Here is a 54,592-nt window from a genome sequence, read left to right as displayed (position 1 = left end):
CTCGAACTTTCCGCCATCCACCTGCCCCGGCTCGTCGCCCCGGCAGGGCTCGCGGAGCCGGAAAAGGCGGCCGCCCTCGACGCATGGCTGGACGAACTGGAGCGGCGGGAAAAGTTCAACGGAACGATCCTGATCGCCCGGGACGGGCGCACCGTCCTGCAGCGCAATATCGGCGCGGCCGACACGGACGGGCGACCGATCGGCGACCGGACATCCTTCAACCTCGCCTCCGTCAGCAAGCAGATGACGGCCTTTGCCATCCTGCTGCTCGAGCACGAGGGGAAGCTGTCGACAGGCGACCTCCTGACCCGCCATATCCCGGAACTCCGACGCCACCCGGACGTGACGATCAACCATCTGCTGGAGCACACGTCCGGCCTGCCGGACTACGCGCTCGACAAGGCGCTGGCGCGGCGGCTGGAAGCGACGGCCATGCTGCTGACGCCGGACGGCCTGATCGACTGGCTCGCCGCCTATCCGCGCGTGCCGGACTTTGCCCCCGGAGAGCGGGAAGACTACGTCAACAGCAACTACGTGCTGCTGGCGGAAATCGTCGCGCGCGTGTCGGGCCTTTCCTTCGCGGACTTCATGCGGACGCGGGTGTTCGCGCCGCTCGGCATGCGCCAGACTGCGGTCATCGACCGGCGCGAGAAGGAGGCTCTCCTTTCCGACCGCGCCTTCGGCTTTCGCAAGCGGTTCCTGCATGTCGGCGCTGCAGTGCGGTTCGACCTGACCCCGCTCGACGGACTTGCAGGCGACGGCAACATCTATGCAAGCGCGGGCGACCTGGTGATCTGGGACAAGGCGCTCCGGCAGGGGGTGCTGCTGCCCGCCGAGACCTATGCAAGGGCGTACAGGCCCGTGCGGCTGTCCAATGGCGAGATCGTGCAGGAGAAGGTGCTTGGCGAGACCCTGCAACCCGGGCTCGGCTGGAATGTCCAGGACATGCCGGTCGTCACCTCCTACGGCCGCTGGCAGGCCTTTTCGAATTTCTACCGACGCGACCTCGCGCGGGGAAGCGTGCTGGTGGTGCTGAGCAATTCCGGCTTCTTCGTGCGCACGGCGATGATCGGGGAACAGCTGGCGGCGTTCCTGTCGCGCTGAACCTGGCCGTCGCCGCCCCCCTCCGGCTGCCCGTCAGTACCAGACGCCAAATCCCCGCAACCGGCGCCTCGGCACGCCGACGGCCGGTACGGGCGAGCGGCCGGCGACATGCGGCATCGCCTCCACATCCAGCCAGCGGGCGGGAGCCGCCTGCAAGGCCCGCAGACGGGCAACCCGCTCCTCGGTACGGGGATGGCTGCGCAGGATCGAGGGATCGGGGATACGGGCGCCCTGCGGAAGGGCCGCCTCCCACATGCGGCCCTGGATACGCTCCAGCTTCTGCAGGGCAAGGGCCAGCCCTTCCGGATCGCCGGTCAGTGCGGCAGCCCCCAGATCCGCCTCGTATTCGCGGGCACGCGAGAGCGCCAGTTGCAGCCCCGTGCCAAGGCTCGGCGCCACCAGGAGAAGCAGGATCGTGGCCCAGGGCACGTCGGTGCCGCCCTCGATCATCGCCGGCAGGTTGACGAGGGCCAGCAGCAGGCCGAGCAGCGACATCACGCCGGTCATGCGGCTGACCACGTCGGCCATCGCCATGACATGGATATCCTCATGCGCCACATGGGCGATCTCGTGCGCCATCACGCCGACGAATTCACGCGGCGCCATGCGCGCCAGCAATCCGTCGGTGACGCAGATGACGCTGTCCGCGCGGGTGCCGGCGGAAAAGGCGTTCATCAGCCGGCTCGGTATCCGGTAGAGGCGCGGCATCGCCGGCAGTCCGGCGCGCTCCGACAGCAGGCGCACGATCTGATGCGCCTCGGGAAAGGATGCGGGCGTCATCTCCCGCGCACCGTAAAGACGCAGCACCATGTCGGCGGACATCCGCGCGGCCAGCATCATCGACATGGCACCGCCGACCCCCGCCCACAGGACGCCGCGCCAGCCGTCGAGCGACCACGCCGTGACCGCCAGCAGCAGGACGGCACCGATGCCAAGCAGCACGGTGTGCAGGCGGTTGCGCCGGCGATGCGCGGAGGCCGTGGCCGGATCTATCGCGGGAGCGAGTGTCATCCCCGCGAATATGGGGCCGGCAGCCGCCCGTGAGAAGCCGCCACACCGCCGCAGCAAACCGCGACGGTTCAGGGAGAAAGACCGGAAGGGCAGGCAACCCCGGTGCCGCCAAGGCCGCAATAGCCGCCGGGATTCTTGTCGAGATATTGCTGGTGATAGTCCTCGGCGAAGTAGAACGCGCCCAGCGGCTTCACCTCGGTGGTGATGGCGCGGGCATGCCCGGCCGCCTTGAGTGCCGCGACATAGGCGGCGCGCGTCGCCTCGGCCGCCGCCTTCATCTCCTCGCTGACGTAATAGACCGCCGAGCGGTACTGGGTGCCCGTGTCATTGCCCTGGCGCATGCCCTGCGTCGGGTCGTGCCCCTCCCAGAAGGCCCGAAGCAGCGCCTCGCGGGAGATCAGCGCCGTATCGAAGACGACACGCACCACCTCGGCATGACCCGTGCGCCCGCTGCACACCTCGTTATAGGTGGGGTTGGGCGTATGGCCGCCGGCATAGCCGACGGCGGTGACGACAACGCCCGGCAGCTTCCAGAACAGCCGTTCGGCGCCCCAGAAACAGCCGAGGCCGAAAAACGCCTCGTCCTGCCCCTCGGCAGGCGCAAGATCGACCGGCCGGCCGAGCACCGTGTGCGGGCCGGGCACCGTCACCGGCGTCTCGCGGCCCGGCAGCGCCTGCGCCTTGTCCACGACAGCGAACTTGTTGGCGAGCATCGTCATGAACGACATGGAACTCTCTTTCACAGTGTGCCGGCACAGTATCGGCGGGACGGCCGGCGGGCGACCGGGATCAAAGCGATGCGGAGCGGCGGCGACGGCGGCCCAGCTCGCCGAGCCAGAGGAACAGGAAGCCGAGCGGGCCGATGACGACCCAGGCCGGCTGCGCCAGCAGGGTCTGGATGACCGGATCCCACAGGACGGGATTGACGTGACGCTGTATCGCGGCCTGGGCAAGGCCGAGCGATTCCGGCGCGAAGTCGAACCAGTATTTGCCAAGCGGCGTCGTCGACCAGGCCGAGGCGGCAATCGAGCTGGTGCCGTCGATGACCAGCGCGACAAGCGCCACGGCCACGAGCCACAGGCCGATCAGTCGCAGGATAAGTCTGAACATGGGTCCCCGCCCGGTGATGAATGACACGTCGCCACATGCGGGACCGCAGGTCCTGCGCGGGTCGACAGGCAAGATATAGTGCGCATCGGCCTTCGCTGCGACCGCAAAGCTTCGTGAGGGACACAGCGTGGAGCGGATCGTCTGGGGCGCGGGACGGGCAAACGGGAGCCGCCGTCGACGCAGCCGGTTGAAAAGCGCGGGCGGCGACGGATCAGCGCTTGAACTTGCCCGCGCGCTCAGTATATTGCGCGACTTGCGGGTGGGCCTGTCCGGCTCCTCCTGTCCCCGGACAGGAGCGAATGGCCGGGCTTTCCCCCTCGCAAAAAGGCCGCATCCCCGCCGTCGGCAAGATGGCGACATGGCGATGCGGACTGGCTGCGGAGAGGTGGCCGAGTGGTTTAAGGCGCACGCCTGGAACGCGTGTATACGGGAAACTGTATCGAGGGTTCGAATCCCTCTCTCTCCGCCATTCTCTGACTTCGCGCTGTCGCCCTTCGGGCTTCGCTCCAGTCGGGACCTCGCATAAGCTCGGACGGCCCTTGGCCTTGCGAACCCAGCGGGTTCGAAATGTCTCCGCGATGCTCCGCCATTGTCTGACTTCGCGCTGTCGCCCTTCGGGCTTCGCTCCAGTCGGGACCTCGCATAAGCTCGGACGGCCCTTGGCCTTGCGAACCCAGCGGGTTCGAAATGTCTCCGCGATGCTCCGCCATTTCCCCCGATTTGCCAATTGTAGCGCGACAGTGCTGCCGAGCGCCGGATGCCAGTTGGCTTGCTTCACGCTCCAAACGGTAATTCCGGAAAGTCGCGACCGGCGGCTTTCGACTCCATTACAGCCAGTAAGAGGTGTTTTTGGAGAGCCCAAAAGCTGCCGTTCTGACCCGAACCCCCGACATCAGCTTCGCACTCCCCATTTGGTCGTCGACCAGGTTTGGCGCCGTGCGAAAAGCGGACACTACCAGATCACCAAACGTACAACCGCGTCGGGTGGTGTTGGTCCTGCGCCTAGGTTAGTGGAAGCGTGATGCCTGCTGTCAACCAGACCGTGCCTTTGGCGCCCACACGATACGCACAAATTGGCACAGTTTCGAGCGATGCAGGCCTATCGGACATGGTCACTGTGACATCGTTGATTTTTCGCCACGCTTTGGAGGCAAAATTATCGAACGAATTCAAAGCATAAGGTGAACAACGCAAAACCGGAGACCTGTCCATGTATTCATGGTATTAATAGCGCTGTGTGACATGGGCGTATTAATAGCGCTGTGTGACATGGGCGAAATATCGTGAGCGACCTGGTTGAAAGCTTCCTAGAAACGCACGGCCCTCGCCTATCGAGCGAGGTCGCGAAGTATTTGGTCGTCACACTCGGGATTTCACCGGTAGCGGCGCGAAAACGGGTGTCCAGGCTCGCAGGCAATGTGCGGCGCCTCGGCTACATCACCTTTCCCCGCAAAGCCCGGTACATGTATCTCGAGCAGCAATTCGGCTCGCCCCGGTATTGGGAGAACCTGGTCGAAGCTCTCATGCTGACCAAGTCCGCCTATGGCCATGCCATTGCGGCTTTGAGGCAGCGCGGCGGCGCGGTGCCCGAGCGGCTGTTTCCGATCGTGTGCGGCTCGCCGGTGAAGCAGCTCAAACATCTGTCCGCCGAGAGCGTGTTGAAGCACCTCATTGAGGCTGGCCTATTGCAGCGGGTCGCACTGCCAGGACTCGGCGACTGCATCGTGATCGTGCAGGCGGAGGGCTACTACAACGGCCTCGCCGAAATGGTTCGCACCCGACTCATCACCGAAGGTTTCCTGCTCACGGCTGTAAGCGATTGGCTAAAGAAGCTCGGGATAGTCAGCTACGGAAAGGTGGCGACCCGCGACGGAGACGCTCTGCCTCGCGTAGGCACGTTCGCGTGGGACTTAACCGCGCCGTCCTATCTCGGCCCGATGGTGAAGTCCGGCAAGGAGGGCAAGGACAAGCCAGGGTTCGTCGTGTGCGACGTGCATTTGGGGGAATATGCCACAGTCGAGGGCGTTCGGCCGTTCGTCACAAAGTGCAAGACCTTAAGAGGACTTCGCAATATCGGGCCGTGCCTGCAGATATTTGTGACCGGAGGCTACAGCAGCGAAGCTTTCAAGCTGCTCAAGGAAAACGGCATCGTGCCTGCGACACCCGCCAATCTCTTCGGCGAGGAAATCGCGGCCGGCTTGAAGCAGCTTTCAACTGTCCTGACGAAAGCGGCCGCGCTCTCGACGATTGACCCGACGGCGTTCGATGAGCTGTTCAGCAAGTTCGGCAAGATCGAGGGCGCCGCCAACCAGCTCAGAGGCACCCTGTTCGAATACCTGGCTGCAGACATCTTGCGCAAGAGCGGAGCGCATCAGGTGCGCATGAACCGGATATTTAAGCAGGAGGCCAAAGAAGCCGAGGCAGACGTGATTGCCGTGCGCGATAACCTGTCGCTGACCTTCATCGAGTGCAAGGGCCACTCCCCGTACGGCGAGACGCCGCATTACGAAGTCGAGAAATGGCTGCAGCACAACGTGCCGATTTTCTTCAAATCCGCGAGGGAGCACGACGACTGGAAAAACCTACCGGTTCACTTTGAATTCTGGACGACCGCGCCCCTGACCGAGGAGTCGATCCAGTTCCTTAAAAAGGCCAAGGCATCGATCAAGCCGACGCGCTACACCATTGGGTGGCGTCTCGGACCGGAGGTTCTGACAGTGTGCAAGGGGACGAAGGATGGCGGCCTAATCAACGCGTTCCGGAAGCACTTCATGAAGTACAATGTAAAATCGGCAGCGATTGCCGAAGCCATCTGGCCGTAAGGGTCCAACTCATGAACGACTATCGCATCGGCATCGAGCAAAACCTCGCTCCCATCGCGTTTGAGTTTTTCGCGACGTTCTCGCGTTTCGAATTCGCTTTGAAGCGCGGCAACTACGCGGCAGGCGATGAGGGCAAGAAAGCCTCTCCTGACTGGACCGGCTTTGCGGGCGACCTGGGTGATGACTTCTTCAAGCAAATGGAGGCGGCGGACGCCGCCCGAATTTTCTTCGAGGCACCGCCGAAGCGCCTCACGATCAAGGTCGGCGGCGGTGTCGAGTTCACCGATCAGGACAAGCTGACAAACACGCAGATGCTGCTGGCGGCCGTGGGCCTCGTGCGAAACAATGTCTTCCATGGCGAGAAAATCTGGATGGGCGATCGTGATGAGGCGCTGATCCGCGCCTCCTTGTTCGTGCTCGATAGCGCGTATGCGGCGGCGAACGCCCGACAGGACATGCGGCAGGTCTGCGCGGCTTTCGGGCACGCCCAGATCAACCCGCACTGACAAAAAAGAGCGCCTGATGATCCGGCGCTCTTGTCCTCGACGTTCAAAGGACAGACCGCCTATGGCCCGTATCAGCCATGCTTGTATGTCTGCTTCTCGGATCAGCTGACCCAAAAACCCGCCGTTCCGCTCCCCACCCCGCTTATGCCATGTGGACGCAACTATCCCGGGTTTCAGCACGCGGCCCCATGGCGGCCATTCGACCCCATCGCAGCGAACGTCTGCTGTGAACCCGATTTGGCGGATGTTGCGCTTCGCACGAATGTCTGGTTCCGCGACCTGACAACTTGCGGGCGTTTCCCACGGGTCAGCTCATGTCCATTTCAATCGCCTGGCGGATATAATGCCGGAGCGGTTCTTCCGGGTATTCTTCCATAGTCTTGACCTGCACAGTTCTGGAATGCTTGCCAGACCCACGCAACATGCCGAACGGATCATCAAAATGGGCGCCTCTCGTGAAAGAGAACGTGACGCAAGACTTTGTCGGACTGATCGCCACGACGTCTCTGTTCATTTTGAAGACGGGCACAGAATAATACGTCTCCGTCCCACCGCGCATACGAAAGGAGGCCTCTGGCGCAACACGCGCCATCTGCGAAACGAATGCACGGACGATATCGTGAAACTGTTGCTGAACACGGCTCTCAAGGAAATTCTCAAGGTCTTCAGTCACGCTTCAATGCCCCATTGCTGCGCGCGATCTCCAGGTCGCCCGCGGTAAGCCACGAAAGCCAGCGCAACAAACCAGGTAAAGTAGCTTGCCCATTGCAGGCGACCGATGAGAGCGCTGTGTGTTTCAGGTCCGAATACGTGATCGGGAGGCATGGAGATAATAAACGCCACCATCACAACAACCGTGAAAAGAGATGTCGCGAGAGGCCACAACGCAGCCCCGCGCCAGCCTGACTGACGTGCCAAAGCGATGCTTCCAATCAGGGCTGCGATGGGGGTGAAATCCAGCGACGCCCCGATCATGTGCAAGGTTCCGGTTCCTGTCAGCGCCTCCACCGGAGTTCCGGCAGGATCGGGCGGAAACGTTCCGCCGATGACCATTCCGAACGCGGCCAGACCAAGCAGGCCCGAGACAAGCCAGCGGACCCGCCCGCGAAGAAGACCGGCCAGGATCACCGCTGAACTTCCGAGCGCCAGAGCCATCGCCGTGAAGGTAACCCGCATCAGCCAGCCCCAGCTGCCAAGCATGTAGTCGCTGAGGAAGACCCAAGTCGGGTCTACATCCCGGCGCAAGAAATGCAACGCGATCAAGAGGAGCAATGCCGCGCCTGTCGATGCGACCAGAACCACGCTTTTGCCACCAGGGGCCGGGCCTGTCATTGTCGTGTGATTGTTCAAGAAACGCCCTTTCGACCCTCAAGTTCAGCCACGACCAGCGCATCAAGGTTTGCGTAGCTGGTCTCCATGCCGTCGGCCATGCCGGTCTCAAGCATTGCCTTGCGGCACCCCGCGTCGGGCAAAGACATGCGCAGCACCATCCTCGTTCCGGAGTTGTCGGGTTCGAACAGTGTGTCGATGTTGTTGTCCGGTGTGGGGTCCGGCATCAGCATCCGTTCCACATGTACAATCCGTCGGTCGGGCTCCAGCGCCACATATTCACCGACAATGGCAAAACCGGCTCCGGCCCCGTTGCTGTATTCGTGACGGAACGCACCGCCGGGACGCACATCCATCTCACAGACCGGCATGGACCAGCCGGGCGGGCCGAGCATCCATCTTTGCACAAGCTCCGGGTCGGTATGCGCGCGATAGACCAGGGCCGGCGGAGCATGGAAACGACGTGTGACCGTAAGGTCGGTCTCTCCTTCGAGTTCAATCGAAAGGCGGGCATTGGTCATGGTCAGTCCCTTTTCCTTGAGGCCTCTTCCGTCGCCATGTCAGCGAGCACCGCGTCGAGGCGGTCGTAGTTGGCTTCCAGGCCACGACGCAGCAACGCGAGCCATCCTTCAATTTCTTCAAGTGCCCCATCGGCAAGACGGCATGGTCGGCGGGTGCCGGCCACCCGGCGCGTGATGAGCCCGGCTTCTTCGAGAACCTTGAGGTGGTGCGAAATAGCCGGTTGGCTCACGGCAAAGGGCCGGGCGATTTCTCCGACCGTGGCCTCGCCACCCGCGAGGTGCGCAACGATGGCACGGCGGGTTGGGTCGGCGAGGGCGGCAAAAGCGAGATCGGGCGTCACTGTTGGGGCTCTCTTTATCAAGAGATGTTTATATAAATGATTCTTTAATTAAAGGCAAGCGCTCTCGCGGCAGACACAGGAAATGGCCGGATCTGCCCGGTTGCGCAGGATGCGAAAGATGCGCCAAGACCAGAACGTTTCTTGACGCGGTCAATACCATCGGCCTGGGTTCAGCGGTCCCCAAAACAGTCATTGGCGAATCTTCGGAGAAGTTCATGTTGTCCGCAGAGCTGCCAGATACATTCTGTCATGCGAATGTTCGGCTCCCATCCCGCTTCAGACATTTGCTCGTGCTTCAATTTTGGTGATCTATAGCGTAGTCATATTTCTCTGTTTCTTCTGCCTTAACCCGCCATTTCTTCTCTCATGGCAATTTCGCTTCGCTCATCGCCTCCGCAGGGGCGCGCCGGCCGCGCGACGCCCGGTCGGGCTTGCGAACCCTCCGGATTCCCCGGTTGGCCCACCCATTTTGCGACCATTGGTTGCAATGGCGCGCCGGCACTCCTAATATGGAGGCAGTCGGGCCGCCGTTCATTCGCAATTGCCCTCCCGAAACCGCCGTCAATTTATGGCATTCATCTTTTCCATCAAAGATGAAAAACCGCTCTCCCCTTAGCAATTTCAGTCCTCATAATAAAAGGCGTTCCCGCATGAACATCCTTTTCATCATGTACGACCAACTGCGCTTTGATTACCTCGGCTGTGCCGGCCATCCGCATCTGACCACACCGAATTTCGACCGCGTTGCGGCAATGGGGGTGCGCTTCACCAATGCCTACGTGCAATCTCCGATCTGCGGCTCCAGCCGCATGTCGTTCTACACAGGGCGCTACCCGTCCAGCCATGGCGCGCAGTGGAACAACTATCCCCTGCGTGTGGGCGAGCAGACGATGGGCGACCATCTGCGCAAGCTGGGAATGGATTGCTGGCTGATCGGCAAGACCCACATGCATGCGGACGTGGACGGCATGGAGCGGCTCGGGCTCGACCCGGACAGCGTGATCGGCGCGCGACAGGCCGAGTGCGGTTTCGATGTCTGGATTCGCGACGACGGGCTGTGGGCACAAGGGCCGCTGGGTTTTTACGACGAGAAGCGCTCGCCCTATAACGAGTTCCTGAAAGCCAAGGGCTACGCATCCGAGAACCCCTGGGCAGACCATGCAAATGCAGGCGTGGGCGAGGAAAACTCGATCGCATCGGGCTGGATGTTCATCAACGCCGACAAGCCGGCCCACATACACGAAGCGGATTCTGAAACCGCGTGGCTGACCACCAGAACCCTCGAGTTCATCGACCAGGCCACCGGTCCGTGGTGCGCGCATGTCAGCTATATCAAGCCTCACTGGCCTTACATCGTGCCGGCCCCCTATCATGACATGTTCGGCCCCGGCCAGGTTCCGCCCGCGCGCCGCGACGACATCGAGCTCGACGACACCCACCCCGTCTTTGCGGCCTACATGAACAATCGCGTCGGCCAGGCGTTCCAGCGCGAAGAGGTACGCCAGAAGGTCATCCCGGCCTATATGGGGCTGATCAAGCAATGCGATGACCATCTGGGCCGCATTCTGGACCACCTGGAGGAGACCGGCGCGATACACGACACGATGATCGTGCTGACCTCGGATCACGGTGATTATCTGGGCGATCACTGGATGGGCGAGAAGTCGTTGTTCCACGACCAATCCGCCAAGGTTCCAATGATCATCCATGATCCGCGCGCGCAGGCGGACGCCACCCGGGGCACCACCTGCAATGCGCTGGTGGAGAGCATCGACCTGGCGGCGACCTTTGTCGAGGCGGCAGGCGGCGAGGTTCCCGCGCATATCCTGGAAGGCCGCTCGCTTGTGCCGTGGCTGCACGGGGAGACGCCCGACTGGCGCGAATTCCTGATCAGCGAGTTCGACTATTCCGGGAGCACCGTCGCCAACGAGTTCGATCTCGAGCCGCGCGACTGCCGCCTGTTCATGGTCTTTGACGGGCGCTGGAAGATGATGCATGCCGAAGGCGGGTTCCGCCCGATGCTGTTCGATCTGGAGACCGACCCGGACGAGTTCGTCGATCTCGGCAAAACAGATGCGCATGCCGAGGAGATCGCACGTCTTTACGGATATCTGGCGCAGTGGGGCCGACGCATGTCCCAGCGGGTCACGAAATCCGATGCCGAGATCATAGAAATGCGTGGCAAAGCCGGGATGAAAGGCGTTTTGCCCTTCCTTTATGACGGAAGCGAAGTGCCCCCGCCCCTGATCATGCATTACGTGGGCGACGCGCCAACCCTGCCCGAGGAATAGCCATGCCCAGGCCGGGACCGGTTTTCAGGCTTGGCCGCCAGGTGAGAGGGACCTCCCCTCCCCGTCCGCCTTCAACCGCGCACCCGTTCGCTGTCCTGTCCTCGCGGCTCGCGCCCCTATGCCGGCCGGTGGATGGCGCAGATCTTGTTGCCGTCGGGATCGCGCACATAGCCGAGATGGAGCGTGCCCGCGGGGCCGTTGCGCGGGCCGGGGGCGCCTTCGACCGAGGTGCCGCCATGGGCGATGGCCACGTCGTGGAACTCCTGCACCTGCTCCGGCGAATTGCACTTGAAGCCGATGGTGCCGCCATTGGCGGGCACCGCCTCCTGGCCGTCGACCGGCTCGGTGACGGCGAAGGTGCTGCCGTCGTGGCGGTAGAACAGGCGGATCTGACCCGAGGCGTTCTGGTTGCGCAAGGGCTCGCCGGCGCCCAGCAGCCCCAGTACCGCGTCGTAAAAACGCTTCGAGCGCTCGATGTCGTTCGATCCTACCATCACGTGATTGAACATGTTTCACCTCCCCGCTTTTTTCTCATGGTGCCGCAATCCATCCGCGCCGCCGGCCATGCCGGTCCCGGCGCGACGACAGTGTGACAACTGCGCGACAGGGCGAGAGTAATGCCGCGGCTGTCACCGCGCGAGCCGTGATTTCCTGCAAGTCGCACGCCTGGCCGCGCGCATTCCTAGGCGAGCGCAACCCAGCCGCGGAAGGTGAAACCGGCATAGAACAGGGCAATGTCGGAGAAGCCGGCCTCGGCCAAAAGGGCCTCGTCCTCGGCAGCCGACAGGACCGGCAGCCTGTCGGCCATGAGCGCGGCGGAGGCCGAGACCTGCGCGGGATCCGCCCGCGCCCCGCCTGCAAAGGCGACGGACCTTTCCAGCCAGTGACGGAGCATGCCCTCCTGCGGGCAGCTGTGATGGGCAACGACAAGCGGCGCGCCCGGCCTGAGACGGGCATGCAGTTGCGCGAGCGTGCGCAGCCGCTCCTTCCTTGCCAGGAAGTGGAGTGTCAGAAGACAGGCCGCGCCGTCGAAAGGACCCGCCGGGGCATCTTCGACATAGCCTTCCAGCAACGTGACACGGGTCCGAAGCGGACCCAGGACGCGGCGGGCAAGGTCAAGCATCTGCGGCGAAGGGTCGACGCCGAGCAGGCGCCAGCGCGGCTGCGCCTGTGCGAAGGCCTTCATCTCCGACCCGCCGCCGGCGCCAAGGACGAGAATGTCCGCCGCGCCCGGCGCGTGCTCCGCCAGGAGCACCATCGCCATCCGCTGCAGGTCGGCAAAGCCGGGCACCTTGCGGGGCGTTTCGTCCACATAGCGGGCGACCGCCTCCGGATCGGTAAAGGGTTGCATCCTGCACGCATCCTCGCCGGGGCCGCCCCACCCAAGACAGGTGGGGGTGGCACCTGATTTTCACGTAACTTTTTATGATACGTGAAATACGAACCGTCAACCCACGTATCGGGGCGACGTTGGCACCGGACCCTCAGCGAGGAACGCCGCGCTACGCCGCGACCCCGAACCCTTGCAGCTGCGCCGCCAGCGCCCGGCGGAAGGCCGGCCGGGCCTCGCAGCGGTCCTTGTAGGCCTTCAGACGCGGAAATGCGTCCAGCAGGTCGGTGTGTCCGAGGATGCGCAGCACATCCGTCATCATCAGGTCGCCGATCGTGAAGCGGCCCTCGAGATAGTCGCGCTCGCCAAGCGCCGCTTCGAGCAGCGCCAGCCGGTCGCGCAAGAAGGTCTCCACCTGCGGCCGACGCTCCGCCGTCCAGGCTTCCCTGGCATGAAACAGGTCGATGACGGCCAGTTCCTGCACCGGGGGCTCCACGGAATTGAGCGCCGCGAACAGCCATGCGAGGGCGCGGGCGCGCCCGGCCGCATCCGCGGGCAGGAGATCCTCGTTTCGTTCCGCGATGTGAAGCACGATCGCGCCGCTCTCGAACAGCGTCAGCCCGTCCTCCTCGATCGCCGGCGCCTGAGCGAAAGGCTGGCGGGCGAGATGTCCGGGCGATCTCTGCTCCGGCCCGAGCGCCAGGGTGCGGACCTTGTAGGGCAGACCGGCCTCTTCCAGCGCCCAGCGCACGCGCAGCGCCCGCATGAGAGGTGCCGCGAAGTCGGGAACCCATTCATAGGTCGTCAGGGTGATCATGTGCGCAGTCCTTTCTCTTCGGCGACGGCGATGTTCTCGACATAGGCCTGCTGCCGGTTGAACAGGGAGTTCCAGCCGCCGACATGGCTGTCGCGGATGGCAACGCTTGAGAACGGCGCCTGATGGAAGCTCTGGACCGTCCTGCCATCCTTCTCCGCGAAGCTCACGGTCACCAGCGTGTCGAGATCCCGGCCCGAGCCCTCGTCCCACTGGAAGGTGAAGACGATGCGCCGGAGCCGCTCCACGTCGCGGATGACGCCGCCGAACCTTGAAAGCCCGTATTGCTTCGAAACCATCGCCCCGCGCCACGGCCGGCCAGGCGTCAGTTCCCAGTCGAGCTCGGTGGTCGTGAACTTTTCCGGCCCCCACCAGCGCAGCATGTGGTCCCGGCTCTCCCAGAGCCGGAACACGAGGGCAAGCGGTGCATCGAACTCCCGCTCGATCAGCAGTTCCTCGTCGCGCAATTCGTTCATTGGTCCTTGCCTCCCGATTTTCCCCGGGTGAGTTCGTCCAGATAGACATCCATCCTGTCGAAGCTTCCCTCCCAGAACCGCCTGTAGCGGCCCAGCCAGCCGTCGACCTCCCTGAGCGGGGCCGCCTCGAGCCGGCACGGGCGCCACTGCGCCTCGCGCCCGCGCGAGATCAGGCCGGCGCCCTCCAGCACCTTGAGGTGCCGGGAGACGGACGGCAGCGAGATGTCGAAGGGCTCGGCGAGCTCGTTGACCGTCGCCGCACCCTGGCTGAGACGGGCGAGAATTGCCCGGCGCGTCGGGTCGGCAAGCGCCGACAGGGTCGCGCTGAGAGGGTCCTGTGCATGCTTCATATTTAGCCACTCCGCTAATTAGCATGATAGCTAAATACAAGCCGCGCCGGTTCGCGTCAAGGGAAAGCTCGTCTCCCTCGCCTACCGCTTGCGCGGCGATCGTTTTTTGGCGGACGCGTTGAGGGTCGCGGCCGCGCGAACGAGCGCCGTCAGCGCCTCCTCGTCGATCTCCGCGCCTTCATGAAAGTCGATGGCGCGCCGCGCGTTGCCCTCAAGGCTTGCGTTGAAAAGGCTTGAAGGATCGTCCAGCGCCGCCCCCTTGGCGAAGGTGAGCTTGACCTTGTCCTTGTAGGTCTCGCCCGTGCAGATCATCCCGTCCCGGTACCAGACCGGCACGCCGCGCCATTTCCACTCCTCGACCGCGTCCGGCTCGGCTCGCAGGATCACGGCGCGGAGACGGGCCAGCATCTCGCCGCGCCAGTCGCCAAGCTCGCGGATCCGCGCGTCGATCAGCTCCGACGGCGACCTGTCGCCGGCTTTTCCGGTTTCGGCCATTATCGTTCGTTCCTTTTCTGTGCGTCAGGGTGTCCAGCCCGGCAGCGCCGCGGCCTGCCGGATCCAGCTCGTCATCAGTTCCCCGTCGACCTGCTCGCCCTCGTGGATATGGACGTAGCGCGTGTTCTCGTCCTTCGAGGTGACGGGTGGCACGGGATCCAGTTGCGCGCCGCGAAAGAAGGTGATCTTGATGTATTTCGCGAAGCAGTGGACGCCGAGAAACCAGCCCTGCCCGGCAACGCCGTAGAGCGGCGAGTTCCACTTGACCGCCTTCGCAACGCCGGGAACCATGCGCTCGACAAGCGCGTCGAGCTGCCGTCCGGCCTCGCTTTTCCAGCCCGGCATGGCGGCAATATAGGCCTGCACCGGCGCGTCACCATCACCTTTGGCGATCTGCGGGTTGCCGCCGCTGAGGAGAACAGGCTCCCCGGCAGCGTGCCCGGCAGCGGATTTCTTCGTCATCCTGGCCGGTTTTCCCGGTGTCTTGCCTGCCATCGCCCTTCACTCCTGCCAGGAAGCTTCCCGGCGGCCGCGCCATTTTGCGGCATAAGGCAGCGCGAACATGTAAAGCCCGGTGAGCATCAGCAGGATAAGCGGCACGAGCGCCAGCACACCCACCAGGACGGATTCCACCTGAGCCAGCATGGCGACAACATTGGCAATGACGGCGAGCGTGAAGGCGATCGAGAGCCAGCGATGTATCTGGCGAATCCATTCATTGCGGTTCATCCGAACCTTCCTTTCATGACGAGAGATGGGGAGGGCAAAGCCGGCGGACGCGGATGTCAGTCGATCCGCCCCAGCAATTGCTCGAGATTGTCGAGGAAGCGCGGCCAGCCGGCCTTGGCTCCGCCGTAGTAGCGCGGCTGGTCGGTCCGGAAGCCGGCCTGCTCCATGCGCAGCCGGGTTCCCGTATCCGTGGGCGTAAGCGTCCAGGTGACCACCGTCTTCAGCGCCTCATCGCCCCAGCTGTAGGCGATTGCCTTCCCGGCCTCGACGTCCAGGATCTCGCAATCGATGGCACCCCACTCGAAGCTGAAGTCGAACCTGTGGCCGACCTCGGGGCGGAAATCGCCCTTCATCAGCCACTCCCCGACAAGGTGCGGCTGGGTCAGTGCGCGCCAGACCTTTTCCGGCGGATGGGCGATCTCCCGCTCGACGACAACGGAGCGGGTTTCGGTTGCGGCGGCGGTCACTGATCCATCCTTTCGAGGAGATTTTCGAGGGCGTCGAACCGCGCCTCCCAGAAACCGGTCATCTGGCCCGTCCAGTCGGAGAGCGGCGCGAGGGCGGCGACCTGGGCGCTGTAATGCGTCCGGCGACCGTCCTGCCGGTCTCGCACCAGCCCGGCCTGCCTGAGAATGCCGAGATGCCTGGAGACAGCCGGTTGCGAGATCGCGGCCGCGCGCGTCAGGACCCCGACCGTCTGTTCGCCCTCACGGCACAGCCGCTCGAAGATCGCCCGCCGGGTGGGGTCCGACAGGGCCTTGAACAGCAGATCGTGCGGCTGTGTCATGATGATTCATAACTCCATGGCTATGCATTTGCATCAATAGCCAGAGAGTTATGCATGTGTCAAGGGAGGCGCAACAGCAGGCGACCGGACGCAAGACCGCCGGCTGCGCCTCGGCCGGCGTCATCCTGTTCGGGCAACCTTCGTCAGCGCTGTGCCTTGTCGACGACCTCGGCGACGGCCTGCCTGTTGCGGGGATCGATCCGGGTTTCGCCGTCGCGCAGGAGGTCGGCAAGCGTCTGCGCCCGCAAGGCATCCCGCCAGACGGTTTCGGCCGCCATCATTCGCGTCTTGATGAAGCAATCGGCCTTGTAGGCGCATGGATCTGTCGTCTTGCCCGGTCCCCGGCGCCGGATTTCCCGGCAAACGAAAGCCGGCCCCGGGCCGTCGATGGCCTCGACGACATCGAGCATGGTGATCGCCTCGGCCGCCCGCGACAGGCGGTAGCCGCCACGCGGACCGGGCAGTGCGTCGACGATGCCGGCAGCGGCCAGCGCCCGCAGGTGTTTCAGGAGATAGGTTTCGGAAACGCCGTGCAGCTCCGCCAGGCTCTTTCCCGGAAGAACCCTGCCCGGCGCCAGCCCGGCAAGCACCAGGGCACAGTGAAGGGCCGCCTCGACACCATCGCTCAGCCGTCTCATTCCACACTCCCTTGCGCGTCCTGAATCATGGATATATTTTATCCACGAATCAGACTCAAGCCTTGAAAGGACCCTGTTCATGCAACAGAGACTGAATATAGCCAAACTCGCGCCCGACCTTTACCGGGCCATCCGGGAGCTCGACGGCGCGATCCGGAACTGCGGCGTCGACGCGCAGCTTCTGCATCTCGTCAAGCTGCGCGCCTCTCAGATCAACGGCTGCGCCTTTTGCGTCGACATGCATGTCAAGGAAGCCCTCGACGGAGGCTTCGCCCACCAGAAGCTGCACCTCGTCTCCGCCTGGCAGGAGTCCGCGTATTTCTCGGCAAGGGAACGGGCCGCCCTGGAATGGACAGAGAGCGTCACCCTGCTGGCGGACAGCGGCATCCCCGACGCGGCATACGAGGTCGTGCGCGCGGAATTCACGGATACCGAGATCGCCCAGCTCACGGTCGCGATCGGCACGATCAACCTCTTGAACAGGATCGCCGTCGGATCGCGGATGCAGCACCCCGTGGAGTAGGCGGAGGCCGCCTCGGGCTCTTGCCGATGCCTGACGCGGCCGTCGTCCGCCCGCCGGCTGCAGGCCGTCCGGACGGACCGCGCCCGCCCGTTTCCCTTTTGCGATTGCATTATGTAGACAGGTCTGTCTATTTTTCTGCATGAGAGAAACAGCCACAGCCCGTCTGACGGCCACCGCAGCGCGCCTGTTCCAGGAACGGGGGCTGAGCCGTGTCGGCATCAACGAGATCATCCGCGAGGCCGAGGTCGCGCGGATGTCGCTTTACAACAATTTCAGCTCCAAGGGCGATCTCGCCCTCGCCGCCTATGCCGAGGTGTCGAAGACCCGCCAGGAGGCTGTTGACGCCGCCATCCGTGTCGCCGCCGGGCCTGCGGACGCGATCCTTGCCATCTTCGACCTTGCCGCAGACCTGGCCGGCAAGCCGTCCTTCAGAGGCTGCGCCTTCATCGACCTTGCGGCCCATGCCGGGACCGGGGACGAGCCGCTCACGGATCTCGTGCGCTCGCACAAGCGTGCGATGCGGGAGCGCTTTGAACGTCTGGCTCGCGGTCTTGGCGACCCGGCCCCGGCGATCCTTGCCCGGCAGTTGCTGGCGCTCTGGGACGGTGCACTCGTCGGCGCCTTCATCGAGCGGGACGTCGCGCCCGTCCTGGCCGCACGGGCGGCCGCCGCGAAGCTTGTCGCACGCGAGGACAGATGACCGGAAACCTCACTCCCTGGGCCATCGCCCTTGGCCTGTCCCTCGGGCCGGCGGTCAGCAACGGCCTCGCACGCTTTGCCTACGGCCTTGTCCTGCCCGCGATGCAGGCCGATCTTGCGTGGAACTACACGCAGGCGGGGTTCCTGAACACCGCCAATGCAGCCGGCTACCTGGCCGGAGCCCTGCTGACCTTCGGGCTGATCGACCGGCTCGGGGCGCGCCGGCTTTTCGTGCTCGGGATCGTCCTGACGCCGCTGACGCTGCTGGGCTCGGCGGCCTTCGATGCGCTGGCGCTGCAATCGCTCTTCCGCGTGGCGGCCGGGATTGCCGGTGCCGCAATCTTCATCTGCGGGGGAGCGATGGCCGCGACGCTGTTTCGCGATGCGCCCGCCTCGAACGCCCTGGCCATCAGCCTCTATTTCGGCGGAGGCGGGCTCGGGATGATCCTGAGCGGCACGGCCATCCCCCTGATGCTCGACAAGGTGGGCGACGCGGCCTGGCCTTTCGCATGGCTGCTGCTGGCGGGTCTTGCCGCACTCGCCGTCTGGCCCGCGCTCCGGGCCGCGCGAGCCTGCCCCGAGCCCGCCCGCGCGCAGGTCGTGGCGGTCCCTCGCCTGCCGCTCCTGCAGATGGCTTTTTGCGTGCTCGGATACTTCCTCTTTGCGGTCGGTTACATCGTGTATCTGACCTATCTGGTCGCGATGATGCGCGCCGGCGGCGCGACACCGATGCTGGTTGCGATCAACTGGACGCTCCTCGGCCTGGGGGTGATCGCGGCACCCTTCCTCTGGCGGCCCGCCCTTTCCCGCAGCGGCGGCGGAGGCGTGCTGGCCCTTGCCTGTCTGGCGACCGGGGCGGCGACGCTGCTCCCGCTCGGCGCGGACGGCAGCACGTCGGTGCTGCTCCTGTCGGCCGCCGTGTTCGGGCTCTCGTTCTTCATGGTCCCGACGGCCGTGACCAGCTTCGCCCGGAAAAACCTCACAGAGGCATTGTGGGGTCGCGCGGTCGCCATGTTCACGACCGTCTTCGCGCTTGGCCAGATCATCGGCCCCATCCTCGCAGGCCGGATCGCAGACGTGACAGGCTCGCTCGGACAGGGAATGGCCGCCGCCGGCATCGTGCTGCTGGCAGGCGCCGCCGTGTCGGCTCTCCAGCGCCCGCTTCCCGGGACGCCGCATGCAACACCGCCCACGCCGGGTTCGCGGATCCCGAAACCGCCCGTTTCCCGATCGCCATAGGCACGATCAGCTTGCCGAACGGGATCGCTGCCGGCTCCAGGATGCGACAGCCGCGCCGGGCCCAGGCGAATGCCCGGCGCTGCCGCCGATGGCACGTCACGACCTGACAATCAGGTGCGGGGCGCCATCCGCCGTCTTGTGCCGCGAACGACCGTCGCGCCCGACAACTCCGCGTATGTGTCGCCGCCAGTTCGAAAAGCTGTCGAAGACGACCGTGTCCACCGGCGCATCGAGCCGGATGGCCAGCTTGTAGCGGGTATTGCCGTCACAAGAGAGGGCAACGATCTCGCCGGTGAAGGACTGCTTCAGGTAGTGCCCTTGCACGCGTTGGTGAAGATGGAAGGGCGGGGAGCCGGCGGGCGCCGCCTCCCCGCAAAGCCGCGCATGCAGGGCATTCCAGTTTCGCTCGCCATTCTGCCGGGCGACCAGATCAAGGGCCTGACCATGGCAAACGCCGTGTCCGAGCGCCTCCAGGGCGCTGCGCAAGGTGCGCGCCGCGGCCTTGGCTTCCGCCAGCGTCCTGATACTCATGTCGCAGTCTCCAACGGCCCGAGCCCCAACCCGCCCGCTTGCGCGCGCGCCTTCAGCGCGGCGATGACGATTGCAGCCGCCATGACGGCCACAAGGGCGTCCGCAACCGGAAACGCCAGCCACATGGCCTTCCCGCCCGCGACAGCCGCGAGCCCGACAACAAGGACCGGGCACAGGACGAAGGGCTTGACCAATGTCAGGGCCGCAGCCGGCCCCGGCCGACCGATGGCCTGGAAATAAAGCGCGAGAACCAGCACCGGGCCGGTAAACAGGTAAAGCGCCGCCATCGGGCGCAGGATGGCCGCCACGTGAGCGGCGATCGCTGCGTCAGCGACAAAGCCGTATCCGGCAAGGCGGGCGCCCACCAGGCACGCAAGTTCAACAAGCGCGCACCAGGCAAAGGCCGTTGTCACCGCCAGTTTCAGGACCGTGTCCGAGCGCCGATACAGGCCCGCCCCGACATTGTTGCCGACGATGCCCTGCATGGCGAGTGCGATCGCCATCAGCGGCATGAAGGCGAAACTCAAGATCCGCGTCACGATGCCATAGGCGGCTGCGATCTGAAGATGCGCCTCACCCGTCACATGTGGCAGGGTCGCGATGACCGTCGCCGAAACCAGCGCGATCCCGAGAAAACCAAGGCTCATCGGCGCACCCAGCATGACGATGCCGGTCCAGCCCGCGAACCAGCCATGGCGCCAAAGAGCCGACAGGGGAACGCGCGCCTGTCCGCGCAGACGCAGCCCGGCGAGCAACGCAAGTGCAAGCAGCTGAGCCAGGACGGTGCCCCAGGCCGACCCGGCAACGCCAAGCCCCGCCTCGACAATGAAAACATAGTTGAAGGCAGCGTTCGCGAGCGTCACCCCCACCGACATCAGCGCCACGAGCGATAGCCGCCCTTCGTTGCGCCAGACATCCGCATGCAGGCCGAGCAGGAACTGGATCGGGGTCGCGCAGATCATGATCAGCAGATAGGCGTGCGCCATTCCCGCCACCGCGCCGCCGGATCCGGCGAGATGATGCACCAGGGCGCCGCCGCCCAGAAGGAAAAGCCCGATCAGCGCCAGGGCGACGGCAATCGCCAGTCCGTGGGCCTGCGCAAAGACCGCGCCGGCCCGAGACAGGGCGCCGGCGCCAAGGTGGCGCGCAAGGAGGCTCGACATGCCTCCGCCGACAAACGTGGAGAGTGCGATCGTAACCATGAGCGGGGGAAAGACGACGCTGACGGCGGCGACCGCATCGGCTCCGACGAAATGGCCGAGAAAGGCTGCATCTACCACGTTCAAAAGACCGCTCATCGCCATGACGAAGACCATCGGCACCGCGTTTGCGGTGAAGAGACGGCCGACGGGCGCAGTCAGGAACCGGTTTTCCGGGGAAGGTCCGGCAGGCATCGCTCACTCCTCGAAAGAGGCATTTCGCAAGAGATGGGAGCCCGCATTGCCCACCAACGAAATGCTTCGAGGGCGAGAGACGTCGCATTGCCGGGTTTCACCGTGACATGTGTCCGCAGGCGGCAGGTACCCGGTACCTGCCGCGCTTCTAGCCATGGCCGGGTGAGGATGTCAACTCCGCCCGCACGGAACGCGCCACATCCCGCCGGGGTCAGCCCCCGACCGGGTCGAGCGCCTGTCGCAGGTGCCGGAGCTTGCCCGGATTGCGCATCACGTAGATGGCCGAGACCTTGCCGTCCTCGATGTCGAGCGCGGTCGTCTGGAACTCGCCGTCGGCCTCGAGCGTGACGAAGCCCGGCAACCCGTTGATGAAGCCGGCGCGCACCAGCCGCGAACCGTTCTCGATGAACAGGGTTGCCAGATAGGCGTGCAACTTCAGGACGCCTTCCAGGCCGATGATCGGGCGAAGCGCCGCCGGACGCTTGCCGCCGCCATCCGAATGGATGCTGACATCCGCCGCCAGCATCGCGCCAAGGGCACTCATGTCGCCGCTGCGCGAGGCGGCGAAGAAGGCCTCGGCAAGCTCCAGCCCCCGCTCTTTCTCGAGCTTGAAGCGGGGGCGTTCCTGGCGGACATGGCCACGGGCCCGGGCCGCGAGCTGCCGGCAGGCCGCCGGCTCGCGCTTGATCGTGACCGCAACCTCGTCGAAATCGAGCCCGAACACGTCATGCAGCAGGAAGGCCGCGCGCTCCAGCGGCGACAGCCGCTCCAGCGCCAGCATCAGGGGCAGGGTCACGTCGTCTTCCTCTTCCTCGTCAAGGACGGGATCGGGAAGCCAGGGGCCGATATAGGTCTCGCGCTGACGCCTTGCAGACTTGAGCTGATCGAGACAGAGCCGCGTCACCACCCGGCGCAGGAATGCCTCGGGCTCGCGGATTTCACCCCGCTCGGTCTTCATCCAGCGGATGAAGGCCTCCTGCACGACATCCTCCGCGTCCGCCACCGAGCCGAGCATGCGGTAGGCGACGCGCACGAGCCGGGGACGCAGCGGCGCGAAGCTCGCCGCCGCGTCGTCCGATCCTGCCGTCGTCATCAGGCGACAGCCTGCGCCGGGGTTTCGACCCACAGGTCGAAGCCGACCGCCAACCGGTTCCAGCCGTTAATGACGTTGATCATCAGCGTGAGCTTCACCTGTTCCTCCTCGGTGAAATGGGCCGTGAGACCGGCGCGGGCCGCCTCTTGCATGTGACCTTCGGAAAGCCGTGTCAGCGCATCGGTCCAGGCAAGCGCCGCACGCTCGCGATCCGTGTAGCACGGCGCTTCGCGCCAGGCCGACAGCAGATAGATGCGCTGCTCGCTCTCGCCCTGGGCACGCGCCTCGGCGGTATGCATGTTGATGCAGTTGGCGCAGCCGTTGATCAGCGAGGCGCGGATCTTCACGAGCTCGATCAGGCTCGGCTCGAGGCTGCCGGCAACGTCCTGCGAAATGGCGAACCACTTCTTCATGAGGGTCGGGGCAGCGGCGAAGGGATCAAGTTGTGCAGTCATGGTACCGTCTCCTGTTTGTGGGTTCCGACAACATGACGAGGCAGGATCGCCGTATGTGACATGCGCGCCAAAAAAATCCGGCTAGCGCAGCACAAGGGCAAGAACGAACAGTCCGGCGGCGCCGGTCGAGGCAAGCGTACGCACATGGTTCCACCTGGTCCAGACGCGCAGGTAGCGGGTCCATGTGTCCCGTGCCGCCTCGCTTTGCGGGTCGGCCGCGTCGAGCCGGTTGTTGAGCGGCACGTTGAAAACGACGGTGCACACGAACATGCCGACGAAATAGACGAGCCCGCCGGCCAGCATCATCGCGGCGCCGGGCTCGGCCCAGCGCCACAATGAAAGGGCCACGGCCACGAGGGAGGCGAGTGTCGAGCCGAAGAACAGCGGCATGAAGAGCGAGCGCTGGATGACGGCATTGATCGCCTGCATCGCGGCGATGCCGGCCGGTGCCGGGATGCGCCCGAGCGCGGCCATGATGAATGTGGAAAAGGCGAAATAAAGCCCCGCGATCAGCGCGCAACCGAGCGTACAGACCCACAGCAACAGATCAACGATCGTACCGGTCATGCCCGTGCTCCTCATTGGCGGCGGCGGCAGATGCCGCAATGTGCCGGTCCCGGGCGGCAAGGACAAGGGCTTGAGCGGAGGCTTGGGCAGGGACTTGGGCGGGGGCTTGGACAGGGCTTGGGCAGGTGCTTCCCCGTGTGGATGCCTCCCTCGACAAGGTCCCCCGTGATGCTCACTGAAAATTCCGCCCCTTGGGCAGCACCCGGGTGTCGCGCGGATGACGCCAGAGGCTCGGCTGGCCTGACACGCCCGTTGCAGGTGCCCCATCTCCGGCTCCGCTCTCCGCCGACATGGCGTTCATCAATGCCGGCGTCAGGTCGTGAAGCCGCCGCGCCACCACGTGGATGACGCCGCTTTCCTGCTGGATCGGGCCTTCCACGGCGATCGCGCGCGCGCCCATGACGATGCGCCGGTTCTGCTCGAAAATCCGGCTCCAGATCACGACATTGGCAATGCCGGTCTCGTCCTCCAGCGTCAGGAAGGTGACATTCTTCGCCGTCGCCGGACGCTGGCGGACCAGCACGAGGCCGGCCACCCGCACCCAGCGGCCGTTGCCCGCCTTGTCCAGTTCCGCGGCCGCCAGCGTCCGGCTTCTGGCGAGATCCCCGCGCAGGAACGAGAAAGGATGCGCCTTCAGGGACAGGTGCAGCGTCGCGTAATCCTCCACCACATGCTCGCCCGGGCGCATCCGCGGCAGCTCGACCTCCGCCTCGTCCCGCATCAGCGAGGAGATGCCCGCAGGATCGCCGAAAAGCGGCAGCTGCTCCTGCCCCGCGCCCCGGCCGACCCTGCCGGCAAGCCCCTTCGCCTCCCAAAGGGCCTGGCGCCGGTCGAGGCCGAGCGAGCGGAACGCGTCCGCATTGGCGAGCGCGGTGAGCGCCCGGTTGTCGAGCCGGGCCCGGGCATAGAGATCGCCGATATCGGCGAACGGGCGGCCGCGGGCCGCTTCCAGCCGGCGGCCTGCTTCCTCCCCGAGCCCGTCGACCTGGCGCAGGCCCAACCGCAATGCGAAGGCATTGCCGCCCGATGCGGTCGGGGCCGGCGGAGCGTCAAGCCGCTCCAGCGCATGGTCCCAGCCGCTGTGATTGACATCGACCGGCAACACCGTGCCTCCATGGGCGCGGAAATCGCGCACGATGGAGGAGGCGGAGTAAAAGCCCATCGGCTGGGCGTTGAGCAGCGCGCAGGCGAAGACATCCGGATAGTGGCACTTGAGCCAGGACGAGGCATAGGCGAGCAATGCAAAGCTGGCCGAATGGCTTTCGGGAAAGCCGTAATCGCTGAACCCCCTGATCTGCTCGAAGCAGCGGGCGGCGAAATCCGGCTCGTATTTGTTGGCGATCATGCCGGCGACGAATTTCTCGCGAAACTGCTCGATCGTGCCGATGTTGCGGAAGGAGGCCATGGCCCGGCGCAGCCGGTCGGCCTCGTCATGGGAAAAGCCCGCCGCGACGATGGCGATCTTCATCGCCTGCTCCTGGAAGAGCGGCACGCCCATGGTCTTTTCCAGCACCGCCCTCAGTTCGGGCGAGGGATAATCGACCTTCTCCAGCCCGTTGCGGCGGCGCAGGTAGGGATTGACCATGTCGCCCTGGATCGGCCCGGGACGGACAATGGCGATCTGGATGACGAGGTCGTAGAAATTTTCCGGCCTGAGACGCGGCAACATCGACATCTGGGCGCGGCTCTCGATCTGGAAGATACCGACCGTGTCGGCCTTCTGGATCATCGCGTAGGTGGCGACATCCTCGCGCGGGACGGTGGCAAGCCCCATGCCGACACCGTAGCCGTCGCGCAGCAGGTCGAAACTCTTGCGCAGGCAGGTCAGCATTCCGAGCGCCAGAACATCGACCTTGAGGATGCCGAGCGCGTCGAGATCGTCCTTGTCCCATTCCACCACGGTGCGGTCCTGCATCGCCGCATTGGCAACGGGGACCACCTCGTCCAGCGGTTCGCGGGTGATGACGAACCCGCCGACATGCTGGGAGAGATGACGGGGGAAATCGATCAGCTGCCGGACGAGACGGAACGTCTGCAGCAGCCGGGGATCGCACGGATCGAGGCCGGCCTGGCGGATCTCGTTCGCATCGGGAACCTTGCCGGACCAGCCCCAGATCAGCCCCGACATCGCCATGACGACATCCGCCGACAGGCCCATCGCCTTGCCCACGTCATTGACCGCGCTGCGCGCCCGGTAGCGGATGACGGTCGCCGCGAGCCCGGCCCGGTCACGCCCGTATTTGGCGTAGATATACTGGATCACCTCCTCGCGCCGCTCATGCTCGAAATCCACATCGATGTCCGGCGGCTCGCCGCGCGCGGCCGAGATAAACCGCTCGAACAGAAGATCGATCTCGGTCGGATCGACCGAGGTGATGCCGAGGCAGAAGCAGACGACGGAGTTGGCCGACGAGCCCCGCCCCTGGCACAGGATCGGCGGGCGCTGGGCACGGGCGAAGCGGACGATGTCCTGGACGGTGAGGAAGTAGGCGGCGTAACCGAGCTCGCCGATCAGGCAAAGCTCGCGTTCGATCGTCGCCCTGACCTTGTCACTGACACCACCTGGAAACCGCCGCGCCGCACCGATCCAGGTGAGCCGCTCGAGCTCCTCCTGCGGGGTGGCGCTCTCGCCCGCCGGCTCGTCGGGATAGCAGGGCGAAAGCTCGTCGAGGCTGAAACGGCAGGCGTCGGCGATCTCGACGCTGCGGGCAATTGCCCTCTCGTAGCCGGACAGGAGACGGGCCATCTCGGCGGGCGTTTTCAGATGACGTTCGGCATTGCGCTCCAGCCGGAAGCCGGCCGCGTCAATGGTTACATGCTCGCGGATGCAGGTGAGCACATCCTGCAAGGGGCGGCGGGCGGGCGTGTGGTAGAGCACGTCATTGGTGGCGACCAGAGGCGTGCCGCAGCTTTCCGCAAGCCTTGCGAGATGCTCGAAACCGGCGCGATCCGAGCCGCGGTAACGCGGTGAGAGCGCAAGCGAGACCATGCCGGGGAACGCCTCGGCGAGCCGCGCGAGCCGTTGCTCGAACGCCGCGCCGGGTGCCGCGCCGGGTGCCGCGTCTGGCATGTCGGGGGGCATGTCGGGGGGCATGGCTGGGAGCATGTCTGGGAGCATGTCTGGCGGCATGGCAATGAGATGCTGCCCGCCGCCAAGCAGGGCGAGGTCGTCGAAGTCGAGATAACAGTCTCCCTTGGGCGCGCGCCGGTTGCCCGTGGTCAGCAGCTTGCCGAGCCGGCCATAGGCGGCGCGACCCGCCGGATAGACAATCACCTCGAACCCGTCGCGCAGCACCAGCCGCGCGCCCACCAGCAGGCGGACGGGATGTGCCCGTGCCGCCACATGGGCGCGCACGATACCGGCAAGGGTGTTGCGGTCGGCAATGCCGATGGCGGCAAGCCCGAGCCGGGCCGCCGTCTCGACCAGTTCGGCCGCATGGGAGGCGCCGCGCAGGAAGCTGAAATTGCTGGTCACCGCCAGTTCGGCATAGGCGGGAGGGGCGTGCGGACGAGAAAAAGACGTCATGCGAACAGCCCGTGCATGAACCAGCGCGGACTGTCCCCGTCCCGGTCGTAGAGGCCCTCGCGAAACAGCCAGAAGCGCCGGCCGTCCGCATCCTCGATCCGGTAGTAATCCCGAGTGGACCGGTTTTCCTTGCCTCCCTTCCACCATTCGGGCGCGATCCGCTCCGGCCCGTCGGCGCGGGCGACACGATGCGAGACGCGGCGCCATTCGAAGCGGGCCGGCGGCTTGTCGGGCATCTCGACAAGCACCTCGACCGGTTCGGGCCGTTCCAGCAACAGCGCCGGCCTCGCCGATCCGGCCGCACCTTGCAGGGCACGGCAATGGGCGGGCCAGTCATGCGCCGGCAACCGGGCAAGCACCGAGACCGGACGGACCGCGCGTTCAGGCACATAGCTTTCGTTCGGTGCGAACCTGGTGACGCTGGCAGGGCCGAGGCGATTGACGAAGCGGTCAAGCAACCGGGCAAACCCGTTCGGGTCCGTCTCGACACCGCCGCCGGCGACCAGCGCGGACTGGACCGCTTCGGCGTTTTCCACGTCGAAGGCGGCAAGGACGGCAACCTCGAAGCCGAAGCCCGCATGATCGCGGATCCTGTCGAGCCGCTCCCCCAGGAGCCTTGTCAGATGGCGCGGATCGTTGCTCGGCCGGCTGATGCGCAGTTCAAGCGCCTCCCGCCAGCCGTCGACCCGGAACAGCGCCAGTTCCAGTCGCCGGGCCGCCTTACCGGCCGCGCCCAGGGTCGCGGCGAGTTCCTCGACCAGCCGCTCCGCCACCTGCGCTATCGCCTCAAGGGTGATGACCGGCTCGGCAAAGCGGAGTGTCGCGAGATGGACGGGCGGCGGCGAAAGAGGGTCGAAGCGCTCGCTCTCGCGCCCCAGCGCCTGATCGAGGCGCCGGACAAGCATCGCGCCGAAGCGGCCTGCAAGAGGTGCGCGCGGCTTGCCCGCGACAAGACCGATGCGGTCGAGACCGAGCCGCCCCAGCGCCTGAACGGTCGCCGCCTCGATCCGCAACCCGGCAACGGGAAGCGCGGCAAGCCGCGCGCCTGTCTGCCCGGGCGCCACGCTCTCCGCCGCCGTCTCGCCATGGCGCGCCATCGCCCAGGCGGCGCCGATGGTCGGGGCGATGGCCCGACGCGCGGAAAGCCCGAAGGCCCGCAACCGGCGGGCGAGGTCCTCCGCCAGCGCCTCCTCGCCGCCGAAAAGGTGGGCGCAGCCGGTGATGTCGATGCAAAGACCGTCCGGCGGATCGACACGGGTCAGCGGGCTGTAGCGCTGGCACCACAGGGCAAGGGCGCGCAAGGCCGCGGCATCGCCCGCCTCGTCGGCCTGCGCGACCGCAAGGGCGGGATGAATGGCCCGGGCATCGGCGAGCGACATGCCCGCCGCCAGTCCCAGCTCCGCCGCGGCGTCATTGACCGCGGTGATGCGGACTGCCCCCTGCACCGTCATCGACAGCACCAGCGGCCCGCGGACCTCAGGCCGCTGTCCAGTGTCCTCCTGCCGGTTCGCGAACAAGGCCGGGCGCATGGCGAAGCGGCGCTCGACCGGCCAGCGGGGCAGCCAGACGGAAAGATAGCGTTTCATGGTTCCACTCGAGTTCCCAAAGACCAAGGGATGCCGCCCGGGACTTGACCAGGCGAACCTGCCAGCGCGGCGACCCGAGCCCGGGCACCGCCTGGCCGGTGTAATGCGCCGGAGCGCTTGGCCCGGAAGCGACCGACCAGCGTGTCTGCGACGCCGTCGCCATGTCGAGGCCGCAGCGACTGCCCAGCAGCAGCGCCGTCGCACCGCTTTGCGCGGCACGCATGGACAGGCGGCGGCTGGCCGTGAAATCATAGGAGCGGTCGCCATCCGCCAGGATGCCGATGACGGCCGCCAGCGACGCGTGGGACAAGGCCTCCTCCAGGCTCCACAGGAGATCGCGCGGCCTTGACGCCTCGACCCGGACGACCCGGCCCGGATCGATGCCGAACCCGGCAAGGCCGACGGGGTAAAGGCTGCCGGCCCGCCGCCCCCGCGCACCCGGACACACCCACAGGACATGCCCGTCGCGCACCCGCAGGATGCGCGAGGAGATGGCGAGGGCAAAGCCCGCCGCAGCGGCAAAGTCCGCAGGCGCTTCCGGCAGAACCTCATGCAGGGCACCGCTGGCAAGCCTTCCGGCGGCAGGACTGTCCGCAGTCTCCTCCAGGCCGAGCCCGACGACAGGCCAGGCAGGCGCCTCGTGCCGCTGCCAGCCGGCGACGCGGGCGCGCAGGGCCGTGACCGCATCGCTGCGGCTCATGACAGCCTCCCCGGGCCTGCCGCCGATGCCGCAGCGGTCCGGCATGTCGCCAGCAACGGACACTCGGCGCAGCATGGCCGGGCATGAACGCAAAGGGCCCGCCCGAGCCGCTGCATCAGGACGTGATGATCTTCCGTGTCGTCGGCGGTCCAGCAGAGAGGAAGGCACCGGTTGAGCAGGCGCGTGGCACGCGCGATATCGGCCTTTTCCGGAACGAGGCCGAGACGCCGGGCAACCCGGTTATGCGCCGTATCGACCATCAGCACGCGCAGGTGCAGGCTGCTCAGGTTGAGAACCGCCATGCTGGTCTTCGAGCCGACGCCGGTCAGCCGCTCCAGCCAGTGACGCGCTTCCTCCACCGGCCAGGCGGCAAGAAATCCAAGATCAAGACGCCCGCGCCGGCGGATGATCTCTTGCAGCGCGGCCGGCAGATGGCGCGCCTTCCTCGCGGCGAACGTCACGTTCGCGATCAACGGTTCGACGGCGGCCGGGCTCATGCCGGCAAGCTGCTCCCAGCTTTCCAGCCTCTCCTCCAGATCGACAAAGGTCCGCATCGCGATCTCGTCCCGCGTCCTGCCGCTCAGCATCGCGAAAACGAGCATGCCGACAGGATCGAGCCGGTGGCACGCGGGCACCGGGCCGAAGCGGTCAAGCAGCAGTCCGTGGATCCGCAAGAGCGGGTTCCCGGCTGCGAAAGGCAGGGCGTATTGCATGCCCAAATGAAAGAACAAAAAGAGAACAAATGCAATCGGAGTCTTCCCGCCGACCATCACAGTCCGCAGGCCCTTGATTCACAAACATGAATCTTCAGGCGTCCGCGGGACATCGCGGCAGGACGTCGACTCCCCCGGCCCGGACGGTGGCGGTGACGGTGTCAGGCGGCGTCCTCTTCCGCGGCGGTGCGGGCCAGATAGACCGTCTGGGTGAAGGGACGGTCCTGCAGCGGATTGTGAAACGTGACCGGTTCGGCCCAGGCGCTGGCGAAGACCGACGCCAGCCGCTGCGTGAAGCCGGCATCCGGCTGCGCATCGGACCAGAGACCGAAGACGCCGCCGGGCTTCAGCCAGCGGGCCATCGCCTGCAGGCCTTCAGGCCGGTAAAAACCGGTGCTGCGGTCGTCGAGAAGCCAGTCCGGGGAATGGTCGATATCGACAAGGATCGCATCGTAGCGACGGCCCGGCCTGCCCGGATCCAGCCCCTCGTCGCTGGCGGCGAGGGAGAAGAAATCGCCTTGCAGAAACCGGCAGCGCGGATCGGCGACCAGTTCCGGCCCGAGCGGCAGCAGGCCTTCCTCGTGCCAGTCGATCACCGCCTGCAGGAATTCGACCACCGTCAGCGTTGCGACACTGTCGCTCTCCAGCACGGCGCGGGCGGTATAGCCAAGACCGAGGCCGCCGACCACGACATCGAGCGCCTCGCCTTCAGCCGCCGCGACGCCAAGCCGGGCCAGCGCGATCTCGGACGCGGTGAACAGGCTCGACATGAGGAATTCCTCGCCGAGCTTGATCTCGAACACGTCCTGCCCCAGCGACAGCTCCCGGCGCCGGCGCAGGGAGAGCGCGCCGATCGGCGTCGGGCGATAGTCCAGTTCCTCGAAAAACGCGGACATGCGGCGCAAGGCTCCTCGGGTGGCCGGGGGAGGGGCCGGCAACGACACCGGCTTGCGGCAAGGCAGGACAGCGGCGACCGGCGGGCAGGGACGCCCGTTATCGACGCAATCCGCCCGAACATCAAGGAATGCAGCCGAAACGGAACGCCTTGCCGGAACACGGACGCGAACCCGTATCGCCGCCCCGTTCCGCAGAATGGTCGGGGCGGCCGGGACGGCGATGCGCGGATCAGGCGGTCTGGCGCAAGACCTTGCGCAGGGTGTCGATGAGGCGGCCGATCTCCGCCTCGCCGATCGTCAGCGGCGGCGACATGGCGATGATGTCGCCGGTGACGCGGACCATGCAGCCGGCCTCGAAGCAGGCCTTGAACACGTCATAGCCGCGTGTGCCCGGCGCGTCACTGCGCGGCGCCAGCTCGACACCGCCGATCAGGCCGAGATTGCGGATGTCGGTCACATGCGGCTCGCCCTTCAGGCTGTGCACCGCATCCTCCCAGACGGACGCGATCTGCGCGGCACGCGTCAGCAGCCCGTCGCGGGCATAGATGTCGAGCACCGCAAGGCCGGCGGCGCAGGCGATCGGATGGCCGGAATAAGTGTAGCCGTGGAACAGCTCGATCGTCGCTTCCGGCCCTTGCATGAAGGCATCGTGGATACGATCCGTGGCGAAGACCGCCCCCATCGGCACGACGCCGTTGGTCAGGCCCTTGGCGGTGGTGAAGAGATCCGGCATCACATCGAAGAACTGCGAGGCGAACGGCGTGCCGAGACGGCCGAAACCGGTGATGACCTCGTCGAAGATCAGCAGGATGCCGTGCTTGTCGCAAATCTCGCGCAGGCGCTTCAGGTAGCCCTTCGGCGGGATGAGCACGCCGGTGGAGCCGGCCACCGGTTCGACGATGACCGCCGCGATGGTTTCCGCGCCATGCAGCGCGACGATCCGCTCGAGCTCGTCGGCAAGATGGGCGCCCCATTCCGGTTCGCCGCGCGAGTAGGCATTGTGCTCCGGCGCATGGGTGTGCGGCAGATGATCGACACCGGTCAGCAGCGTGCCGAAATGACGGCGGTTGTTGACCAGCCCGCCGACCGAAATGCCGCCGAAGCCGACGCCGTGATAGCCGCGCTCGCGGCCGATCAGGCGGGTGCGGGTGCCCTCGCCGCGCGCCCTGTGCCAGGCGAGCGCGATCTTCAGCGCGGTGTCGACCGATTCGGAACCGGAGCCGGTGAAGAAGACATGGTTGAAGCCGTCGGGCGCCAGTTCCTTGAGCCGCTCGGCAAAGTCGAAGGCCGGCGGATGGCCCATCTGGAAGGACGGCGCATAGTCCATCTCCAGCAGCTGGCGATGCACCGCGTCGGCGATCTCGCGATGCCCGTGGCCGGCATTGCAGCACCACAGGCCGGCGGTGCCGTCGAGGATCTCCCGGCCGTCGTCGCTGGTGTAGTAGAGGCCTTGCGCGCCGGCCAGCATGCGCGGCTCCGCCTTGAACTGGCGGTTGGCGGTAAACGGCATCCAGTAGGCATCGAGGCTGCGATTGCTGCGCGCCGGAATTTCGGTGTCGAGTGCGTCCATGTCGGCTCTCCCTTGCTCCCGACAGAGTGCTCCGATTTCGCATCCTTCAAAAGTCTGTTTCTTACGTTTTGCAACGCATTGATTTATATATGGACAGTCTTGCTTCGTTAAGGATCGTGAACATGTCAAACGACACCGACACGGGTCTCGATCTCGGCAGGCGCCTGCGCGCCCTGCGCCTCGCCCACGGATTGTCCCAGCGCACGCTGGCGAAACAGGCCGGCGTCACCAACGCGACGATCTCCTTGATCGAGGCGGGACGGATGAACCCGTCGGTCGGCGCGCTGAAGCGGGTGCTCGACGGCGTGCCCGTCAGCCTGTCGGATTTTTTCGCCTTCGAGCCCAAGCCCGAGCGGCAGGTGTTCTTCGCCGCGGAGGAACTGACCGAGATCGGCAAGGGCCGGATTTCCTACCGGCAGGTGGGCGGCAACCTCTTCGGTCGCAGGCTGCAGATCCTGCACGAGCGCTACGCGCCGGGCGCGGATACCGGCCGGGCGCCGCTGTCGCATGACGGCGAGGAAGGCGGGATCGTGATTTCCGGCCGGCTGGAGGTCATCGTCGGCGACGAGCGCAAGATCCTCGGCCCGGGCGACGCCTATGCCTTCGACAGCGCCATACCGCACCGGTTCCGCGCCGTCGGGCCGCATGACTGCATCGTCGTCAGCGCCTGCACGCCGCCGAGCTTCTGACCACGATCGCGGTGGCCGGCGCGAGGGATCAGCCGGCGCGGCCGTAGCGGGCCATCACCTCAAGCAGTTCGTCGGCGCGCAGCGCGCGGCAGACATGGCCGGCGGGCTTGGCGGTGGGCGCGTCCTCGGCCGCCAGCATGGCGTTCAGAACGGCCTCCTCGACCCCGTCGACGACGGCCATGTAGACCGGGTCGAGCCGTTCGTCGTTGAGCGTGCGCATGTCGCGCCAGGCGCCGGAGAGCTGCGGCAGGTCCATCCGGTTGGCCGTGCTGAAGGCGAGGAAGATGTCGCCGGAATTGTTGCCGCCCGGCGTGCCGCCACGCCCGATGCCGAGGCCGGCGCGCCGCGCAAGGCGCTCAAGCTGCGAGGGCGCGAGAGGCAGGTCGGTGGCGATGACGGCGATGATCGAACCGCGCTCCGTCGGCATGTCCTTCATCCGGTCCCGGTCGAGATGCCGGCCGACCGGAACGCCGAGCACGCTGAGCCAGGGCCGCAGCCCGTGATTGGCCTGGACGAGAACGCCAAGGGTAAAACGCTCGCCGTCGATCTCGATCACCCGCGAGGCGGTGCCGGTGCCGCCCTTGAACTCGTAGCAGATCATGCCGGCGCCGCCGCCGACATTGCCTTCGGCAACCGGGCCCGGGCGGGCCGCGCGGATGGCGGAAAGCACATCGGCCTCCCCGACATGCTGGCCGTTGATGTCGTTCAGGACCCCGTCATAGGTCTCGGCGACGACGGGCATCGCCCAGAGGTGATGCGCCTCGAACGCCGCGCCGTAATGGGACAGGATCCAGCGCGTCGCCGCATGGTGGGCGATGCCGACCGAATGGGTGTTGGTGACGAGGACGGGCCCGAGAAAATGGCCGCCGTCGCGTATCCAGTGGCTGCCGGTCATCTCGCCATTGCCGTTGAGCGTGAACTGGCCGGCCCAGACCGGGCTCGGATGCGGGTCGAAGCCGCGCGGCAGGATGGCGGTGACGCCGGTGCGCACCGGCTTGCCGCCGGGGGCTGCATCGCGCACCAGCGTCTCGTAACCGACGAGAACGCCGGGCACGTCGGTGATGGCATTGGCCGGACCGCAGATGCCTGGAACGTCGAGGCCGAGGCCGCGCGCGCGCGGCTTCGAGCGAACGGGAGGGGCGGTCATGGGATTATCTTCCTCGCGCTCTGAAGTAGAGGCCGAGCGAGGCGACCAGGAAGGAGAAGAGCAGCATCACGGTCGCGATCGCGTTGATTTCCGGCTTAATGCCCCGCCGCAGCATGCCGTAGATGAAGACGGGCAGCGTGGTCGAATCGACGCCGGAGATGAAATAGGTGATGACCAGGTCATCCATGGAGATGATGAAGGCGAGCAGCGCGCCGCCGATCACGCCGGGCAGGATCAGCGGCAGCGTCACCTTGCGGAACGTGACCCAGCCATTGGCGCCGAGATCGGCCGAGGCCTCCTCCAGCGACATGTCCATGCCGGCCAGACGCGCGCTGACCACGATGAAGACATAGCTCGTCAGGAAGGTGCAGTGACCGATGATGATGCTGACGAGGCCGAGGCTCATGCCGAAGCTGACGAAGAAGATCAGCAGGGCGATGCCGAGCACGATGTCCGGCATGATCATCGGCAGGAACATCAGCGCCCGGTAGAAGGCCTTCAGCCGGAAACGGAACCGCGCCACCGCCAGCGCCACGGACGTCCCCAGCACGGTGGAGACCAGCGTCGTCGTCAGGGCGACGATCAGGCTGTTCTGAACGGCACGCAGGAGCTGGTCGGTCGATTCCACATAGAGCGACAGCTCGGTCGTCGCGGCCGAGAAGCCGAAGATGGTGCGGTACCAGTCAAGCGTGAACCCGCTCCAGATCATCATGTTGACCGGATTGGCGTTGAAGGAATAGGCGACGACGAGGAAAATCGGCGCGTAGATGAATGCGAAGAAGGCAATGCCGTAGACGGCGAGAAGCCCGATCCTTTTCCTGAACATTCTCACCCTCCTTCGCCAGGCCGGATACGGGCGACCGGCGCCTCGTCACGCCCCAGAAGGCGCACATAGACCACGAGCAGCAACAGCACCGAGGCCATCACCGTCATGCCCAGCGCCGCGCCGAACGGCCAGTTGCGGGCCGACAGGAACTGCTGCTCGATCAGGTTTCCGGTCATCACCACCTTCGCCCCGCCGAGCAGCGAGGGAACGATGAAATTTCCAAGGCTCGGGATGAAGACGATGATCGAGCCGCCGATGATGCCCGGCAGGGTGAGCGGCAGGACCACCTTGCGGAAGGTTTGCAGCCGGGTCGCGCCGAGGTCGCCGGATGCCTCGATCAGGCTCGTGTCGAGCTTCTCGACGCTGGCATAGAGCGGCAGGAACATGAAGGGGATGAACACATAGACCATGCCGATCACGACCGCCGTCTCGGTGAAGATGATCTCCAGCGGCGTGTCGATCAGCCCCAGCCCCATCAGGAACTGGTTGATCAGCCCGGTCGGCCGGAGCAGCAGCACCCAGGCGAAGAGCCGGACCACGAGGCTGACGAAAAAGGGCAGCGTGATCAGGAACAGGCAGAGGCTCTTGGCCCGCTCCCCGAGCCGGCTGACCCAGAAGGCGGCCGGATAGCAGATGAGCAGGCAGAAGAACGAGGTCTGCAGGGCAAGCGCCACGGAGCGCAGGAAGATTTCCAGGTAGACCGGATCGAATTTCTCGTAGCGGCTGTCGGCCCAGCCGAAGATCCGGCCGTAGCTGAGGTCATAGAAGGTCCATTCGACGCCGCCGTAAAGGCCCGGCTCGAGCCAGCTGTAGACGAACATGAGGCCGAGCGGGCCGGCGAAGAAGACGGCCAGGAACAGCGTCGGCGCTGCCAACAGGCCGGCAAGGGCGCTCTTCTGGCGCAGCTCTATCGGCTTGCGCGCGCTCATGCCGGCGGTCCGGCGAGAACATGGATCGCGCCCGAGGGCACATGCAGCGCAACGGGCTCGCCAGGGGCAAGGCCGCCGGAGGAGGACTGCGCCAGATGGCGCACGGTCGCCTTGAGCGGGCCGACGCCCGGCACATCGATTTCCAGGCGGTAGTCCGATCCGGTGAAGGAGGACTGCGTGAGCCTCCCGGCAAGCGACAGGCCGTCGGCGGGCCCCGCAAGGGCGGCATCCGCGCCGGATGCGACACAGATGCTTTCGGGACGAAACAGAAGTGTCGCGTCAACCCCGGGCACGATCCGCTCGCCGGCGAGCACCAGCCGGGCGCCGCCGGCAACCTCCAGCAGGCTCTCGTCGCCCGAACGGGACAGGACATGCGCCGTCACCAGATTGCTCTCGCCGACGAAGCGGGCGACGAAGGCGTTTTCCGGGCGGAAGTAGATATCCTCGGGCGGGCCGAGTTGCTGGATCCGGCCGCCGTCGAGCACGACGATCCGGTCCGACATGGTCAGCGCCTCTTCCTGATCGTGGGTGACAAAGACGAAGGAGATGCCAAGCCCGTGCTGGAGCTGCTTCAGCTCCTCCTGCATCCTCTGCCGGAGGTTCCGGTCAAGCGCGGAGAGCGGCTCGTCGAGAAGCAGGAGGCGCGGGCGGGCGACGATGGCGCGGGCAAGCGCAACGCGCTGCTGCTGGCCGCCCGACAATTGCCGAACCGAACGTTCGCCGTAACCGCCAAGGCCGACCAGTTCCAATGCCTCGGCAACGCGCCTTGCGCGCTCCGCTCCCGGGACACCGGCGACCTCGAGGGAGTAGCCGACATTGCGGGCGACGTTCATGTGCGGAAACAGGGCGTAGTTCTGAAAGACGGTGTTGACCGGACGCGCGTGCGCGGGGCGGTTCAGGATGGAGGCTCCCTCGATCAGGATGTCGCCGGAATCGAGATCCTCGAAACCGCTGATGGCGCGCAGCAAGGTCGTCTTGCCGCAACCTGAGGGACCCAGAAGGGTGACGAACTCGTTGTCGGCGACGGTGAGCGAAAGACCGTCAAGGGCTGTCACGGGCGCGCCGCCCTGCGTGGCGAAGTGGCGCTTGGCGTTTCTGATCTCGAGAAGCGGGGCCATGGGAAATCCGGAATGAAGCCAGGTGGACCGGCCCGGCGGCATGCAAAGGGGACTGCCGCCGGGCCGCACGGAGCGCGGGATTACCGGGCGGTTTTCACCCGCGTCCATTCGCGATTGTAGAGCTTCAGATCCTGTCCGAGATCCTCGAAGATCTCGAGCTTGTCCATCACGTCCTGCGGCGGATAGATGCTCTCGTTCTCGCGGATTGCCTTCGGGATGAGATCGAGCGCCGGCCGGTTCGGCGTGCCGTTCAGCTGCTGCGAGACGTTGAGCGCCGCGATTTCCGGACGCAGGTAGAACTGCATGAACCGGATCGCGTTGTCCTTGTTGGGAGCCGAGGCGAGCACGCACATGTCCTCCTGATACATGGTCGCCCCCTCCTTGGGGATGATGTATTTCAGGACGTCCGGCATCTCCTGGGCGAAGATATTGGCGCCGACATACCAATGCGCGGCCGCGACGTCGCCCGACTGCACCAGCGGGACGCTGTCATAGGTGAAGGCGCTGATATTGCCGAGGCGCTCGACGATGTAGTCGGCCGCCTGGCTGACCTCCGCCTCGTCGCGCGAGTTGACCGAATGGCCGTTCATGATCAGGCCGACGCCCAGCGTCTCGCGCAGGTCGTCGAGCATGATGATCTTCTCGCCCTTCTCGGCGAGCGCGAAGAAATCCGCCCAGCTTTCGATGCCTTCCGCCTTCTTGCGATTGTAGACGATGCCGACGGAACCCCAAGCATAGGGCAGGCAGTATTCCGCATTCGGGTCCTTCTGCGAACGAACGAATTGCGGATCGATGTTCTTGAAGTCCGGATGGGCACCGATATTCGTCTTCGCCAGAAGTCCCAGCTGCTGCATGATGTCATGCATGTGGACCGAGGGGAAAACGACGTCGTAGCCGCTGGCACCGGCCTGGATCTTGGCCAGCATCTCCTCGTTTGTCCCGTATGTGTCGAGACTGACGTCGACGTCGAATTCCTCGCTGAATTTCTCGAGGACCTTGGGGTTGATGTAATCTCCCCAGTTATAAAGACTGAGCTTTCCCTCAGCTGTAGCGGTGCCCGTTGCAAGCGCCACGATGACGCCGGACATTGCGACGACGGTGCCGATCGACCGGATCGGCAGCTTCATTTCTACGATTGATGCGAGCTTCATTGTTAAGCTCCCCTCTGGATGGCGGTGGAGTGCCCGGTTTTCCTTGGGCTCCGTTATTTTTTATTTGACGAATAGATGGTGCCATTTAAATTACAAATCCTGCAAACGTTATTTTTCTGTCATGGAGCGCTGTCATGAGCGAAGGTTTCGCCTCCTATCCGACCGTGAGTTTCGCCGAGCTTGCGGAAAAGATAGATGCCGCGCTGCCGGACCTGCCGACGCAGGAAGCGCGTCTGGCGCAGTTCATGCTGCTCAACATCGACAAGCTGGCGCTGGAGACAGGCCGGACGCTCGCCGCCAAGGTCGGCGTCAGCGAGGTGACCGTGGGGCGGTTGCTGCGCCGGCTCGGCTGCGACGGCATGCGCGGGCTCAAGGCGATGATGCGAGAGCAGTATTCGCTGTCGGCCGGCGCGCGGCCAATGGCCGGCGGCGAGGCTCCGGCCATGAACGACCGGCTGGAACGGGTTCTGGGCGCGGAAATCGACGCGCTGCACAGCATCTTCCAACAGGCGGGCAGCGGAGCATTCCGCACGCTTGTCGGCCACCTCGCGGAAGCGCGAGGCGTCTATGTCACCGGGTTCCAGTCGGTGCGCGGCATCGCCGAGGACTGCGCCCGCCGCCTGGCGATCGCCCGCCCGAACGTGCGCTACCTTTCAGCCCATGACAGCATGCTGGCGGAATGGCTGCTGCCGTCCGGAGAGGGCGGAGATCGCCCCGGGGACACCTGTCTCCTGCTGATCGACGTCGTTCCCTATGCAAGGGAATCCCAGGATCTGGCGCGGATCGCCCGCGACCAGGGCCGGCGCTGCGTCGTCGTTACCGACGAGTACTGCCACTGGGCCAAGGACGTCGCCGATGCGGTTCTGCACGCGCCGTCGCGCAGCGGGCTGTTCCTGGAATCGACCGTCGGCATCGTCTCGGCGCTCAATCTCGTCGTCGACGGCGTCGCAGGCCTGCAGGAGGACGGCGGGCGACAACGCATCGACCATTGGAAGCTCATGGCGCGGGACGTTCGCCTGTTCTAGGGCGTGGATCAGCGGCGCGGCGCGATACGCCCGATCCATCCAAGCCCGCCCTCCGTCGTCGCGCGCGGCTTGTACTCGGCACCGAAGCATCCGCCATAGCCCGCATCGCGCAAGGCCGGCAGCAGCCAGCCATAATCGACCTCGCCGTGATCCGGCTCGGCCCGGTCGGGCACGGCGGCGAACTGGATATGGCCGATCAGGTCCATCATCCGGGCGGCTTCCCTGACGAGATCGCCGCGCATGATCTGCATGTGGTAGCAGTCATACATGATGCGGATGCCGTCGCCGCCGCAGTCGGAGATGATCGCCGCCGCCGCATCGCAGTCGCTGAGAAAATAGCCCGGCACGTCGCGGTTGTTGATCGGCTCGAGCAGCAGCGTCACCCCGTAAGGGGCGGCAAGATCGCGAAACCGGCGCAGGTTGGCAACGAATGTCCGGCGCGCAGCGTCGCCTTCGGAAAGTCCGGCCATGACGTGGATGTTTCCCGCATCGATGCGGCGGGCATAGCCGAGCGCCTGTTCGAAGGCGGCAAGCGCATCGGCCTCCCGGCCCGGCAGCGCGGCAAGGCCGAACTCGCCCTTGTCCGGATCGCCACGCGACATGTTGAGACCGAGCACGGGAAGGCCGGTCTCCTCGACCGCGGCACGCAGCTCCGGGGCCGGAACCGCATATGGCCAGTGCAGCTCGACGGCATCGAAGCCGGCGCGGGCGGCGGCCCGCACCGCATCCGGCAGCGGGAGTTCCGTCCAGAGAAACCCGAGATTGGCGGAAAGCAGCAATTTCGCGGACGGCGATGTTCTGGCGGTCATGTCGGTCAGTCCCATTCCACGTCGAAGTGATCGACAATACCGCGCACTTGCGCCTCGGTGAGCATTTTCGGGTTGAGCCCGCGCGTCAGCAGTGCCAGACGCGCGGTCTCCTCAAGCTCTTCCATCGCGTAGACAGCTGCCTCGAGGTCCTTTGCCGCAACGACAGGACCGTGATTGGCGAGCAGCACGGCGCTGCGCCGGCCGGCAAGTCCGCGGATCGCCTCGCCCATCGCCGCATCGCCGGGACGGAAGAAGGGCAGCAGCTTCACCTTGCCGAGCCGCATGATCGAGTAAGGCGTCAGCGGCGGCAGGACGTTGTCCGGATCGGTGTCCGGAAGCATGGAGAGCGCCACGGAATGGGTCGAATGGAGATGGACAACGGCGCCGGCCCTCGCCCCGCGCGTCTCGTAGAACGCCGCGTGCAGCGGCATTTCCTTGGTGGGCCTGTCCCCTCCCATATGCCGTCCGCCCGCATCGAAATGCGACAGCCGGGCCGGATCGAGCCGGCCGAGCGAGACCCCGGTCGGACTGACCAGCAGGCCGCCATCGGGAAGCCGCACCGAGACATTGCCCGAGGCGCCGCCGGTCAGGCCGCGATCGAAGATCGAGCGCGACAACTCGCAGACGAGTTCACGCAGGCGCGTTTCCTCGCTCATGCCGGTGACGCTTCCTTGTCGGCGAGCGCCGCCATGGCACGTTCGAAGAAATCGAAGGCGCCGAAATTGCCCGACTTGAGCGCCAGCGCCAGTTCGGCGCCCTCGACACGCAAGGCCGGAACGCCCGGATCGATTTCCGGACCGATGCGCAGGGCCTCGCAACCGATGCCGCGAATGACCGCGCCGGAGGTCTCTCCGCCAGCGGAAACGAGACGCCGGATCCCGCCTGCGACGAGGGCGCCGGCAAGTTCGGCGAAGAACTCCTCGATCGCCTCGGCCAGCACCATGCTGCCATAGGTTCGCTGGGCGCGGCGGACTTCTTCGGGATCCGCCGTCGAGTAGACCATCGGTGCATTTTCCGAGGCGGACAGCACGAAATCGACAATGTCGGCGGCCACGACACGTCCTTCCATCACATCGTCGGCGCGCAATTCCAGCGAAGGATGATTGCGGCGATGATGCTCGACCTGGGCACGGGTCGCGCGCGAGCAGGAGCCGGACAGGATTGCGCCCGGACCCATAACGCCTTCGAAGCTGGCGGGTGTATCGCGCAGCAGGCCGGCAGCGCGGAAGTTCGCCGGCAACCCGAGCGCGATACCGGAGCCGCCGGTGATCAGCGGAAGGTCGTTCGCGGCCGTTCCGATGGCGACGAGATCGCTGTCGGATATCGCGTCGACGACCACCGGCGCGGCGCCCTTGCCGGCTTCTGTCGCCAATGCGGCGGAGATCGCCTCGGCACCGGCGGCAACCGTCGCATGCGCCACATGGCCGACCCGGTGCCGCGTCTGGTGGCCGAGCCAGCGGCGGATGTCCGGATCGGTCATCGGCGTCAGCGGGTGATCTTCCATGCCGGATTCGCTGAGCAGGCGATCCCCGACGAAAAGATGTCCCTGGTAAAGGGTCCGGCCGGCGGCCGGGAAGACGGGGCAGACAATTGCCAGATCCGTTTCCAGCCGCTCCATCAACGCATCGATGACCGGCCCGATATTACCTTCCGGCGTGGAATCGAAGGTCGAGCAGTACTTGAAGAGGAACTGCCGGCATCCTTGCTTGCGCAGCCACTCGAACGCGGCCAGCGACTGGGCGACCGCCTCGTCCGCCGGCAGGCTGCGTGTTTTCAGCGCGACAACGCCCGCCTCGACATCGGAAGCCGCCGGCCCTTCCGGCAGGCCGCAATATTGCGTGACGGTCATGCCGCCCTTGACCAGGGTGTTGGCAAGATCCGACGAGCCCGTCAGGTCGTCGCCGATACATCCAAGCAGCATGGTCAGCCTCCGCTTTCCTCGTCGTTCTCCGGCACGCCGGGCAAGGCAAGCCTGCCTTCGCGCGCATAGATCTTGGCGACGGCTACGTCTCCCTCCCGCCCCAGGCCCGCATCGCGCGCGGCGTTGAAGCGCGCCAGCGCGGCTTGCGCCATGGGCACGGACAATGCCCCTTTTTCCGCCGCCTCGGCGACGATGCCAAGATCCTTGACGAAAATCTCGACCGCCGAATGCGGACGGTAGTCTCCCGCCGCGATGAAGGGACCGCGGTTTTCGAACATCCAGGAGGTGCCGGCGCAGCGCGAGATGACATCGACCATGCGGGCGACCTCGATCCCCTGGCCGACGCCGAAGGTCAGGGCCTCGGCCGTTGCCGCGATGTGCACGCCGGCAAGCAGCTGGTTGACGATCTTCATGGCCGAACCCGGCCCGGCCGCATCGCCCAGTTCGAAGACGGTCTCGGCCATGGCATCGAGCGCTCCGCGCGCTGCGGCGAAAGCCTCCGGCCGGCCGGAGGCCATGATCGACAGCCGCCCCTCGGCCGCCTTCACCGCGCCGCCGGAAATCGGGGCGTCGAGATAGAGCAACCCCCGCCCGGCGAGGCGCGCCTCGAAATCGATCGCGTGCTCGGGCGCGAAGGTGGCGCAGGAAACGACGACCGCGCCGTCCGGGAGTTGCACGGCAATACCGCCCGGGCCGAACAGGACCTCTTCCGTCTGGGCCGCGTTGACGACGACAAGGATCGCGACACTTGCGCGGGACAGCGCTTCGCGGACCGCCACCTCGTCGGCGGCGATGCGCCCGCCCTTTTCGGCAAAGGACGCCATGCGGCTCGCGTCGCGGTCGATGCCGCATACGTCAAGACCCGCGCGCAACAGGGACACACCCATGCCGAAGCCCATGGCGCCGAGGCCGATGAAAACGACGGGGCCGGTCGTATCGCTCATGAGGCTGCTCCCGCGTGGTCCTCGAGATAGGCGGTGATGATGGCCTCGATCGAGGCATCGCCGGCAAAGCCGAGGTCAAGCGCGCGGCGCGTGTCGAAGGCCTTCGGCCAGGTGGAGATGATCGCCTCGATGGCCGGATCGGGCTGATGGCGGATCAGCGCCACCGCCTCCTCGCCCGCCACCTTGCGCAGTGCCTCGATCTGCTCGCCCACGGTCACCGAAACGCCGGGCAGGGTGATGTTGCGCCGGCCGGCCATGCCGGCGGTGTCGATCTCGCCGGCATGGACGAGATAGCCCACGGCCGCACGCGGGCTCGCCAGCCAGTGGCGCACCTCGGTGCCGACCGGCAGCACGGCTTCCTTGCCGGCGAGCGGCTCGCGCAGGATGGAGGAGAAGAAGCCGGAGGCGGCCGCGTTCGGCTTGCCCGGGCGGATGACGATGGTCGGCAGGCGCAGACCGATGCCGTCAAAGAACCCGCGGCGCGAGTAGTCGGCGAGCAGCAACTCGCCGATCGCCTTCTGGGTGCCGTAGCTCGACAAGGGCGTGACCACGTGGTCGTCGCCGATGACATCGGGGAGCGGAATGCCGAACACCGCCAGCGAAGAGGTGAACACGACACGCGGGCAGTAGCCCGAGCGCTGGTGTTCGGCGCGGATCGCCTCGAACAGGTGACGGGTGCCGTCGAGATTGATCCGGTAGCCCTTGTCGAAGTCGCGCTCGGCCTCGCCCGAGACGATTGCGGCCAAGTGATAGATGACGTCGGGACGAGACGCGACAAGGCGCTCGGCCTCGCCCGGCGCGCTGAGGTCACCGGTTTCGACGACAACCGGCAGGTTGCCGGACGGTATCGTTGCCGGCACCACGTCGAACAGGGTCAGCCGCTCGATAGCCGCACCAGCGAGAGTACCCCGAGCGGCCAGCGCCCCGGCCAGACCCTGGCCGAGCATGCCGCCGCCGCCGATGATGAGACAGGTCGTCATTGTCGCTCTCCTTGCGAACGGCAGGGGCTGGCGGTCCAGCTTCGCCGACACCACCAGCCAGAATGTTGTTCCGGCGGAGCTCCCGGGCCTGGCATCCGGCCGGCCCGCCGTTGCCGACACAATTGCGAGATCACGCCCTAGATGCAGCGCCCGCCGTCGACCTCGAGCAGCACGCCGGTGATGAACTCCGCCTCGTCCGAGGCGAGGAACCCGCAGGCTTTGGCGATGTCGAGCGGGCGCGACAGGCGCCCGAGCGGGATGCCGGCGATGACCTTCGCCCGCGTCTCCGGCGTGTCGTCGCCGGGCAGGAACTGGTCGGTGAGACCGGTTTCGCCCATCACCGGGTTGATGCCGCAGACGCGGATGCCGCGATCCGCCAGCTCCACCGCCATGGAGCGGGTGATGGCAATGGCCGCGCCCTTCGACCCGTTGTACCAGGTCAGGCCCGGGCGCGGCCTGACACCGGCGGTCGAGGCAATGTTGATGATGACGCCGCCGCCGGCCTTTTCCAGTGCCGGCACACCGTGGACGGCCGCGTGATAGAGCGACTTGACGTTGACCGCGTAGACCTTGTCGAAGGTCGCCTCGTCGACGGTCAGCATGGACTGGTTCTTGTGGGTGGTGCCGGCATTGTTGACGAGGATGTCGAGCCTGCCGAAACGCTCCGTCGCGGCGTCGATCATCGCCTTGGTCGAGGCGCTGTCCGTGACGTCGGCCGTGACAGCCACCGCCGCCTCGCCGATCTCCGATGCCACCCGCGCGGCCGCGTCGCCACGAATGTCGGCGACAACGACCCGTGCGCCTTCCTCGGCGAAATAGCGGGCGATGCCCTCGCCATAGCCGCCGCCCGCGCCCGTGACGATGGCGACCTTGTCCTTCAGCTTCATGTGTGTCTCCAAGATCGGAGCGGCATGGCCGCTACCTGTAGAACAGCTCGACCAGGCCGAGCGAGATGAACGGCACGTAGGTGACGAGCAGGACACAGCCCATCACCACCAGAACCATCGGAACGAGGGCCGGTATGATCTTCTGAATGGATATCTTCGCCACCGCGCAGGCGGCGAAGAGATTGACCCCCACCGGCGGCGTGAACATGCCAAGCGCCAGGTTGACGACGATGATCAGGCCGAAATGCACCGGATCGACGCCATAGGCGATGGCGATCGGGGCGAGCAGCGGCGCCAGCACGAGGATCGCGGCGGACGTCTCCACGAACATGCCGACGATGAACAGGAAGACGTTCACCGCGATCAGGAAGCTGTACTTGTCGGTGAAGACCTCCTGCACCCATTCCGCGATGATCGCCGGCAGGCCGGATCGGGTGACGAGGAACGAGAACAGCCCGGCGCCGGCGATGATGATCATGATCACCGTGCTGGAGACCGCGGAGGTGCGCAGCGAGGCGTAGATCTTTTCCAGCGTCAGCGAGCGGTAGACGAACACGCCGACAAAGAGCGCGTAGACCACCGCGATGGACGAGGCCTCGGTCGGCGTGAAGACGCCGCCATAGATGCCGCCGAGCACGACAACCGGCATCAGCAGCGCCCAGAAGGAATGGATGAGCGCCGCGACGAACGGCTTGCGCTCGTCGCCGTCCATGGTTCCGTAGCCCTTCACCCGGCACAGGATGAGCAGGTAGAGGAAGAGCGCCGCGGCCACCAGGATGCCCGGACCGATGCCGGCGAGGAACAGCTGCCCGATCGAGGTCTCCGTCGCCACACCGTAGAGGATCAGCGGGATCGACGGCGGGATCAGCACGCCGAGCTCGGCCGAGGAGGCCTGGATCGCCGCCGCCGTACCAACGGGATAGCCGTGGCGGACCATCGCCGGAATGAGGATGACGCCGATGGCGAACGTGGTCGCGACCGAAGAGCCGGAGACCGAGGCAAAGATCATGCAGGTGACGACGCAGGTGCAGGCAAGCCCGCCCTGGATGCCACCGACCAGCGACTTGGCCAGTTCCACCAGGCGCTCGGAAATGCCGGCCGCCGCCATCAGGTTGCCGGACAGGATGAAGAGCGGAACGGCGAGCAGGGGAAAGGAATCGATGCTCGCGAAAATGCGCTGCACAGCCAGAAGCAGCGGCACGGTGGAGAACATGCTGATGCCGAAGGCACTGGCGAGCACCAGCGAAACGCCGATCGGGATCGCCGCCGCAAACAGGATCAGGAGCGAAAAGGCAAGGGCCGCGTTCATACCTGGCCCTCCACGTCCTTGATCTCGCCGGGCCGGGCGCTCGCCTCCTCGGCAAGACTGGCGAACAATCGCGCGATCACGCCGGGCACGGCAAAGGCAGCGCCCACCGGCAGGGCGGCATAGACCCAGGCAATGCTGATCTCGAGGCCGGCAAGGTTCTGCCGCTGCACGCGCATCGCCATGGCGGCGCCGTACCAGACGAGCAGGGCAAGGAAGGCAAGCGAGGCAATGGCGATGACAACCAGCAGAACGAGCCGCAGCGGTTTCGGCCCGACGTCGATCAGGAAGTCGACGGCGATCATCGCGCCTTGCCGGAAGGCGGCCGCGAGCCCCATGAACACCATCCACATCATCACCGAGCGGGCGGCGACCTCGGACCAGGCACTGGGATGCCCGAAAACGAAACGGGTCACGACCTGATAGAAGGTGAGGACGACGATTGCCGCCAGCGCGACAATGGACAATTCGAGAGCGACACGGGTGACCCGGCGCTCGAGGGCAAGGAACCACTGCATTGATCGAACTCCTGCCGGGACGGCCGCAAGCGGCCACCCCGGGGATGCCGTGAGGCGGGCCTTGTTACTGGGCGGCCTGAATGCGCTTCAGCATCTCGTCGCCATACTTGGAGACAAACGTCTCGTAAGCCGGGCTGACCGCCTTCTGGAACGCCGCCTGGTCGACCTTCTCGATCACCTTCATGCCGTTCTTGCGCAGGAGCGCGACGCCATTGGCCTCGTCCGCCTCGACCTTGGCGCGGGTGGCCGCGACCGCCGCCGTGGCGGCCTCGCGGAACCAGCCCTTCTCCTCGTCGGAGAGGCCGTCCCACAGGCTCGGCGCGGCAAGGATGATCGCCGGCGAGTAGACATGGCCGGTCAGCGTCAGGTTGTCCTGCACTTCCCAGAACTTCGAAGCGGTGATGACCGGGATCGGGTTTTCCTGACCGTCGATCACATGCTGCTGAAGGGCGGCAAAGACCTCCGGGAAAGCCATCGGCGTCGGCGAGGCGCCGGCCGCGCGGAAGGCTTCCATGTGCACCTGGTTTTCCATCGTGCGGATCTTCAGGCCCTCGAGATCGGCGGGCGTGTTGATCGGGCCCCTGGAATTGGTGACATGACGGAACCCGTTCTCGGACCAGGCAAGGGCGACGAGATTGTTCTCGCTGACCTTGGCGAGAAGCTCCTGGCCGATCTCGCCGTCGAGGATCGAGCGGGCCGCGTCATAGTCCTTGAACAGGAACGGCAGGTCGAGAACCAGCGCCTCGGGCACGAAGTTGCCGAGCGGGCCGGTCGAGGAAATGGTGAGTTCGACGGAGCCGATCTGCAGCCCCTCGATCACGTCGCGCTCGCCGCCGAGCGCGCCGGCAGCCTGCTCGCGGATCTCGAACTTGCCATTGCTGAGTTCGGAGAGCGTCTTGCCGAAGGCCTGCACGCCCATGCTGTAGTGGGAATTCTGCGCCGTGGAATGCGCGAAGTTCAAAACGGTCTGGGCCGAGGCCGCGCCGCCAAGCGCGAACGAGACGGCAACGGTCGAGACGGCTGCGAAACTGCGGAAACGAAACATAGCGATATCCTCCCTGGTGTCTCCTGCACCGGCGGCGGAGTGTGTATGCGAACAGACATCCAGTCAATACGTTTTACAACTTTTGCCTAACTGGTATGATGATTATAAGATAATTCCCAGAAGGTCGCTCCAGCGGACGAGCGAAGCGGCCTCCCGGCGACCCGCAGAACAGGTGGCGATATTGACGCAGCGAGAGCTTTCGCCAATAAAACGAGGCATGGACAAGGTCGCGCCACCACCGCGGTCGGCGGATTTCGCTTTCGCCGATCTCCAGCAGAGCAAGGCCGAGCGGCTCGCCGACCGGGTCTACGAGAATCTGTTTCATGCGATCGTGACGGGCATGATCGCCGCCGGCACCAAACTGCCGTCGGAGAACATGCTCGCGGGCGAGTTCGACGTGTCGCGCCCGGTGCTGCGCGAGGCGCTCGACAAGCTGCGCGAGGACGGGCTGATCACCTCCGTGCGCGGATCGGGGAACTTCGTCCAGAACGCCATGGGCGCGCAGGGCGCGGATGTCGCGGGCGACAGCGACCGCGAGGCCCTGCAGCGCATCGGCGACCTGCTCAACGGCATAGAACTGCGGCTGCTGATCGAGCCGGAAGCCGCCTATCTCGCCGCCAGGCGGCGCGGGCCGGCCGATATCGAGCGCCTGCGCGGAGCTCTCGACCGGTTCTCCGAGGCGCTGCACAAGAACGCCATCATGCATTATCACGACTATGCGTTTCATGAGGCGGTGGCGATCGCCACCTGCAACCCGCGCATCGTCAGCACCCTGAAATCGCTGGAATACGACGTCACCCGCTCGGTGACCCTGATGCGTTTCCTGGTGAAATTCCAGCCGCTGGTGCGGGCCGAGGCGGTGCAGGCGGAGCATGAGGACATTTTCCGCCACATCGAGGCCGGCGCCGCCAACAAGGCGAAACGGGCGATGCGCAACCATATCGAGCATGCCCGCACGCGCATGCTGACCAGCCAGCCGGATTTCTGACATTCGAACGGGTCCGGATGCGACAGGAGGACGCCCCGGGCGCCCCCCTTGCCGCCAAACACCGTCAGCCGTGCTTCAGCACAACCGTCTTGATGGTGGTGAAGCTGATCATGCCCTCGAAGGCCTTCTCCCGCCCGTAGCCGGAGCGCTTCATGCCGCCGAAGGGCAGTTCGATCCCCCCGCCCGCGCCGTAATTGTTGATGAAGACCTGGCCGGCCTCGATCGCATGGGCACAGCGCATCTGCCGGCCGCCGTCGCGCGTCCAGACCGACGCCGTCAATCCGTATGGCGTTGCATTGGCAAGACGGATCGCCTCGGCCTCATCCTCGAAGGGAAACGCCGCGAGAACAGGGCCGAAGATCTCGTCCTGCGCCAGCCGGCTCTCGGGTGCGGCGCCGTCGAGAAGCATCGGCGGATAGTAGAAACCGCCCTCGGGCGCGGCCGCATCCATCCGGGCCGTCGCCACCACCTTCGCACCATCGGCAAGCGCTGCGTCGACCAGTTCGCTCACCCGCCGCAACTGCCGGGCGCTGACGATGGGACCGCAATCGGGATCGTCGATGCCGGCGCCAACCTTCAGCGCGGCGAAGCGTTCGGCAAGGCGCTTCATCACCTCGCCATAGATCGACCGCTCGATCAGGACGCGACTGCCGGCGGCGCAGGTCTGGCCGGCATTCTGGACGATGGCATTGACGACCACCGGCAGCGCCTCGTCCAGATCCGCGTCGGCAAAGAGGATCTGCGGTGATTTTCCGCCAAGCTCCAGCGTCACCGGGACGTGGTTTTCCGCCGCCGCCTTCGCCACCGCCGTGCCGGTCTGCGGCGAGCCTGTGAAGGAGATGTGGTTGATCCCGACGTGCCCCGCGAGCGCGGCGCCCGCCTCGGTGCCCAGTCCGCAGACGACGTTCAGCGCACCCGCCGGCAGTCCGGCTTCCAGCGCCAGTTCGGCCATCCGCAACGGAGTCAGGCAAGCGTCCTCGGCCGGCTTGACCACGCAGGCATTGCCGGCGGCCAGCGCGCCGCCGACCGAGCGACCGAAGATCTGCGCGGGATAGTTCCACGGGATGATGTGGCCGGTGACCCCGTGCGGCACCCGCAGCGCCATCACCGTCATGCCCCTGGTGTAGGGAATGGTCTCGCCGTGATGCTTGTCGGCGGCGGAACCGTAATATTCGAAATAGCGGGCCGTGGCGGCGATATCGTTGCGCGCCTGGGTCATCGGCTTGCCCGTGTCGAGACATTCGAGTTCGGCCAGTTCGGCGGCATGCTCGAGGATCAGGGCCGACAGGCGCATCAGGATGCGGCCGCGCTCCAGCGCCGACATGGCACCCCAGTCCCCCTCGAAGGCCGCGCGCGCGGCGGCGACAGCCCTGTCGACATCGGCGGCTGTGCCGCGCGGCAGCCGGGCGAAGACGCGCCCCGTCGACGGGTCGAGGACGTCGATCCCCTCTTTCGTGGCGCGATCGGTGACCTGGCCGTCGATCACATGACCGAAGGCGGTGACGGAAGTCCTGTCAAGCATGGCGGATACTCTCGTGTGGGGAAGCGTCGGACGATGCCGACAGGCATCGCCATATGGCGAGAGAATGTGCGACGCACCTGAATGAGTCAATTCTGTTTACAAGTTCCGCCTGTCCGGTGGATCAGTCCTTGTGGCGGTAGAGCGCATCCGTGCGATCGAGATGGTCCTCCATCGCGGCCGCGGCCCCCTGGCCGTCGCCGGTCGCCAGCCGGTCGACGATGGTGGCGTGCTCGGCCAGCGTCTTGTGCTCGGCGCCCGACCACAGCAGCATCTCCGCGTGATAGTTGAACAGCCAGTTGAGCATCGCGCCGCTGATGGCGGCAAAGATCGGGTTTCCCGAAAGCGCGGCGACGCGCCGATGGAAGGCGACGTCGGCGGCGATGAACGCGTCGGCGTCGCCGAGGCTTTCGCGCTGCCGGTCGACCAGGGCGCGCAGTTCCGCAATGTCGCCGGACGTCGCATTCGCGGCGGCGAGCCGCACCATGCCCGTCTCGAAGAACCGCCGCGCCTGTTTCAGGTGCTCCAGGTTGTCCGGCGAGGCGGAAAGCAGCAGCTGGGCAACGCCGTCGATCTGGCGAATCACGGTATCGGCCGTCAGAGCGCTGACGCGGGCCCGCTCCCCGTGGGAAATGCTGATCAAGCCCATCGTGTCGAGAGACTGTAGCGCCTCGCGCACCGCCGGGCGGCCAACACCAAAACGGTCCATCAGGTCGCGCTCGGAGGGCATCGGTTCGCCCGGTGCGATCTCGCGGCGCGTGATCATGTCGAGCAAGCGCTCCAGGACCTGCTCCGAGAGCTTGCGCCGGACGATCCTGTCTCCCTCGCCGTCGATTGTGTTCAGCTTGCGCATGGCGCCTTCCTTTGCCCGGATCCCGCCCCACCTATAGCAACGGCGTCAAGCCGCTGCCATATCCACGCGGCGTGCGGAACCCGCCACCTCAGGTCCGGCACCTCAGGTAATGGCCCTGATGCTTTCGGCGATCTCCTGCGGCTCGAACACGCCGAGCCAGTCCTCGCGCATCAACCGGGGCTTGCCGTTGACGATCGCCTTGTTGCAGGCGTCCGAGAAGGCTCCGTCGATCTCGCCCATCACCACCGCGCCCAGGATGTTGAGATGGCCGAGCAGGAAATCCCGGGCGGCGACCGGATCGACGCCGCGGCGCACGACCTCGTCCATCGCGTCCTTCATGACGACGAGCAGGGTCGCGCAGACCGTTTCCGACAGGCCGGGCTCAAGCAGGGCCATCTGCTCGACCGTGACGCGGTGCGAGCGCAGGATCGGTCCGTAGATCGTGCGGGCAATCGCCTCGCCGATCGCGAAATGCTCTTCCGGTCCCTGCATCAGGGCGCTGACGATGGACTGCCGCGCCGCAACGCCGCCGAAATGGTCGCGGCGGCCGGCAAGCTCGGTCTCGTCGTTGAAGATCGGCGGGTGGCAGGGATGGGAAACGAAATAGGTGACATCCGCGCGCTCGGGGAAATGACCGGCAAAGGGAGCGGCCGCGTCGAGCGCCATGACGATGGTGCCGGGAGCAAGCCCGGGCACCACCGAGGCCGCGACCGCCTGGATCGCCGTGTCCGGCACGGCAAGGATCACGGCGCCCGCGCCGGCAAGCGCCTCGCCGGTCTCCACACACTCGACCCCGAGCGCCGCATGCAGGCGCGCGCGGCCGACCTCGCCGATCTCCACATGCGCAACCTCGTAGGGAGCTCCCTTCAGGTTGGTGGCAAGGCGGACGCCCATTTTCCCACCGGCTCCAAGCAGTGCAATCTTCATTGTCGCTCTCCTGTTCGGAAGGATCAAAGCGGTCAACCATCATGTTGTCAACTGGTATGATGAGATGATAACGCTATTCGCACTGGAACCGTCTGCCGCCGCGCGCAAGGATGCGCCCGCGGGTGACCGATACCCGCCTGCAAAGCGAGACCCCGATGGAACGCCTCTACGCCCGTTACGATGTCGAAAGTCCCGTGCCGCTTGCCCGGGTGGCCGAGACGATCGCCGGCGAGCAATCCTGCGGGACGTTCATGCGTCTTCCCGGGGAGACCGACACCTTGCGCGACCGCGCCGGCGCGCGGGTCGAGGAGATCGTCGAGACCGGCAGTTCGCCGACCCCCTCTCTGCCCTGCAGGACAACAGGCTCCCTCTATCGGCGGGGAGAACTGCTGCTGTCCTGGCCGGTCGACAATATCGGACCGTCGCTGACCAACGCGCTCGCCACCGTTGCCGGAAACCTCTTCGAACTGGCCGAGGTTTCGGCCCTGAGGCTGCTGGACGTCACCTTTCCCGAAAGCTTCTCCCGTGCCTATGCCGGCCCCGCCTTCGGCGTCGCCGGAACACGGCGCCTTGCCGGCGTCCACGACCGGCCGATGATCGGCACCATCATCAAGCCGAGTGTCGGACTGTCGCCGGACGAGACGGCCGCGGTCGTCGGCGAACTGGTGGCCGGCGGCATCGACTTCATCAAGGATGACGAGTTGCAGGCCGACGGGCCCAACTGCCCGTTCGAGGCCAGGGTCGATGCGGTGATGCGCGTCGTCAACGACAATGCCCAACGCACCGGACGCAAGGCCATGGTCGCCTTCAACATCACCGGCGAGGTCGACGAGATGAAACGCCGCGCCGATAACGTGGTTGCCGCGGGCGGCACATGCATCATGGTGAGCCTGCATTCGGTCGGCCTTGCAGGGCTCGGCGCGATCCGGCGGCACGCCAGCCTGCCGCTGCATTGTCATCGCAACGGCTGGGGACTGTTCTCCCGCTCCCCCGACATCGGCATCTCCTATGAGGCCTGGCAGAAATTCTGGCGCATTGCGGGCGCCGACCACCTGCATGTGAACGGGCTGGCCAACAAGTTCTCCGAAGGCGACGCCTCGGTCATGGCTTCGGCCCGTGCCGTGGGCATGCCGCTGTTCGGACAGGAGACCCCGTTTTCCTGTCTCCCCGTCTTTTCCTCCGGCCAGACGGCCGCGCAGGTGGAGCCGACCTACCGCACCCTTGGGACACCCGATTTTCTCTATTGCGCCGGCGGCGGCATCATGGGCCATCCGCTCGGCGTCGCGGGGGGCGTCGCCAGCCTGCGACAGGCGGCCGAGGCCGCCATGGCCGGCATCGCCATCGACGAGCATGCGAAAAACCACCCGGAACTCGCCGCGGCACTCGCCCTTTTCCAGGACAAGCGCTGATGCCGGCCGCACCGCTCATCTCCTACTATGGCGACGATTTCACCGGCTCGACGGACGTCATGGAAGCACTGTCCTCGCACGGCATCGAGACGGTCCTTTTCACCCGGCTGCCTGACGCGGAACTTCTGGCGCGCTTTGCCCATTGCCGGGCCGTCGGCCTTGCCGGCACCAGCCGCAGTCGCTCGCCGGACTGGATGGACGGCAACCTTCCCGCCGCCTTTGCCTGGCTGAAGTCGCTCGGAGCCCGCTTCTGCCACTACAAGGTCTGCTCGACCTTCGACAGCGCGCCGCAGCGCGGGTCCATTGGCCGGGCGATCGAGATCGGGCTGCGGGCGTTCGGCCAGGCACAGGTTCCCCTCGTCGTCGGCGCCCCGCAACTGCGCCGCTACACGTTCCTCGGCCAGCTTTTCGCCGGCTACCGCGACGAGATCCACCGCATCGACCGCCATCCGGTCATGTCGCGCCATCCGGCAACGCCGATGCGGGAAGCGGACCTGCTGGTTCACCTCGCCGCGCAGACGGGCCTCTCCTCGCGCCTCGACAGCCCGGTCGAGCCGGTCGTTTCCCCGAAAGATGGCGAGGATGCGCGCATCGTGCTGATCGATGTCCACGACGAGGCCAGCCAGCGCCGGGCGGGCGCCGCGCTGGCACGCCGGCAACCGGAAAGCGGCCCGCTGGTCTTCGGCTCGTCGGGCGTCGAGTACGCGCTTGTCGAGGCATGGCGCGCGGAGGGACTGGATGTCGGTCGGCGGACCTTCGATCCGCTCACGCCGTGCGGGCGCATGGCCGTCGTTTCGGGGAGCTGCTCTCCCACCACCGCAAGGCAGATCGAGACCGCCTGCGCCAACGGGTTTCGCGGCATCCCCGTCGATCATGCCGCGCTCGTCACGGGCCAGGGCCGCGAAGCCGCCTGCGACAGGGCCGTAGAGGAGGCATCGCGCGTGCTCGAGGCCGGTCTGAGCCCGATCATCCATACCGCGCTCGGCCCGCCCGAGCGGATGCCGGGCGAGGGAGAGCAGGGCAGGACCGGCAATGACGATGCGGCGGGGCATGCGCTCGGCGCAATGCTCGGCGCGCTGATGTCGCGCCACCGGCTCGGGCGCATCGCGATCGCCGGCGGCGACACCTCGAGCCACGCGCTTGCCGCGCTCGACATCCAGGCCCTGACGCTGCGCCACCCGATCCCGGACAGTCCCGGCTCGCCGGTCTGCCTCGGTCATGGCGCGGCGCCGGACGCCGCACCTGTCGAGCTCATCCTGAAAGGCGGCCAGATCGGCAAGGACGACTATTTCCCGCGCCTGCGAGACGGCAACCTGACGAACGAATGAACCGCAGGGTCAACATCGTCCGGCCAGTCGCGGGCTGTTTCAGCCGCGCCGTCGCCGCCGGAACGCCTTGACGAGCGGCCAGAGGATCATGCCGAGCGTCGCGATGGCGAGGGTGGCGGAAATCGGA

General features: G+C 66.0%; 58 protein-coding genes and 1 tRNA gene (1 of these 59 running past the window's edge). 13 read left to right on the top strand and 46 right to left on the bottom strand.

Annotated features, from left to right (window positions below; genetic code table 11):
• Positions 1–1,104, top strand: the 3' portion of a protein-coding gene (locus tag ACQY46_RS04810) for a serine hydrolase domain-containing protein (RefSeq protein WP_428699157.1). The gene continues 81 nt to the left of window position 1, outside the view; only the last 1,104 of its 1,185 coding nucleotides appear in the window; the start codon falls outside the window, past its left edge; the stop codon is at positions 1,102–1,104.
• A 33-nt stretch (positions 1,105–1,137) separates the two neighbouring features.
• On the opposite strand, the gene ACQY46_RS04805 is transcribed toward ACQY46_RS04810, so the two are convergent.
• The 3 genes from ACQY46_RS04805 to ACQY46_RS04795 form a co-directional block, all read right to left on the bottom strand.
• Positions 1,138–2,115, bottom strand: coding sequence for a zinc metalloprotease HtpX (locus ACQY46_RS04805; protein WP_428699156.1), 978 nt, complete (start codon positions 2,113–2,115; stop codon positions 1,138–1,140).
• A 68-nt stretch (positions 2,116–2,183) separates the two neighbouring features.
• Positions 2,184–2,834 (bottom strand): peptide-methionine (S)-S-oxide reductase MsrA, encoded by a 651-nt coding sequence (gene msrA, locus ACQY46_RS04800; RefSeq protein ID WP_428700411.1) that lies wholly within the window; start codon positions 2,832–2,834, stop codon positions 2,184–2,186.
• Between the two features lie 70 nt (positions 2,835–2,904).
• Positions 2,905–3,225: a hypothetical protein gene (locus ACQY46_RS04795; protein ID WP_428699155.1), complete on the bottom strand. Its 321-nt coding sequence runs from the start codon at positions 3,223–3,225 to the stop codon at positions 2,905–2,907.
• Positions 3,226–3,604: 379 nt separating this feature from the next.
• On the opposite strand from ACQY46_RS04795, the gene ACQY46_RS04790 reads away from it, so the two are divergent.
• From ACQY46_RS04790 to ACQY46_RS04780, 3 genes are all read left to right on the top strand, one after another.
• Positions 3,605–3,694 (top strand) — tRNA-Ser (locus tag ACQY46_RS04790).
• A gap of 814 nt (positions 3,695–4,508) precedes the next feature.
• Entirely contained in the window at positions 4,509–6,047 is a 1,539-nt protein-coding gene (locus ACQY46_RS04785; RefSeq protein ID WP_428699154.1) for a hypothetical protein, read from the top strand.
• A gap of 11 nt (positions 6,048–6,058) precedes the next feature.
• Entirely contained in the window at positions 6,059–6,553 is a 495-nt protein-coding gene (locus tag ACQY46_RS04780; RefSeq protein ID WP_428699153.1) for a hypothetical protein, read from the top strand.
• 307 nt (positions 6,554–6,860) lie between these two features.
• Here ACQY46_RS04780 and ACQY46_RS04775 read toward each other — a convergent pair whose 3' ends face one another.
• The 4 genes from ACQY46_RS04775 to ACQY46_RS04760 are packed head-to-tail and all read right to left on the bottom strand — an operon-like array spanning position 6,861 to position 8,744.
• Positions 6,861–7,226 carry a DUF1801 domain-containing protein gene (locus ACQY46_RS04775; protein ID WP_428699152.1) on the bottom strand — a complete coding sequence of 122 codons (366 nt, stop codon included), beginning with the start codon at positions 7,224–7,226 and terminating at the stop codon, positions 6,861–6,863.
• On the bottom strand, positions 7,223–7,855 hold the full coding sequence (locus tag ACQY46_RS04770; protein ID WP_428699151.1) for a DUF998 domain-containing protein: 633 nt from the start codon (positions 7,853–7,855) through the stop codon (positions 7,223–7,225). Before ACQY46_RS04770 ends, ACQY46_RS04775 begins: the two co-directional genes overlap by 4 nt.
• 44 nt (positions 7,856–7,899) lie before the next feature.
• Positions 7,900–8,403: an SRPBCC domain-containing protein gene (locus ACQY46_RS04765; protein WP_428699150.1), complete on the bottom strand. Its 504-nt coding sequence runs from the start codon at positions 8,401–8,403 to the stop codon at positions 7,900–7,902.
• 2 nt (positions 8,404–8,405) lie between these two features.
• Positions 8,406–8,744 carry an ArsR/SmtB family transcription factor gene (locus ACQY46_RS04760; RefSeq protein ID WP_428699149.1) on the bottom strand — a complete coding sequence of 113 codons (339 nt, stop codon included), beginning with the start codon at positions 8,742–8,744 and terminating at the stop codon, positions 8,406–8,408.
• 650 nt (positions 8,745–9,394) lie between these two features.
• Between ACQY46_RS04760 and ACQY46_RS04755 the strand changes: the two genes are divergently transcribed.
• Positions 9,395–11,035: a sulfatase-like hydrolase/transferase gene (locus ACQY46_RS04755; RefSeq protein WP_428699148.1), complete on the top strand. Its 1,641-nt coding sequence runs from the start codon at positions 9,395–9,397 to the stop codon at positions 11,033–11,035.
• 116 nt (positions 11,036–11,151) lie between these two features.
• Here the strand turns inward: ACQY46_RS04755 and ACQY46_RS04750 are convergent, their stop codons facing one another.
• The 11 genes from ACQY46_RS04750 to ACQY46_RS04700 form a co-directional block, all read right to left on the bottom strand.
• A complete protein-coding gene (locus ACQY46_RS04750; RefSeq protein ID WP_428699147.1) occupies positions 11,152–11,544 on the bottom strand; it encodes a VOC family protein in 393 nt (130 codons plus the stop codon).
• A gap of 173 nt (positions 11,545–11,717) precedes the next feature.
• Positions 11,718–12,386, bottom strand: a complete 669-nt coding sequence (locus ACQY46_RS04745) for a class I SAM-dependent methyltransferase (RefSeq protein ID WP_428699146.1) — start codon at positions 12,384–12,386, stop codon at positions 11,718–11,720.
• Positions 12,387–12,537: 151 nt separating this feature from the next.
• Positions 12,538–13,182: a glutathione S-transferase family protein gene (locus ACQY46_RS04740; RefSeq protein WP_428699145.1), complete on the bottom strand. Its 645-nt coding sequence runs from the start codon at positions 13,180–13,182 to the stop codon at positions 12,538–12,540.
• Entirely contained in the window at positions 13,179–13,655 is a 477-nt protein-coding gene (locus tag ACQY46_RS04735; RefSeq protein ID WP_428699144.1) for an SRPBCC family protein, read from the bottom strand. The genes ACQY46_RS04740 and ACQY46_RS04735 overlap by 4 nt, the downstream gene beginning before the upstream one ends.
• Positions 13,652–14,005, bottom strand: coding sequence for an ArsR/SmtB family transcription factor (locus ACQY46_RS04730; protein ID WP_428699143.1), 354 nt, complete (start codon positions 14,003–14,005; stop codon positions 13,652–13,654). The genes ACQY46_RS04735 and ACQY46_RS04730 overlap by 4 nt, the downstream gene beginning before the upstream one ends.
• A gap of 81 nt (positions 14,006–14,086) precedes the next feature.
• The gene (locus ACQY46_RS04725; RefSeq protein WP_428699142.1) at positions 14,087–14,500 is read right to left on the bottom strand and encodes a DUF1801 domain-containing protein; all 414 of its coding nucleotides are present in this window, start codon (positions 14,498–14,500) and stop codon (positions 14,087–14,089) included.
• A 24-nt stretch (positions 14,501–14,524) separates the two neighbouring features.
• Complete coding sequence (locus ACQY46_RS04720) at positions 14,525–14,995, bottom strand: DUF1801 domain-containing protein (RefSeq protein WP_428699141.1); 471 nt, start codon at positions 14,993–14,995, stop codon at positions 14,525–14,527.
• Between the two features lie 6 nt (positions 14,996–15,001).
• Positions 15,002–15,229, bottom strand: coding sequence for a hypothetical protein (locus tag ACQY46_RS04715; RefSeq protein ID WP_428699140.1), 228 nt, complete (start codon positions 15,227–15,229; stop codon positions 15,002–15,004).
• A gap of 56 nt (positions 15,230–15,285) precedes the next feature.
• A complete protein-coding gene (locus ACQY46_RS04710; protein ID WP_428699139.1) occupies positions 15,286–15,696 on the bottom strand; it encodes an SRPBCC family protein in 411 nt (136 codons plus the stop codon).
• Positions 15,693–16,016, bottom strand: a complete 324-nt coding sequence (locus ACQY46_RS04705) for an ArsR/SmtB family transcription factor (protein ID WP_428699138.1) — start codon at positions 16,014–16,016, stop codon at positions 15,693–15,695. The genes ACQY46_RS04710 and ACQY46_RS04705 overlap by 4 nt, the downstream gene beginning before the upstream one ends.
• A 143-nt stretch (positions 16,017–16,159) precedes the next feature.
• Complete coding sequence (locus ACQY46_RS04700; RefSeq protein WP_428699137.1) at positions 16,160–16,654, bottom strand: RrF2 family transcriptional regulator; 495 nt, start codon at positions 16,652–16,654, stop codon at positions 16,160–16,162.
• A gap of 79 nt (positions 16,655–16,733) precedes the next feature.
• On the opposite strand from ACQY46_RS04700, the gene ACQY46_RS04695 reads away from it, so the two are divergent.
• The 3 genes from ACQY46_RS04695 (at position 16,734) to ACQY46_RS04685 (ending at position 19,115) form a co-directional block, all read left to right on the top strand.
• Positions 16,734–17,177 (top strand): carboxymuconolactone decarboxylase family protein, encoded by a 444-nt coding sequence (locus ACQY46_RS04695; RefSeq protein ID WP_428699136.1) that lies wholly within the window; start codon positions 16,734–16,736, stop codon positions 17,175–17,177.
• A 139-nt stretch (positions 17,178–17,316) separates the two neighbouring features.
• Complete coding sequence (locus ACQY46_RS04690) at positions 17,317–17,877, top strand: TetR/AcrR family transcriptional regulator (RefSeq protein WP_428699135.1); 561 nt, start codon at positions 17,317–17,319, stop codon at positions 17,875–17,877.
• Positions 17,874–19,115, top strand: coding sequence for a YbfB/YjiJ family MFS transporter (locus ACQY46_RS04685; protein WP_428699134.1), 1,242 nt, complete (start codon positions 17,874–17,876; stop codon positions 19,113–19,115). Before ACQY46_RS04690 ends, ACQY46_RS04685 begins: the two co-directional genes overlap by 4 nt.
• A 96-nt stretch (positions 19,116–19,211) precedes the next feature.
• On the opposite strand, the gene ACQY46_RS04680 is transcribed toward ACQY46_RS04685, so the two are convergent.
• From ACQY46_RS04680 to ACQY46_RS04630, 11 genes are all read right to left on the bottom strand, one after another.
• Positions 19,212–19,646: a glyoxalase superfamily protein gene (locus ACQY46_RS04680; RefSeq protein ID WP_428699133.1), complete on the bottom strand. Its 435-nt coding sequence runs from the start codon at positions 19,644–19,646 to the stop codon at positions 19,212–19,214.
• Positions 19,643–21,040 carry an MATE family efflux transporter gene (locus tag ACQY46_RS04675; protein ID WP_428699132.1) on the bottom strand — a complete coding sequence of 466 codons (1,398 nt, stop codon included), beginning with the start codon at positions 21,038–21,040 and terminating at the stop codon, positions 19,643–19,645. Before ACQY46_RS04675 ends, ACQY46_RS04680 begins: the two co-directional genes overlap by 4 nt.
• 211 nt (positions 21,041–21,251) lie before the next feature.
• Positions 21,252–22,133 (bottom strand): sigma-70 family RNA polymerase sigma factor, encoded by an 882-nt coding sequence (locus ACQY46_RS04670; protein WP_428699131.1) that lies wholly within the window; start codon positions 22,131–22,133, stop codon positions 21,252–21,254.
• Entirely contained in the window at positions 22,133–22,588 is a 456-nt protein-coding gene (locus tag ACQY46_RS04665; protein WP_428699130.1) for a carboxymuconolactone decarboxylase family protein, read from the bottom strand. The genes ACQY46_RS04670 and ACQY46_RS04665 overlap by 1 nt, the downstream gene beginning before the upstream one ends.
• An 81-nt stretch (positions 22,589–22,669) precedes the next feature.
• Complete coding sequence (locus ACQY46_RS04660) at positions 22,670–23,155, bottom strand: DUF1772 domain-containing protein (protein ID WP_428699129.1); 486 nt, start codon at positions 23,153–23,155, stop codon at positions 22,670–22,672.
• Positions 23,156–23,327: 172 nt separating this feature from the next.
• Positions 23,328–26,681 carry an error-prone DNA polymerase gene (locus tag ACQY46_RS04655; RefSeq protein WP_428699128.1) on the bottom strand — a complete coding sequence of 1,118 codons (3,354 nt, stop codon included), beginning with the start codon at positions 26,679–26,681 and terminating at the stop codon, positions 23,328–23,330.
• Positions 26,678–28,267 (bottom strand): Y-family DNA polymerase, encoded by a 1,590-nt coding sequence (locus tag ACQY46_RS04650; RefSeq protein WP_428699127.1) that lies wholly within the window; start codon positions 28,265–28,267, stop codon positions 26,678–26,680. Before ACQY46_RS04650 ends, ACQY46_RS04655 begins: the two co-directional genes overlap by 4 nt.
• Entirely contained in the window at positions 28,158–28,967 is an 810-nt protein-coding gene (locus tag ACQY46_RS04645; protein ID WP_428699126.1) for an ImuA family protein, read from the bottom strand. Before ACQY46_RS04645 ends, ACQY46_RS04650 begins: the two co-directional genes overlap by 110 nt.
• The gene (locus ACQY46_RS04640) at positions 28,964–29,641 is read right to left on the bottom strand and encodes an endonuclease III domain-containing protein (protein ID WP_428699125.1); all 678 of its coding nucleotides are present in this window, start codon (positions 29,639–29,641) and stop codon (positions 28,964–28,966) included. Before ACQY46_RS04640 ends, ACQY46_RS04645 begins: the two co-directional genes overlap by 4 nt.
• A gap of 200 nt (positions 29,642–29,841) precedes the next feature.
• Positions 29,842–30,576 (bottom strand): spermidine synthase, encoded by a 735-nt coding sequence (locus tag ACQY46_RS04635; protein ID WP_428699124.1) that lies wholly within the window; start codon positions 30,574–30,576, stop codon positions 29,842–29,844.
• A 229-nt stretch (positions 30,577–30,805) separates the two neighbouring features.
• Positions 30,806–32,146 carry an aspartate aminotransferase family protein gene (locus ACQY46_RS04630; protein ID WP_428699123.1) on the bottom strand — a complete coding sequence of 447 codons (1,341 nt, stop codon included), beginning with the start codon at positions 32,144–32,146 and terminating at the stop codon, positions 30,806–30,808.
• A gap of 122 nt (positions 32,147–32,268) precedes the next feature.
• Here ACQY46_RS04630 and ACQY46_RS04625 point away from each other — a divergent pair, with 122 nt between their 5' ends.
• On the top strand, positions 32,269–32,835 hold the full coding sequence (locus ACQY46_RS04625; RefSeq protein WP_428699122.1) for a cupin domain-containing protein: 567 nt from the start codon (positions 32,269–32,271) through the stop codon (positions 32,833–32,835).
• Positions 32,836–32,863: 28 nt separating this feature from the next.
• Here the strand turns inward: ACQY46_RS04625 and ACQY46_RS04620 are convergent, their stop codons facing one another.
• The 5 genes from ACQY46_RS04620 to ACQY46_RS04600 form a co-directional block, all read right to left on the bottom strand.
• The gene (locus tag ACQY46_RS04620) at positions 32,864–33,982 is read right to left on the bottom strand and encodes a P1 family peptidase (RefSeq protein WP_428699121.1); all 1,119 of its coding nucleotides are present in this window, start codon (positions 33,980–33,982) and stop codon (positions 32,864–32,866) included.
• A gap of 4 nt (positions 33,983–33,986) precedes the next feature.
• A complete protein-coding gene (locus ACQY46_RS04615; RefSeq protein ID WP_428699120.1) occupies positions 33,987–34,808 on the bottom strand; it encodes an ABC transporter permease in 822 nt (273 codons plus the stop codon).
• A gap of 2 nt (positions 34,809–34,810) precedes the next feature.
• A complete protein-coding gene (locus ACQY46_RS04610) occupies positions 34,811–35,737 on the bottom strand; it encodes an ABC transporter permease (RefSeq protein ID WP_428699119.1) in 927 nt (308 codons plus the stop codon).
• Positions 35,734–36,855, bottom strand: a complete 1,122-nt coding sequence (locus tag ACQY46_RS04605) for an ABC transporter ATP-binding protein (protein WP_428699118.1) — start codon at positions 36,853–36,855, stop codon at positions 35,734–35,736. Before ACQY46_RS04605 ends, ACQY46_RS04610 begins: the two co-directional genes overlap by 4 nt.
• Positions 36,856–36,935: 80 nt before the next feature.
• On the bottom strand, positions 36,936–38,006 hold the full coding sequence (locus tag ACQY46_RS04600) for an ABC transporter substrate-binding protein (protein WP_428699117.1): 1,071 nt from the start codon (positions 38,004–38,006) through the stop codon (positions 36,936–36,938).
• 134 nt (positions 38,007–38,140) lie between these two features.
• On the opposite strand from ACQY46_RS04600, the gene ACQY46_RS04595 reads away from it, so the two are divergent.
• On the top strand, positions 38,141–39,031 hold the full coding sequence (locus ACQY46_RS04595) for a MurR/RpiR family transcriptional regulator (protein WP_428699116.1): 891 nt from the start codon (positions 38,141–38,143) through the stop codon (positions 39,029–39,031).
• A gap of 8 nt (positions 39,032–39,039) precedes the next feature.
• Here the strand turns inward: ACQY46_RS04595 and ACQY46_RS04590 are convergent, their stop codons facing one another.
• The 9 genes from ACQY46_RS04590 to ACQY46_RS04550 form a co-directional block, all read right to left on the bottom strand.
• Positions 39,040–39,840, bottom strand: coding sequence for a hydroxypyruvate isomerase family protein (locus ACQY46_RS04590; protein WP_428699115.1), 801 nt, complete (start codon positions 39,838–39,840; stop codon positions 39,040–39,042).
• A gap of 5 nt (positions 39,841–39,845) precedes the next feature.
• Positions 39,846–40,496 carry an aldolase gene (locus ACQY46_RS04585; RefSeq protein ID WP_428699114.1) on the bottom strand — a complete coding sequence of 217 codons (651 nt, stop codon included), beginning with the start codon at positions 40,494–40,496 and terminating at the stop codon, positions 39,846–39,848.
• Positions 40,493–41,761 carry a 3-oxo-tetronate kinase gene (gene otnK / locus ACQY46_RS04580; protein ID WP_428699113.1) on the bottom strand — a complete coding sequence of 423 codons (1,269 nt, stop codon included), beginning with the start codon at positions 41,759–41,761 and terminating at the stop codon, positions 40,493–40,495. Before otnK ends, ACQY46_RS04585 begins: the two co-directional genes overlap by 4 nt.
• Before the next feature lie 2 nt (positions 41,762–41,763).
• Positions 41,764–42,705 (bottom strand): L-threonate dehydrogenase, encoded by a 942-nt coding sequence (gene ltnD, locus ACQY46_RS04575; protein WP_428699112.1) that lies wholly within the window; start codon positions 42,703–42,705, stop codon positions 41,764–41,766.
• Complete coding sequence (gene denD, locus ACQY46_RS04570; protein ID WP_428699111.1) at positions 42,702–43,685, bottom strand: D-erythronate dehydrogenase; 984 nt, start codon at positions 43,683–43,685, stop codon at positions 42,702–42,704. Before denD ends, ltnD begins: the two co-directional genes overlap by 4 nt.
• A 137-nt stretch (positions 43,686–43,822) precedes the next feature.
• Positions 43,823–44,572 (bottom strand): glucose 1-dehydrogenase, encoded by a 750-nt coding sequence (locus ACQY46_RS04565; protein WP_428699110.1) that lies wholly within the window; start codon positions 44,570–44,572, stop codon positions 43,823–43,825.
• Positions 44,573–44,603: 31 nt separating this feature from the next.
• The gene (locus ACQY46_RS04560; protein ID WP_428699109.1) at positions 44,604–45,881 is read right to left on the bottom strand and encodes a TRAP transporter large permease; all 1,278 of its coding nucleotides are present in this window, start codon (positions 45,879–45,881) and stop codon (positions 44,604–44,606) included.
• The gene (locus ACQY46_RS04555) at positions 45,878–46,396 is read right to left on the bottom strand and encodes a TRAP transporter small permease (RefSeq protein ID WP_428699108.1); all 519 of its coding nucleotides are present in this window, start codon (positions 46,394–46,396) and stop codon (positions 45,878–45,880) included. Before ACQY46_RS04555 ends, ACQY46_RS04560 begins: the two co-directional genes overlap by 4 nt.
• 64 nt (positions 46,397–46,460) lie before the next feature.
• Positions 46,461–47,441, bottom strand: a complete 981-nt coding sequence (locus ACQY46_RS04550; RefSeq protein ID WP_428699107.1) for a TRAP transporter substrate-binding protein — start codon at positions 47,439–47,441, stop codon at positions 46,461–46,463.
• Between the two features lie 217 nt (positions 47,442–47,658).
• On the opposite strand from ACQY46_RS04550, the gene ACQY46_RS04545 reads away from it, so the two are divergent.
• A complete protein-coding gene (locus ACQY46_RS04545) occupies positions 47,659–48,429 on the top strand; it encodes a FadR/GntR family transcriptional regulator (RefSeq protein ID WP_428699106.1) in 771 nt (256 codons plus the stop codon).
• A 64-nt stretch (positions 48,430–48,493) separates the two neighbouring features.
• Here the strand turns inward: ACQY46_RS04545 and ACQY46_RS04540 are convergent, their stop codons facing one another.
• The 3 genes from ACQY46_RS04540 to ACQY46_RS04530 all read right to left on the bottom strand — a co-directional run bounded on the left by ACQY46_RS04540 (position 48,494) and on the right by ACQY46_RS04530 (position 51,728).
• Positions 48,494–49,951: an aldehyde dehydrogenase family protein gene (locus ACQY46_RS04540; RefSeq protein WP_428699105.1), complete on the bottom strand. Its 1,458-nt coding sequence runs from the start codon at positions 49,949–49,951 to the stop codon at positions 48,494–48,496.
• A 121-nt stretch (positions 49,952–50,072) separates the two neighbouring features.
• A complete protein-coding gene (locus ACQY46_RS04535) occupies positions 50,073–50,801 on the bottom strand; it encodes a transcriptional regulator NanR (RefSeq protein ID WP_428699104.1) in 729 nt (242 codons plus the stop codon).
• Between the two features lie 102 nt (positions 50,802–50,903).
• Positions 50,904–51,728, bottom strand: coding sequence for a phosphogluconate dehydrogenase C-terminal domain-containing protein (locus ACQY46_RS04530; protein WP_428699103.1), 825 nt, complete (start codon positions 51,726–51,728; stop codon positions 50,904–50,906).
• Between the two features lie 122 nt (positions 51,729–51,850).
• Here ACQY46_RS04530 and ACQY46_RS04525 point away from each other — a divergent pair, with 122 nt between their 5' ends.
• Both ACQY46_RS04525 and ACQY46_RS04520 read left to right on the top strand, forming a co-directional pair.
• Positions 51,851–53,137 carry a ribulose-bisphosphate carboxylase large subunit family protein gene (locus ACQY46_RS04525; RefSeq protein ID WP_428699102.1) on the top strand — a complete coding sequence of 429 codons (1,287 nt, stop codon included), beginning with the start codon at positions 51,851–51,853 and terminating at the stop codon, positions 53,135–53,137.
• Positions 53,137–54,465: a four-carbon acid sugar kinase family protein gene (locus ACQY46_RS04520; protein ID WP_428699101.1), complete on the top strand. Its 1,329-nt coding sequence runs from the start codon at positions 53,137–53,139 to the stop codon at positions 54,463–54,465. Before ACQY46_RS04525 ends, ACQY46_RS04520 begins: the two co-directional genes overlap by 1 nt.
• Positions 54,466–54,592 lie beyond the last annotated feature (127 nt).

It is taken from the genome of Stappia sp., assembly GCF_965276915.1.
In the GTDB taxonomy this organism is placed as follows: Bacteria; Pseudomonadota; Alphaproteobacteria; order Rhizobiales; family Stappiaceae; genus Stappia.
The sequence above is the reverse complement of the archived record's forward strand: the minus strand, read 5'-3'. Positions and strand labels throughout refer to the sequence as shown.

What these genes read in the sequence shown, in the direction of transcription:
- ACQY46_RS04805 (WP_428699156.1), bottom strand. Translation starts at nt 2,115, where the DNA reads ATGACACTCGCTCCCGCGATAGATCCGGCCACGGCCTCCGCGCATCGC.
- msrA (WP_428700411.1), bottom strand. Translation starts at nt 2,834, where the DNA reads ATGACGATGCTCGCCAACAAGTTCGCTGTCGTGGACAAGGCGCAGGCG.
- ACQY46_RS04795 (WP_428699155.1), bottom strand. Translation starts at nt 3,225, where the DNA reads ATGTTCAGACTTATCCTGCGACTGATCGGCCTGTGGCTCGTGGCCGTG.
- ACQY46_RS04780 (WP_428699153.1), top strand. Translation starts at nt 6,059, where the DNA reads ATGAACGACTATCGCATCGGCATCGAGCAAAACCTCGCTCCCATCGCG.
- ACQY46_RS04765 (WP_428699150.1), bottom strand. Translation starts at nt 8,403, where the DNA reads ATGACCAATGCCCGCCTTTCGATTGAACTCGAAGGAGAGACCGACCTT.
- ACQY46_RS04755 (WP_428699148.1), top strand. Translation starts at nt 9,395, where the DNA reads ATGAACATCCTTTTCATCATGTACGACCAACTGCGCTTTGATTACCTC.
- ACQY46_RS04750 (WP_428699147.1), bottom strand. Translation starts at nt 11,544, where the DNA reads ATGTTCAATCACGTGATGGTAGGATCGAACGACATCGAGCGCTCGAAG.
- ACQY46_RS04745 (WP_428699146.1), bottom strand. Translation starts at nt 12,386, where the DNA reads ATGCAACCCTTTACCGATCCGGAGGCGGTCGCCCGCTATGTGGACGAA.
- ACQY46_RS04740 (WP_428699145.1), bottom strand. Translation starts at nt 13,182, where the DNA reads ATGATCACCCTGACGACCTATGAATGGGTTCCCGACTTCGCGGCACCT.
- ACQY46_RS04735 (WP_428699144.1), bottom strand. Translation starts at nt 13,655, where the DNA reads ATGAACGAATTGCGCGACGAGGAACTGCTGATCGAGCGGGAGTTCGAT.
- ACQY46_RS04730 (WP_428699143.1), bottom strand. Translation starts at nt 14,005, where the DNA reads ATGAAGCATGCACAGGACCCTCTCAGCGCGACCCTGTCGGCGCTTGCC.
- ACQY46_RS04725 (WP_428699142.1), bottom strand. Translation starts at nt 14,500, where the DNA reads ATGGCCGAAACCGGAAAAGCCGGCGACAGGTCGCCGTCGGAGCTGATC.
- ACQY46_RS04720 (WP_428699141.1), bottom strand. Translation starts at nt 14,995, where the DNA reads ATGGCAGGCAAGACACCGGGAAAACCGGCCAGGATGACGAAGAAATCC.
- ACQY46_RS04715 (WP_428699140.1), bottom strand. Translation starts at nt 15,229, where the DNA reads ATGAACCGCAATGAATGGATTCGCCAGATACATCGCTGGCTCTCGATC.
- ACQY46_RS04705 (WP_428699138.1), bottom strand. Translation starts at nt 16,016, where the DNA reads ATGACACAGCCGCACGATCTGCTGTTCAAGGCCCTGTCGGACCCCACC.
- ACQY46_RS04700 (WP_428699137.1), bottom strand. Translation starts at nt 16,654, where the DNA reads ATGAGACGGCTGAGCGATGGTGTCGAGGCGGCCCTTCACTGTGCCCTG.
- ACQY46_RS04695 (WP_428699136.1), top strand. Translation starts at nt 16,734, where the DNA reads ATGCAACAGAGACTGAATATAGCCAAACTCGCGCCCGACCTTTACCGG.
- ACQY46_RS04690 (WP_428699135.1), top strand. Translation starts at nt 17,317, where the DNA reads ATGAGAGAAACAGCCACAGCCCGTCTGACGGCCACCGCAGCGCGCCTG.
- ACQY46_RS04685 (WP_428699134.1), top strand. Translation starts at nt 17,874, where the DNA reads ATGACCGGAAACCTCACTCCCTGGGCCATCGCCCTTGGCCTGTCCCTC.
- ACQY46_RS04680 (WP_428699133.1), bottom strand. Translation starts at nt 19,646, where the DNA reads ATGAGTATCAGGACGCTGGCGGAAGCCAAGGCCGCGGCGCGCACCTTG.
- ACQY46_RS04675 (WP_428699132.1), bottom strand. Translation starts at nt 21,040, where the DNA reads ATGCCTGCCGGACCTTCCCCGGAAAACCGGTTCCTGACTGCGCCCGTC.
- ACQY46_RS04670 (WP_428699131.1), bottom strand. Translation starts at nt 22,133, where the DNA reads ATGACGACGGCAGGATCGGACGACGCGGCGGCGAGCTTCGCGCCGCTG.
- ACQY46_RS04665 (WP_428699130.1), bottom strand. Translation starts at nt 22,588, where the DNA reads ATGACTGCACAACTTGATCCCTTCGCCGCTGCCCCGACCCTCATGAAG.
- ACQY46_RS04660 (WP_428699129.1), bottom strand. Translation starts at nt 23,155, where the DNA reads ATGACCGGTACGATCGTTGATCTGTTGCTGTGGGTCTGTACGCTCGGT.
- ACQY46_RS04655 (WP_428699128.1), bottom strand. Translation starts at nt 26,681, where the DNA reads ATGACGTCTTTTTCTCGTCCGCACGCCCCTCCCGCCTATGCCGAACTG.
- ACQY46_RS04650 (WP_428699127.1), bottom strand. Translation starts at nt 28,267, where the DNA reads ATGAAACGCTATCTTTCCGTCTGGCTGCCCCGCTGGCCGGTCGAGCGC.
- ACQY46_RS04645 (WP_428699126.1), bottom strand. Translation starts at nt 28,967, where the DNA reads ATGAGCCGCAGCGATGCGGTCACGGCCCTGCGCGCCCGCGTCGCCGGC.
- ACQY46_RS04635 (WP_428699124.1), bottom strand. Translation starts at nt 30,576, where the DNA reads ATGTCCGCGTTTTTCGAGGAACTGGACTATCGCCCGACGCCGATCGGC.
- ACQY46_RS04630 (WP_428699123.1), bottom strand. Translation starts at nt 32,146, where the DNA reads ATGGACGCACTCGACACCGAAATTCCGGCGCGCAGCAATCGCAGCCTC.
- ACQY46_RS04625 (WP_428699122.1), top strand. Translation starts at nt 32,269, where the DNA reads ATGTCAAACGACACCGACACGGGTCTCGATCTCGGCAGGCGCCTGCGC.
- ACQY46_RS04620 (WP_428699121.1), bottom strand. Translation starts at nt 33,982, where the DNA reads ATGACCGCCCCTCCCGTTCGCTCGAAGCCGCGCGCGCGCGGCCTCGGC.
- ACQY46_RS04615 (WP_428699120.1), bottom strand. Translation starts at nt 34,808, where the DNA reads ATGTTCAGGAAAAGGATCGGGCTTCTCGCCGTCTACGGCATTGCCTTC.
- ACQY46_RS04610 (WP_428699119.1), bottom strand. Translation starts at nt 35,737, where the DNA reads ATGAGCGCGCGCAAGCCGATAGAGCTGCGCCAGAAGAGCGCCCTTGCC.
- ACQY46_RS04605 (WP_428699118.1), bottom strand. Translation starts at nt 36,855, where the DNA reads ATGGCCCCGCTTCTCGAGATCAGAAACGCCAAGCGCCACTTCGCCACG.
- ACQY46_RS04600 (WP_428699117.1), bottom strand. Translation starts at nt 38,006, where the DNA reads ATGAAGCTCGCATCAATCGTAGAAATGAAGCTGCCGATCCGGTCGATC.
- ACQY46_RS04595 (WP_428699116.1), top strand. Translation starts at nt 38,141, where the DNA reads ATGAGCGAAGGTTTCGCCTCCTATCCGACCGTGAGTTTCGCCGAGCTT.
- ACQY46_RS04590 (WP_428699115.1), bottom strand. Translation starts at nt 39,840, where the DNA reads ATGACCGCCAGAACATCGCCGTCCGCGAAATTGCTGCTTTCCGCCAAT.
- ACQY46_RS04585 (WP_428699114.1), bottom strand. Translation starts at nt 40,496, where the DNA reads ATGAGCGAGGAAACGCGCCTGCGTGAACTCGTCTGCGAGTTGTCGCGC.
- otnK (WP_428699113.1), bottom strand. Translation starts at nt 41,761, where the DNA reads ATGCTGCTTGGATGTATCGGCGACGACCTGACGGGCTCGTCGGATCTT.
- ltnD (WP_428699112.1), bottom strand. Translation starts at nt 42,705, where the DNA reads ATGAGCGATACGACCGGCCCCGTCGTTTTCATCGGCCTCGGCGCCATG.
- denD (WP_428699111.1), bottom strand. Translation starts at nt 43,685, where the DNA reads ATGACGACCTGTCTCATCATCGGCGGCGGCGGCATGCTCGGCCAGGGT.
- ACQY46_RS04565 (WP_428699110.1), bottom strand. Translation starts at nt 44,572, where the DNA reads ATGAAGCTGAAGGACAAGGTCGCCATCGTCACGGGCGCGGGCGGCGGC.
- ACQY46_RS04560 (WP_428699109.1), bottom strand. Translation starts at nt 45,881, where the DNA reads ATGAACGCGGCCCTTGCCTTTTCGCTCCTGATCCTGTTTGCGGCGGCG.
- ACQY46_RS04555 (WP_428699108.1), bottom strand. Translation starts at nt 46,396, where the DNA reads ATGCAGTGGTTCCTTGCCCTCGAGCGCCGGGTCACCCGTGTCGCTCTC.
- ACQY46_RS04550 (WP_428699107.1), bottom strand. Translation starts at nt 47,441, where the DNA reads ATGTTTCGTTTCCGCAGTTTCGCAGCCGTCTCGACCGTTGCCGTCTCG.
- ACQY46_RS04545 (WP_428699106.1), top strand. Translation starts at nt 47,659, where the DNA reads ATGGACAAGGTCGCGCCACCACCGCGGTCGGCGGATTTCGCTTTCGCC.
- ACQY46_RS04540 (WP_428699105.1), bottom strand. Translation starts at nt 49,951, where the DNA reads ATGCTTGACAGGACTTCCGTCACCGCCTTCGGTCATGTGATCGACGGC.
- ACQY46_RS04535 (WP_428699104.1), bottom strand. Translation starts at nt 50,801, where the DNA reads ATGCGCAAGCTGAACACAATCGACGGCGAGGGAGACAGGATCGTCCGG.
- ACQY46_RS04530 (WP_428699103.1), bottom strand. Translation starts at nt 51,728, where the DNA reads ATGAAGATTGCACTGCTTGGAGCCGGTGGGAAAATGGGCGTCCGCCTT.
- ACQY46_RS04520 (WP_428699101.1), top strand. Translation starts at nt 53,137, where the DNA reads ATGCCGGCCGCACCGCTCATCTCCTACTATGGCGACGATTTCACCGGC.